The 57,671-nt window shown below is 60.2% G+C and carries 40 protein-coding genes and 1 tRNA gene (1 of these 41 only partly in view); 34 read left to right on the plus strand and 7 right to left on the minus strand.

Annotated features, from left to right (window positions below; translation table 11 throughout):
• Positions 1-427: 427 nt before the first annotated feature.
• Together nirB and cobA are read left to right on the plus strand one after the other, a co-directional pair.
• A complete protein-coding gene (gene nirB / locus HMPREF2999_RS06280; RefSeq protein ID WP_070676617.1) occupies positions 428-3,097 on the plus strand; it encodes a nitrite reductase large subunit NirB in 2,670 nt (889 codons plus the stop codon).
• Position 3,098: 1 nt separating this feature from the next.
• Positions 3,099-4,010: a uroporphyrinogen-III C-methyltransferase gene (gene cobA, locus HMPREF2999_RS06285; RefSeq protein ID WP_070676615.1), complete on the plus strand. Its 912-nt coding sequence runs from the start codon at positions 3,099-3,101 to the stop codon at positions 4,008-4,010.
• Positions 4,011-4,254: 244 nt separating this feature from the next.
• Here cobA and HMPREF2999_RS06290 read toward each other — a convergent pair whose 3' ends face one another.
• Together HMPREF2999_RS06290 and HMPREF2999_RS06295 are read right to left on the minus strand one after the other, a co-directional pair.
• Positions 4,255-5,220 carry a DUF6318 family protein gene (locus HMPREF2999_RS06290; protein ID WP_070676613.1) on the minus strand — a complete coding sequence of 322 codons (966 nt, stop codon included), beginning with the start codon at positions 5,218-5,220 and terminating at the stop codon, positions 4,255-4,257.
• Positions 5,221-5,557: 337 nt separating this feature from the next.
• On the minus strand, positions 5,558-6,493 hold the full coding sequence (locus HMPREF2999_RS06295) for a DUF6318 family protein (protein WP_070676611.1): 936 nt from the start codon (positions 6,491-6,493) through the stop codon (positions 5,558-5,560).
• A gap of 1,467 nt (positions 6,494-7,960) precedes the next feature.
• Between HMPREF2999_RS06295 and ileS the strand changes: the two genes are divergently transcribed.
• The 19 genes from ileS (at position 7,961) to HMPREF2999_RS06395 (ending at position 31,982) form a co-directional block, all read left to right on the plus strand.
• Positions 7,961-11,302 carry an isoleucine--tRNA ligase gene (ileS, locus tag HMPREF2999_RS06300; protein WP_070676609.1) on the plus strand — a complete coding sequence of 1,114 codons (3,342 nt, stop codon included), beginning with the start codon at positions 7,961-7,963 and terminating at the stop codon, positions 11,300-11,302.
• A 132-nt stretch (positions 11,303-11,434) separates the two neighbouring features.
• Positions 11,435-13,096: a bifunctional folylpolyglutamate synthase/dihydrofolate synthase gene (locus HMPREF2999_RS06305; RefSeq protein WP_070676607.1), complete on the plus strand. Its 1,662-nt coding sequence runs from the start codon at positions 11,435-11,437 to the stop codon at positions 13,094-13,096.
• 397 nt (positions 13,097-13,493) lie between these two features.
• Positions 13,494-14,171 carry a TenA family protein gene (locus tag HMPREF2999_RS06310; protein ID WP_070676604.1) on the plus strand — a complete coding sequence of 226 codons (678 nt, stop codon included), beginning with the start codon at positions 13,494-13,496 and terminating at the stop codon, positions 14,169-14,171.
• 476 nt (positions 14,172-14,647) lie between these two features.
• A complete protein-coding gene (locus tag HMPREF2999_RS06315; RefSeq protein WP_070676602.1) occupies positions 14,648-15,310 on the plus strand; it encodes a vitamin K epoxide reductase family protein in 663 nt (220 codons plus the stop codon).
• Positions 15,311-15,637: 327 nt separating this feature from the next.
• Positions 15,638-15,877, plus strand: a complete 240-nt coding sequence (locus HMPREF2999_RS06320) for a nucleoside-diphosphate sugar epimerase (RefSeq protein WP_070635093.1) — start codon at positions 15,638-15,640, stop codon at positions 15,875-15,877.
• A 556-nt stretch (positions 15,878-16,433) separates the two neighbouring features.
• On the plus strand, positions 16,434-20,243 hold the full coding sequence (locus HMPREF2999_RS06330; RefSeq protein WP_070676598.1) for an Rne/Rng family ribonuclease: 3,810 nt from the start codon (positions 16,434-16,436) through the stop codon (positions 20,241-20,243).
• Between the two features lie 525 nt (positions 20,244-20,768).
• Positions 20,769-21,080 carry a 50S ribosomal protein L21 gene (rplU, locus tag HMPREF2999_RS06335; protein WP_070676596.1) on the plus strand — a complete coding sequence of 104 codons (312 nt, stop codon included), beginning with the start codon at positions 20,769-20,771 and terminating at the stop codon, positions 21,078-21,080.
• A 40-nt stretch (positions 21,081-21,120) separates the two neighbouring features.
• Complete coding sequence (gene rpmA, locus HMPREF2999_RS06340) at positions 21,121-21,378, plus strand: 50S ribosomal protein L27 (RefSeq protein ID WP_005505766.1); 258 nt, start codon at positions 21,121-21,123, stop codon at positions 21,376-21,378.
• Positions 21,379-21,574: 196 nt separating this feature from the next.
• On the plus strand, positions 21,575-23,182 hold the full coding sequence (gene obgE, locus HMPREF2999_RS06345; protein WP_070676594.1) for a GTPase ObgE: 1,608 nt from the start codon (positions 21,575-21,577) through the stop codon (positions 23,180-23,182).
• 380 nt (positions 23,183-23,562) lie between these two features.
• Positions 23,563-24,312 (plus strand): nicotinate-nucleotide adenylyltransferase, encoded by a 750-nt coding sequence (gene nadD / locus HMPREF2999_RS06350; RefSeq protein ID WP_049360451.1) that lies wholly within the window; start codon positions 23,563-23,565, stop codon positions 24,310-24,312.
• Positions 24,305-25,366: a sulfite reductase subunit alpha gene (locus HMPREF2999_RS06355; protein WP_070676592.1), complete on the plus strand. Its 1,062-nt coding sequence runs from the start codon at positions 24,305-24,307 to the stop codon at positions 25,364-25,366. Before nadD ends, HMPREF2999_RS06355 begins: the two co-directional genes overlap by 8 nt.
• A gap of 66 nt (positions 25,367-25,432) precedes the next feature.
• Positions 25,433-25,870: a ribosome silencing factor gene (gene rsfS, locus HMPREF2999_RS06360; RefSeq protein WP_044142238.1), complete on the plus strand. Its 438-nt coding sequence runs from the start codon at positions 25,433-25,435 to the stop codon at positions 25,868-25,870.
• A gap of 183 nt (positions 25,871-26,053) precedes the next feature.
• A tRNA-Ala gene (locus HMPREF2999_RS06365) sits at positions 26,054-26,126 on the plus strand.
• Between the two features lie 111 nt (positions 26,127-26,237).
• Positions 26,238-27,218, plus strand: a complete 981-nt coding sequence (locus tag HMPREF2999_RS06370) for a cation diffusion facilitator family transporter (RefSeq protein WP_070676590.1) — start codon at positions 26,238-26,240, stop codon at positions 27,216-27,218.
• Positions 27,219-27,422: 204 nt separating this feature from the next.
• Complete coding sequence (locus HMPREF2999_RS06375) at positions 27,423-28,823, plus strand: glutaminase (RefSeq protein WP_070676588.1); 1,401 nt, start codon at positions 27,423-27,425, stop codon at positions 28,821-28,823.
• Positions 28,824-29,138: 315 nt separating this feature from the next.
• Positions 29,139-30,173 carry a polysaccharide deacetylase family protein gene (locus HMPREF2999_RS06380; protein ID WP_005505788.1) on the plus strand — a complete coding sequence of 345 codons (1,035 nt, stop codon included), beginning with the start codon at positions 29,139-29,141 and terminating at the stop codon, positions 30,171-30,173.
• Between the two features lie 45 nt (positions 30,174-30,218).
• Positions 30,219-30,491 carry a hypothetical protein gene (locus HMPREF2999_RS06385; protein ID WP_230457242.1) on the plus strand — a complete coding sequence of 91 codons (273 nt, stop codon included), beginning with the start codon at positions 30,219-30,221 and terminating at the stop codon, positions 30,489-30,491.
• A 175-nt stretch (positions 30,492-30,666) separates the two neighbouring features.
• On the plus strand, positions 30,667-31,122 hold the full coding sequence (locus HMPREF2999_RS06390) for a helix-turn-helix domain-containing protein (protein ID WP_246823094.1): 456 nt from the start codon (positions 30,667-30,669) through the stop codon (positions 31,120-31,122).
• Complete coding sequence (locus tag HMPREF2999_RS06395; protein WP_070676584.1) at positions 31,122-31,982, plus strand: IS3 family transposase; 861 nt, start codon at positions 31,122-31,124, stop codon at positions 31,980-31,982. The genes HMPREF2999_RS06390 and HMPREF2999_RS06395 overlap by 1 nt, the downstream gene beginning before the upstream one ends.
• Positions 31,983-32,063: 81 nt before the next feature.
• Here HMPREF2999_RS06395 and HMPREF2999_RS06400 read toward each other — a convergent pair whose 3' ends face one another.
• The 3 genes from HMPREF2999_RS06400 to HMPREF2999_RS06410 all read right to left on the minus strand — a co-directional run bounded on the left by HMPREF2999_RS06400 (position 32,064) and on the right by HMPREF2999_RS06410 (position 35,016).
• A complete protein-coding gene (locus HMPREF2999_RS06400; RefSeq protein ID WP_083315105.1) occupies positions 32,064-32,657 on the minus strand; it encodes an excalibur calcium-binding domain-containing protein in 594 nt (197 codons plus the stop codon).
• A gap of 264 nt (positions 32,658-32,921) precedes the next feature.
• Positions 32,922-33,662, minus strand: coding sequence for a DsbA family oxidoreductase (locus HMPREF2999_RS06405; protein ID WP_070676579.1), 741 nt, complete (start codon positions 33,660-33,662; stop codon positions 32,922-32,924).
• A 229-nt stretch (positions 33,663-33,891) separates the two neighbouring features.
• Complete coding sequence (locus HMPREF2999_RS06410) at positions 33,892-35,016, minus strand: polysaccharide deacetylase family protein (RefSeq protein ID WP_070676576.1); 1,125 nt, start codon at positions 35,014-35,016, stop codon at positions 33,892-33,894.
• A 177-nt stretch (positions 35,017-35,193) separates the two neighbouring features.
• Between HMPREF2999_RS06410 and HMPREF2999_RS06415 the strand changes: the two genes are divergently transcribed.
• The 10 genes from HMPREF2999_RS06415 to HMPREF2999_RS06460 all read left to right on the plus strand — a co-directional run bounded on the left by HMPREF2999_RS06415 (position 35,194) and on the right by HMPREF2999_RS06460 (position 50,817).
• On the plus strand, positions 35,194-36,303 hold the full coding sequence (locus HMPREF2999_RS06415) for an App1 family protein (protein WP_070676573.1): 1,110 nt from the start codon (positions 35,194-35,196) through the stop codon (positions 36,301-36,303).
• Between the two features lie 774 nt (positions 36,304-37,077).
• Entirely contained in the window at positions 37,078-37,302 is a 225-nt protein-coding gene (gene nrdH / locus HMPREF2999_RS06420) for a glutaredoxin-like protein NrdH (protein WP_005505794.1), read from the plus strand.
• Between the two features lie 74 nt (positions 37,303-37,376).
• On the plus strand, positions 37,377-37,907 hold the full coding sequence (nrdI, locus tag HMPREF2999_RS06425) for a class Ib ribonucleoside-diphosphate reductase assembly flavoprotein NrdI (RefSeq protein ID WP_070676571.1): 531 nt from the start codon (positions 37,377-37,379) through the stop codon (positions 37,905-37,907).
• Positions 37,880-40,060 carry a class 1b ribonucleoside-diphosphate reductase subunit alpha gene (gene nrdE / locus HMPREF2999_RS06430; protein ID WP_070676567.1) on the plus strand — a complete coding sequence of 727 codons (2,181 nt, stop codon included), beginning with the start codon at positions 37,880-37,882 and terminating at the stop codon, positions 40,058-40,060. Before nrdI ends, nrdE begins: the two co-directional genes overlap by 28 nt.
• A 147-nt stretch (positions 40,061-40,207) precedes the next feature.
• Positions 40,208-41,185 carry a class 1b ribonucleoside-diphosphate reductase subunit beta gene (gene nrdF / locus HMPREF2999_RS06435; protein WP_070676565.1) on the plus strand — a complete coding sequence of 326 codons (978 nt, stop codon included), beginning with the start codon at positions 40,208-40,210 and terminating at the stop codon, positions 41,183-41,185.
• A gap of 333 nt (positions 41,186-41,518) precedes the next feature.
• The gene (locus HMPREF2999_RS06440; RefSeq protein ID WP_070676563.1) at positions 41,519-42,562 is read left to right on the plus strand and encodes a zinc-dependent alcohol dehydrogenase family protein; all 1,044 of its coding nucleotides are present in this window, start codon (positions 41,519-41,521) and stop codon (positions 42,560-42,562) included.
• A gap of 233 nt (positions 42,563-42,795) precedes the next feature.
• A complete protein-coding gene (locus HMPREF2999_RS06445) occupies positions 42,796-44,508 on the plus strand; it encodes a formate--tetrahydrofolate ligase (protein WP_005508799.1) in 1,713 nt (570 codons plus the stop codon).
• 1,332 nt (positions 44,509-45,840) lie between these two features.
• Positions 45,841-46,614 (plus strand): MBL fold metallo-hydrolase, encoded by a 774-nt coding sequence (locus HMPREF2999_RS06450; protein WP_012903431.1) that lies wholly within the window; start codon positions 45,841-45,843, stop codon positions 46,612-46,614.
• Positions 46,615-46,740: 126 nt separating this feature from the next.
• The gene (gene uvrA, locus HMPREF2999_RS06455; RefSeq protein ID WP_070676561.1) at positions 46,741-49,629 is read left to right on the plus strand and encodes an excinuclease ABC subunit UvrA; all 2,889 of its coding nucleotides are present in this window, start codon (positions 46,741-46,743) and stop codon (positions 49,627-49,629) included.
• Positions 49,630-49,674: 45 nt separating this feature from the next.
• Positions 49,675-50,817, plus strand: coding sequence for a GNAT family N-acetyltransferase (locus tag HMPREF2999_RS06460; RefSeq protein ID WP_070676559.1), 1,143 nt, complete (start codon positions 49,675-49,677; stop codon positions 50,815-50,817).
• Between the two features lie 158 nt (positions 50,818-50,975).
• Here HMPREF2999_RS06460 and HMPREF2999_RS06465 read toward each other — a convergent pair whose 3' ends face one another.
• Both HMPREF2999_RS06465 and HMPREF2999_RS06470 read right to left on the minus strand, forming a co-directional pair.
• Positions 50,976-52,457: a glycoside hydrolase family 1 protein gene (locus HMPREF2999_RS06465; protein WP_070676557.1), complete on the minus strand. Its 1,482-nt coding sequence runs from the start codon at positions 52,455-52,457 to the stop codon at positions 50,976-50,978.
• Between the two features lie 191 nt (positions 52,458-52,648).
• Positions 52,649-54,148 (minus strand): anion permease, encoded by a 1,500-nt coding sequence (locus tag HMPREF2999_RS06470; protein ID WP_070676555.1) that lies wholly within the window; start codon positions 54,146-54,148, stop codon positions 52,649-52,651.
• Positions 54,149-54,549: 401 nt separating this feature from the next.
• On the opposite strand from HMPREF2999_RS06470, the gene HMPREF2999_RS06475 reads away from it, so the two are divergent.
• From HMPREF2999_RS06475 to HMPREF2999_RS06485, 3 genes are all read left to right on the plus strand, one after another.
• Positions 54,550-55,248 (plus strand): lipoate--protein ligase family protein, encoded by a 699-nt coding sequence (locus HMPREF2999_RS06475; protein WP_070676553.1) that lies wholly within the window; start codon positions 54,550-54,552, stop codon positions 55,246-55,248.
• Between the two features lie 71 nt (positions 55,249-55,319).
• Positions 55,320-56,210 (plus strand): fumarylacetoacetate hydrolase family protein, encoded by an 891-nt coding sequence (locus tag HMPREF2999_RS06480; protein WP_005505816.1) that lies wholly within the window; start codon positions 55,320-55,322, stop codon positions 56,208-56,210.
• A gap of 905 nt (positions 56,211-57,115) precedes the next feature.
• Positions 57,116-57,671 carry the beginning of a Rib/alpha-like domain-containing protein gene (locus tag HMPREF2999_RS06485; RefSeq protein ID WP_070676551.1) on the plus strand. It continues 2,009 nt past the right edge of the window, so 556 of the gene's 2,565 nt are visible here — the first part of the coding sequence; its start codon is at positions 57,116-57,118; the stop codon falls past the right edge of the window.

Below are 57,671 nucleotides of genomic sequence, written 5' to 3' on the forward strand. Positions count from 1 at the left end.
GGAGGGTGCTAAAGGTTATTTTCACCCTAAAAGATGACCTTGAATTTTATAGATTAGCCTTACCTAAATTAAGTTTAGATAAGGTAAGAATGCCCTATTCTAGCCCGGTATTCCGCGGATTTTTTGGAAAATTTTCCCAAAAAATGCGGATTTTCGACGCCTCAACCCCGTGCTAGAGTGTACGATAAAAGTCGTAGTTTAAAACGCCTTTTGACTGCCTGAAGAAAACAACATAATCCCACATAAAAATGTTTCGTAATTTTCAGATGCATTCTAAAGAAGCGGGCGCTCCAACTACTCGGTACGCATCAGATACGAGCTCAACGGCACGGAAACTAGGAGTTCCAGCGCCGGGCATGATTCGGTCGCACACTGAGGGTAGATAGGTGCCATGAACTACCTGCATTACAACTAGGAAGGAAAATCCATGTCGCACACCCCCCGCAACATTCTCGTTGTCGGCGCAGGCCCCGCTGCGTGGCGTTTTGTACGCGCGTACCACGAAGGTGCTGAAGCTGCCGGTCGCGCAGCGGACACCATCACCGTCCTCAACGATGAGCCCTACATCCCCTACGACCGCGTTGCTATCGAGAAGATTTTCAAGGACACCGAGAAGGACCTGACCCTCGGTGACCCCGAACTCTGGAATGCAGAGAACATCAACCTGGTCAACAACTGCCACGCAGAGAAGCTTGACCGCACCCGCCGCGTCGTCACCGACACCGAGGGCAACGAGTACCCCTACGACGTACTGGTCTTCGCAACCGGTTCCCGCGCGGTTCGTATCCCCATTCTTAACTCGGACGCCGCACACGTCTTCCGCACCATTGACGACGTGAAGAACATGGTCTCCGAGGTCAAGCGCCTGCAGGACACCCTGGGCCGCGCACCCCGCGGTATCGTCGTCGGTGGCGGTCTGCTCGGCCTCGAAGCAGCTGAGGGTCTGAAGGACCTGGGCGCAGAGCCCACCATCCTGGACGTGGCTCCCTGGCTGCTTTCCGTTGAGGTTGACCAGGGCGGCGGTTACGCCGTGAACGCCCAGATTAAGGCAACCGGCATTGAGATTGAGACCGGCGTGTACATCTCCGGCATCAACAAGGATGCTGACGGCAACGTCGTCTCTGTCTCCATCGCAGATTCTCCCTCTGAGGATGCAGAAATCCGCACCCTGCCCGCCGACATGGTGGTCTTCGGTGCCGGTATTCGCCCCAACGACGAGCTGGCACGCGACGCCGACCTGGCACTGGGTGAGCGCGGCGGTATTCTCGTCAACGACGCATGCCACTCCTCCGACGAGCACATTTGGGCTATCGGTGAGGTCGCCTGCGTGCTGGGCCGCACCTGGGGTCTGGTCGCACCGGCTAACGCTATGGCTGACGCTGTGGCAGCTAACCTGCTCAACGACAACGAAGAAGCTCAGGTTGAAGAGTTCGACATCGCAACCAAGCTGAAGTTCTCCGGCGTTCAGGTCGCTGGCTTCGGTGACCGCCGCGGCACCACCGAGGGCTGCCTCGAGGTTCTGTTCGCAGATCCCGCCCGCGGCATGTACCAGAAGATCGTGACCAGCGGCGACGCAAAGACCCTGCTCGGTGGCGTGTTCGTCGGTGACACCGCTCCCTTCGACTCCCTCAAGCCCCTGCTCGGCCGCGAACTGCCCGCTGAGCCGAACGTCTACCTGACCGCAGCTGGCGGCGGCGACGGCATCCCCGACACCGAACTGCCCGACGACGCAATCCTGTGTTCCTGCAACAACATCAGCTTCGGTGCTGTCCGCGAGGCTATCGTTGACGGCAACCACGATGTTGCATCCCTGAAGTCCTGCACCACCGCGGGTACCCAGTGTGGTTCCTGTGTTCCGATGCTGCAGAAGACTCTGGAACAGCAGATGAAGAAGATGGGTCTGACCGTCTCCAAGGCACTGTGTGAGCACTTCGACTTCTCCCGTGCTGAGCTGGCTGAGGCTGTGCGCCTGACCAGCCTGGATGACTTCGACTCCGTGCTGGCACGCTTCGGCCGCGGTGGCGACGGCTGTGCTATCTGTAAGCCGACCGTTGCGTCGATTCTCTCCTCCTTCCGCAACTCCTACGTCCTGGACGCTGGTCGCGGTGGCCTGCAGGAGACCAACGACCGTGCATTGGCGAACATGCAGAAGAACGGTACCTACTCCGTCGTTCCGCGTATTCCCGCAGGTGAGATTCCCGCTAAGAAGCTGGGCGTCATCGCAGAGGTCGCCGAAGAGTTCGGCCTGTACGTGAAGATTACCGGTGCGCAGCGTATCGGTATGTTCGGTGCTCGCCTGGAGCAGCTGCCCTACATTTGGGAGCGCCTGGTGGATGCCGGCTTCGAGTCCGGTCAGGCATACGGTAAGTCCCTGCGTAACGTGAAGTCCTGCATGGGTTCGACCTGGTGCCGCTTCGGCGTTCAGGACTCCACCGGTATGGCAATTCAGCTGGAGAACCGTTACCGTGGTCTGCGTTCCCCGCACAAGTTCAAGTTCGGTGTTTCCGGCTGTAACCGTGAATGTGCTGAGGCGCAGGGTAAGGACGTTGGTCTGATCGCAACCACCAACGGCTGGAACCTGTACCTGGGTGGTAACGGTGGTGCAAACCCCGCTCACGGTCGCCTCTTCGTCAAGGATGCTTCCAGCGAAGACATCATCCGCTACATTGACCGCTACCTGATGTACTACATCCGTACCGCAGACAAGCTGCAGCGTACCGCTCGCTGGCTTGAGGATCTGGATGAGGAGCACGGCGACGGTCTGGCACACCTGCAGTCCGTCCTCATTGAGGACTCCCTGGGCGTGTGCGAGGACCTGGAGCGCGACATGCAGCGTCACGTTGACTCCTACGAGGACGAGTGGGCAGCAACCCTGCGCGACGAGCGCCGCCTGCGCCGCTTCCGTGCCTTCATCAACGAGCCCAACGGTAGCGACGAGGGTTCGCACCTGTACGTGCTGGAGCGCGAGCAGATTCGCCCCGCAACCCCCGAGGAAATTGCGGCGGCAGAAGCTGGCGAGTCCAACACCGTCCTGCTGACCGGCACCAAGATTCCCGTGGGCAAGCCCAGTGACCTCAACCCGGTCCCGGCAGCGTAGTATGTGCCCGAAGATTCCTCCGTTCCCGCCCCGCGAGTTCGCCACTATTGACGAGGTGCTCGCGGGCGGGGCGCCCGGGCACACCCTGGACGATAGCGTGACGGAACGCGGCATTCTTCTGCCCGGCGAGCCTGCTGAGAACCCCGGCAAGGTCTACATTGTGGGTGGCGGCCCCGGTGCCGCTGACCTGCTGACCCTGCGTGCGGCACGTGCCCTGAGTGAGGCGGACGTGGTTCTTCTGGATCACCTCGCCCCGCAGGAGTACGGCGAGTACGCACCGAACGCCCTCATTGTTGATGTGGGCAAGGTTCCCGGTAAGCACGCTGTTCCGCAGTCCCGCATTCAGCAGCTCATGATTGATTACGCGCTTTCGGGTAAGACCGTGGTGCGTTTGAAGGGTGGCGACCCGTACGTGTACGGTCGCGGTGCTGAAGAGCTGGATGCGTGCATCGCCGCAGGCCTGGAGGCTGAGGTTATCCCCGGCATTACCAGCGCCATCGCGGTTCCTGCGCGTGCAGCGATTCCGGTGACCCTGCGTAAGGTGTCCTCGATTTTCACCGTCATTTCTGGTCACTCTGGCCTGTCGGAGACCGAAGTGTCGGCTCTTGAGGCGACCCTGCGCGCCCAGGGCACCGTGGTGCTGCTGATGGGCGTTCGTACCCTGCCCGATACGGTGGCGTCTCTGCTCTCTCGTGGGATTGAGGCTGACACGCCGCTGGCAACCATTGAGAACGGTTTCTCTGAGAAGGAGCGCGTGACTGTCACGACCCTTGAGAACGCTCAGGCGGATTGCGCATCGGTCAAGGCGCCGGCTATTACCGTCATCGGTGAGGTCGTGCATTATGCTCGCGATAATCAGAACCGCTTTGTGAGCGAGGTTCACGAGCGTCTGCGTGAGCGTTCCACCTCCTAGAGGCGGTGCGCTAGATAGTATTGCGCAGCCCCGCATCCTTGGTTTTCCTAGTTGCCAAGGAGCGGGGCTGTTGCTGTGCCGGGTCATATTGCCGCGCCGGGAGCGCCGCGGAGCAAAAACAGCGGCACAAAAACATACGAAAGCGGGGCGGGTATCAGTTGATACCCGCCCCGCTTTCGTCAGGGGTATTGCTCTCAGATTCTAGTCTTGGAGCTTAGAGTCTCAAATCCTAGAGCCTCAGAGCCTAGACCTTGAAATCGCTGCTGCTACCGGAGCTAGAGCCACCGGAGCTGCCAGAGCCGCCACCGCTAGACTTGCTTGCCGAAGCCGATGAGGAGGGACCCTCAAAGACCTTGCGGAATTGGTCGCTGTACTGGGACACGAAGTACTCGCGGCTGGTCACGCGCCACTTGCCCTCGGCATACACCACATAGATAACGACATCCAGGGTGCTTGCCTTCTGAACCTCACCGGTGCCCTTCTGGTAGATGGTGTATTCCTTGACGACATCCCGGCAGGGGAACGCCACAACAGCCAAATCGGTAGAGGCAAGAGCCTTCCCGTCCTTATCGTCACGGATGCTCAGCTTGCTCTCGTAGTCCTTAGTCCAACCGCCCGCAGCGTAGAGCTTAGCAATAGCCTTCAGATTGTTGACCAGACCGCTGTCAGCGCCGTGGACCAGACCCTTGAGGTACTGCAGATCGCCGCTGTACATCGCGGCAATGTACGCGCTCTGGTAAGCGGCCAGGGTCTTGTAGGCGCCCTCGAGACTGACGGTACGCTGAGCCACCGTATCAATGACCGGAATCGGAACGTTCTTCGCGGGGGAGGTGTCGGTCGGCTCAACATAGTGCGCAATGGCGGGCTTGTACTCGTACTTGACGTCGCCAATGTACTTCTTATAGTCCTTCAAGAACTCGTCGGACGGAATAATCTTCGCGCTGTTACGGCTTGACGAAGACGAAGCGGATGCCGAAGCCGAGGCAGACTCAGAAGGCGAAGCCGAAGCTGAAGCCGAGGGGGAGGCGGAGGCGCTCGGGGAACCGGAGAAAGTATCGCCGGTACCGGTGGGGCGAATATCCTTGTTGAAAGCGCATCCGGCTAGAGCCAAAGCACCGGCGGTCAGACCGCCAAAAAGAACGGCGCGGCGGGTCAATCCGTTTCGGTCGTTAGCAGAGAAGCTGGCGTGTGCACTCGGCCGGAAGGACATGGTATCTCCTGAAAGTGGTTGATTGAGGTAGCTCGCTTCACAACGCTGTGATGCGTACGAAAGGATCCGCCTCATCGTTTTTTGTATGGTGCGCGGTACAGGGGGGTACCGGGATACGGGTGTGCCGGAGCGTGAACTGCGGCGGTATGAAGTATCCACTTCTTACTATAGAAGACTGGTTTTAAAACTTCGTCAAAAAACCCTGGACATTGTCTTTAAGACGCAATAACCCAAAGTCGGTGAGGTGCAGGGGGGTGCGCCTCCTCGACTTTGGGCTAGTGCATATGGAATTGATGAGACGGGCTGCTCTCGACTAGGGTATTAGACCCCTGCGGATTTAGACCTTAGTGGAGCCGCGACCCGAGGACGAAGAACCGCTAGAACCGGCAGAACTGGAACCTCCGGAGCCAGAAGAGTCGGAAGAGCCCTTGCCGCCATTCAGACGCTCGTTCAGATAATCGTTGCCGATTCGCCACCACTTACCCTCGGTGTAGAGCATCACGTGCGGAATGGCTACCTGAGTAATCGCCGGTATCTTGCGCTCGGTGCCATCCGGCTGATGGATGGCGGTGGCAGAATACTTGGCGTCCATCATGATTTCTACGTAGCCGTCACCGTTCTTCAGAGCGGTTCGAGGCTCCGTATTCCGCATGGAAATGCTGCACGTGAAGTCCATGTACCAGCCGTTCTGCTCATACAGTTCCTTGACTGCTTTAACCTCGTCGATGGCGCTCTTGTCTGCCGGGTAGGTCAGCTCAATCGCCTGATCCGCGTAGTGGCCATCCTTGAGTGCGGTGATCTGAGCACTGTAGTAGGCACGCAACGTCTCGTAGGCGCCCTGGAAGGTCGGTTCTTCACGGTGCGGAACGGTCTTGAGGGGCTTGGGTACGTTCTTCGCGGGGGAAGAATCCGTTGCGGGCTGGTACTCGCCCATGTATTCGCCGGTCAGCTTCAGGGGACCGGGGTACTTTTCCCAACCCTCAACGAGTGCATCCTCAGATACGGGTACGCGTGCCGCGCTGGATGAGCTGCTCTTAGCGCTTGCTGATGCGGTCGCCGAAGCAGACTGTGAAGCAGACGGTGAACTAGATGCAGAAGCGGAAGCGCTCGCGGAAGGGGTGGGGGAGCCTACCTTAGCTTTTGCTTCTTCGCTCAGCGGGCGAATATCGGAGGCGCAACCGGCCATGAGGGAAACCGCGCCACCGAGCAGCAGGGTACGGCGGCTCATTAGACGGGAAGCGGCGGAACGGGTGCTCGAAGAGGGTGAGAGCATCGGTGAACTCCTTGATTTTTTCCGAGGCGGGCTCGGGGCACCCGGCGGCGGGTGCGTGGTTGTATGGCATGTTGGGTGAGGTCGTGAAAGGGTGAAAACTGCAGGCGAATGCCGCGGTTTCAGTCCACATCCGGAAGTAACCTCGGGTGTACCTCACGCCGTGGGCGAGGGGTACTGGTGAACTCATCTTTGAGATTGCTGTACTGGGACTGCTGTGTTCACACCCCGGTGAGAGGGTAGATGCTATCGAATCATCATTGATGTGTTGCACGATTCATTTTAGACTATTTTGAACTCAAAATGCACGAAAATACACCTTAGTAATCCCTGAGAGCCTATGGGGCACTCAAGATCTCAATCACCGTAAAGTATTATGACCATGCTCTGTTGGCAGGGAGCTATTTGATGGAGATGGGTGCTTCGGTGAGAGGTGGCGCGCACGTTAAATTAAGTGATTTCAATCATATATATGGCCTGAAAAATGAAAGAGCCTCGTCCCGGTATTTGCGAAAGATAGGGGAGGGGAGAGCGGTTGGCTCAACCTTCTGGTCGTAAGAAAGTCTTCAAAAGCCCAGAAGAAATACCCGATTCAATAAGGGGAAACCCGCTCTATAGTCCCCAAATATGCACTCTATTCACCCGCTATGCATTGCTGGATCATTCAGAAAAACCGGTTCCCACACGGAATATTGAGGGGGTGAAAGCGTGCAGGGGTGAATATCTAGTGGAATTACATTGGTGTTCACCCCATATCTTGTGGTTGTATCGGCATTAATCCCGCAGGTTCCCTCAAAAAAATCGAAACCCACTTAAAGCAACACTGGGGGAATGTAAAAACATACATCCTTAAACACGCCCGAGTGCAGGGTGAGGCAAGACCCCTTAAACCCCCTACTCGCTCTAAATATCGCCGAACGAAGAACCATTCTGTTTTACGCCCCCGGCATCGGCACATCTGAAAAGTACTGTTCAAACCCACACCCCGCGGGGTTGCATACAGACACAAAAGCCACATAAACTATTAGTGTTTGCAACGACCCGGCCATCACCGGCGAGCAATTCGGAAGAACGGACCGCACCTGCGGGCACCCGCCAATCGCTGCGGCGAGGGTGTCTTAGCGGAAGAGATGTAGTCCCAGTAGAACCGGACGGTTAAGCCCGATATAGCTGTAATAAGCGACTGATACCCGCCCAACGCGCCGCTCTTCCGGTGGCTAGGTATCGCGGACACGCGACACCCCGCTAGCCCCGGGAGGGTTCGGTGCGTTGAGCTGTTAAATCAGTAAGCAAGGTGGTACCGCGCCGCATCCCGACCCCGGCACAACCCGGGCAAGTCAGCGATGCCCAGGCGTCCTTGCACCCGTCATGTCAATCCTCACCCGCTGAAACAGTGGGACGGCGAGTGCTACGTACCCTGTCGCCCCAACCTCTCAGCGTTGAGAACAACAGATAAGGGCGCACAAACACATGTCCCATGTTTACCCCAAGGCGAGCGCCTTCGAAGCCGCAGGAAGCGGCGTCACCGCATCGCCCAAGTTCCCCGCACTCGAAGAGGCAGTCCTCGACTACTGGAAGAAGGACAACACCTTCTCCGCATCCGTCGAGAACCGCCCCGCAGGCGAAAACGGTGAAAACGAATTCGTCTTCTACGACGGCCCTCCCTTCGCTAACGGCCTGCCCCACTACGGCCACCTGCTCACCGGCTACGCCAAGGACCTCGTCGCACGCTACCAGACCCAGCGCGGCCACAAGGTAGAACGCCGCTTCGGCTGGGACACCCACGGCCTGCCCGCAGAACTCGAGGCAATGAAGCAGCTCGGTATGACCGACAAGCGCGAAATCCTCGAAATGGGCATCGACAACTTCAACGACGCTGCCCGCGCATCCGTGCTCAAGTACACCAACGAGTGGGAAAAGTACGTCACCCGCCAGGCACGCTGGGTCGACTTCGAAAACGACTACAAGACCCTGAACGTCGAGTACATGGAGTCCGTCATCTGGGCGTTCAAGCGCCTCTACGACAAGGGCCTGACCTACCAGGGCTTCCGCGTGCTGCCCTACTGCTGGAAGGACGAGACCCCCCTCTCCAACCACGAGCTGCGCATGGACGACGATGTGTACAAGGACCGCCAGGACCAGACCGTCACCGTTGCATTCCGCCTCACCGCAGACACCGCCCTCGGTGCTGACGAGAAGGTCGCCGCAGAACTCGACGGCGTCGAAGCACTCGCATGGACCACCACCCCCTGGACCCTGCCCACCAACCAGGCGCTCGCAGTCGGACCCGAGATTGAATACTCCGTCGTACCCGGCGCAGGCAAGTTCGAGGGCCGCTCCTTCCTGATCGCCTCCGAGCTACTCGGCTCCTACGCCAAGGACCTCGGCTACGAAGGCGACCAGCCCGAAAAGGACGCAGACGCAGCCGTCACCGCACGCTACACCGGCTCCCAGCTCGAGCACGTGCGCTACACCCCGCTCTGGGACTACTTCGCAGACACCGAAAAGTGGGGTACCGAAACCTCCTGGCAGATCCTCGTCGCCGACTACGTCACCACCGGTGACGGTACCGGCATCGTCCACCAGGCACCCGCCTACGGTGAAGACGACCAGAAGGTCTGTGAAGGCTACGGCATCCCCGTGATCCTCTCCCTCGACGAAGGCGCAAAGTTCCTGAACCTCTTCGCCGAGCCCACCGCCTCCGGCTCTACCGCTCTGGCTGAGATTGCAGGCGTGCAGGCATTCGACGCGAACCGCACCATCATCAACGCCCTCAAGGCAGACGATGTGCTGATCCGCGAGAAGTCCTACGTGCACTCCTACCCGCACTGCTGGCGCTGCCGCACCCCGCTCATCTACCGTGCAATCACCTCCTGGTACGTGAAGGTCACCGACTTCAAGGACCGCATGTACGAGCTGAACAAGCAGATCAACTGGATCCCGGAAAACGTGAAGTACGGCCAGTTCGGCAAGTGGGTTGAGAACGCACGCGACTGGTCCATCTCCCGTAACCGCTTCTGGGGCTCCCCGATCCCCGTGTGGGTTTCGGACGACCCGAACTACCCGCGCATGGACGTGTACGGCTCCCTCGAAGAGCTCAAGGCAGACTTCGGCCGCCTGCCCCTGAACAAGGACGGCGAACCCGACCTGCACCGCCCGTACATTGACGAGCTGACCCGCCCGAACCCGGACGACCCGACCGGCAAGTCCACCATGCGCCGCGTGGAAGACGTGCTCGACGTCTGGTTCGACTCCGGCTCCATGCCCTACGCACAGGTGCACTACCCCTTCGAGAACCAGGAATGGTTCGAGAACCACTACCCGGCAGACTTCATCGTCGAGTACATCGGTCAGACCCGCGGCTGGTTCTACGTGCTGCACGTACTGGCCACCGCACTCTTCGACCGCCCCGCGTTCAAGAACGTCATCAGCCACGGTATTGTGCTCGGCTCGGACGGCCAGAAGATGTCCAAGTCCCTGCGTAACTACCCGGACGTCTCCGAGGTCCTCGACCGCGACGGCTCCGACGCGATGCGCTGGTTCCTGATGTCCTCCCCGATCCTGCGCGGCGGCAACCTGATTGTGACCGAGCAGGGCATCCGCGAGGGTGTTCGCCAGGTCATGCTGCCGCTGTGGAACGTCTACCACTTCTTCGCCCTGTACGCTAACGCCGCCAACAACGGCGAAGGCTACAGCGCAAAGCTCAAGTACGACTCGCAGCACGTGATGGACCGTTTCATCCTCGGCAAGACCCGCGAACTCATCGAGCAGGTCACCGCAGCGATGGACTCCTACGACATCTGGAACGCCTGCGAATCCCTGCGCCAGTACGCCGACGCACTGACCAACTGGTACGTGCGTCGCTCCCGCGAGCGCTTCTTCAACGAAGACACCGACGCATTCGACACCCTCTACACCGCACTGGTGACCGTGTCGAAGGTCGCCGCATCCCTGCTGCCGCTCAGCAGCGAGGAAATCTACCGCGGCCTCACCGGTGAACGCTCCGTGCACCTGGCTGACTGGCCCGAGGCATCCGCTTTCGCTGACGAGTCCGACCTGCTGGCTCTCATGCAGACCGTGCGTGAGGTCTGCTCCGCCGGTTCGGCACTGCGCAAGGAAAAGAAGATCCGCGTGCGCCAGCCGCTGCAGAAGATGACCGTGGCAATCGCACCCGAGCAGTTCGCAGCCCTGGGCACCGCTTTCGGCGAGAAGGGCGCGGAGTACTTCGCGAACATCGTCGAGGACGAGCTGAACCTGCGCCAGGTGGAGCTGGTCAGCGCCGACACCGTCGACCCCGCCGACTACGGCATCTCCCAGCAGCTGAAGGTCAACGCACGTGCGGCAGGTCCGCGCCTGGGCAAGCAGGTGCAGGTTGCCATTAAGGCATCCAAGTCCGGTGACTGGACCGTGACCGAGGACGGTACCGTCCTGGTCGGCGTGGCAGCTCTGGACGGTGGCCTGGCTCTGGAAGAGGGCGAATACGAGCTGGCAACCGTGGTTGCCGCTGACGCTGAGGGTGCTGAGCATACCGCGGCTGCGGTTCTGCCCGGCGGCTTCCTGGTCCTCAACATTGAGCTGACCGACGAGCTGGTTGCCGAGGGTATCGCCCGCGACACCATCCGCGCTATTCAGCAGGCACGTAAGGACGCCGACCTGAACGTTGCGGACCGCATCAACCTGAGCATCGCGGCACCGGAGGAAACTCTGGCCGCTCTGCGCGCCAACGAAGCACTGGTGACCGGCGAAACCCTCGCCGTGTCCCTGCTGCTGAGCGAAGCAGCCGAGCTGAGCATTAGCGTAGCCAAGGCATAAAACGCCTGAACCGTACGGCCGTCCCGCCCCCTTGATTGGGCGGGGCGGCCCGTTGTCTATCCCGCCGCACGGTTATCCCGCCGCACGGTGGGCCCCTGCCGGAACCGACCGGCTATCCCAGTGAGGAGAACAATGAGCGAGAAGAATTACCCCGCAATTCCCGACCCCGAGGGCGTGGAGCGGGTCTACGGTGAACTGCTGGCGCGAGCACCCGAAAACAAGATGGCGCCGCGCCTGGACGCTGTGGCGCGCGCCGTCGAAATCCTCGGCGACGTGCACCGTGCCGCGCCGGTCATCCACATCACCGGCACGAACGGCAAGACCAGCACCGCCCGCATGATTGAGGCGCTGCTGCTCGGCCACGACCTGCGCGTGGGCCGCTTTACCAGCCCGCACCTCGAAAGCGTCACCGAACGTATCTGCATTAACGGCGCGCCCGTACCGGACGCCACCTTCGTGCGCATTTGGGAGGAAATCGCCCCCTACCTGCAGATCGTGGACGCGGAGATGACCTCCCGCGGCGAGCCCGCCCTGACCTTCTTCGAGTCCATTACCGTACTCGCCTTCGCGATTTTCGCGGATGAGCCGGTGGACGTGGTGGTGCTCGAGGTCGGTATCGGCGGCACCTGGGACTCCACGAACGTTGCCGACGGTGTGGTTTCCGTGGTCACCCCGATCGGTCTGGACCACACCGACATGCTCGGCGAAACCCTCGCCGAGATTGCGACCGAAAAGTCCGGCATTATCAAGCCCGGCGGCTTCCTGATTTCTGCCGCACAGGACCCGGAAGCGGCGGACGTGCTGCTCGCCTCCGCCCGCGAGAAGGAAGCATCCTTCGCCTTTGAGGGCGTGGAGTTCGGGGTTGTCTCCCGTGAGCTTGCGGTTGGCGGTCAGCTGCTGACCCTGCGTGGCCTGGCGGGCGAGTACCCGGATGTGCCGCTGTCCCTGCACGGTGCGCATCAGGCGCAGAACGCCGTGGTGGCTCTCGCCGCCGTGGAGGCGTTCTTCGGCGGTCAGCGTCAGCTGCCCGAGGACGTGGTGCGTACCGCGTTTGAGACGGTACGCTCGCCGGGCCGTCTGGAGGTTGTGCGCACCGAGCCGCTGACCATCCTGGATGCGGGCCACAACCCGCACGGTGTGCGTGCGTCCGCGGCTGCGCTGACTGAGGCGTTCAAGCTGTCCCACCTGCATTCCGTGGTCGGTATTTTGGGTGAGAAGGATGCTCTGGGCATGTTTGAGACCATGCGCGAAGAGTACGTGGACGCTTCTGACGGTACCTTCCGCCTGTACCTGGCGGCGTCGGATTCGCCGCGTGCGATTGCGCCGGAGCGTCTGCACGAGTTGGCGCTGGATGCGGGCCTGGACGAAGACTCGATTGAGGTGTTTGAGCACCTGGACGAGGCGATTGCCACCGCCATGGAGAACGCCCTCTTTGAGCAGGAGTCGGCGGGTGTGCTGATTACCGGTTCGATTACTGTCATTGGTGAGGCACGTACCCTGCTGGCGGCGCATGAGCAGGCGAAGACCCCCGGCGGTGAGGCTGAAGAGCTGCCGGATGAGCTGGGCGCCGAGGGTGCCTATGCGGGTTCTGCGGGTGCGGCGTCGGCTTCGACCCTGGCTGCCGCGGCGGCTGCGGCTGCCTCTGCTGAGCCGGATGAGCTGCTGGACGGCATCATGGCTGAGCTGGGTGGCGAGTCAGCGGCGGGTTCTTCGCTGGAGGATTCGCTGGGTCTGCCGCTGGGCGATTCGTACACCGATGATTTCTTCGGTGACGATGACTCCGAAGACGAATAAAGCCCACTGAGGTTATTGATGAGAAGGCGGGGTGCCGCCCTCCGGCTAGTATTTCTAGTATTTACTGGCTGGGGGAGTGGCACCCCGTTTTTTCGTGCCCCCGCTTTTTATGCCTCTGCCCTCATGCCCCCACTCGAACGCATGATTTCTCACGTGTTCCCATGGGCTCTCACCTAACCCCAATCGCCCGAATTTGACCGGCATCATCCGCCCTCACCCACCCAAAAAATCGAAAAGAACGAAAATTTGCGGGCACCGGGGCGCAAAACCGGGCACGCCTTGGCGTCACGGTGCTATATTCGCTGAGGCGCCGGCCCCAACGCCTGAGGCCGCACCAACACACCCGCACACATACGCATACCAGCGACGGTATGCCACATAGTGAAAGGCACCCATCATGCCCGCACCCTTCACCGATTTGATTGGCACCGATTCGTTCACGGAGACGCTGCGCCAGGAGAACCTCGACACCTGGCTTTCCGCCACGAATCACCGCTTTGTTGCTGAGCTTTTTGACGGCTCGATCGCCCCGCAGGTCATGGCGGGGTACCTGGTGCAGGACTACCGTTTCCTCGATACCTTCCTCGCCCTGATTGGTGGCGCGATTGCTAACGCTGATACTCTCGCGGGTCGCCTGCGCTTGGCGCAGTTTGCCGGCGAGATTGCGGGCGATGAGAACACCTACTTCCTGCGTTGTTTTGAAACTCTCGGCGTGACTGAGCATCAGCGTGATTCCATGCCCGATACGGAGGCGACCACCGGCTTCAAGCGTCTCTTCCTCGACGCGGCGGCTAGCGGCAGCTACGCGGCGATCCTGTCGGTGCTGGTGGTTTGCGAGGGCCTGTACCTGGATTGGGCGTCGAAGGCTCCCGCCAAGCGTCCCGAATCGTTTGTGCACCACGAGTGGATTACCCTGCACGACTACCCGGAGTTCCGTGAGCTGGTTGATTTCCTGCGCCGCGAACTGGACCGTGTGGGCCCGTCGGATGCGCAGCGTGCCCGCGAGTTCTTTAGCCGCGCGGTGGAGCTGGAGCAGCTGTTCTTTGACGAGTCGTACACCCACCCGCTGCCCTAGGTAATACCGCCCTAAGTGATGCCCCGGATAAAGCCCTAGAAATATCCCGTTGAAACCCTCGGAAGGTTCCGCCCGCCGCTGAATTGCGGGCGCCTCCCGGGGGTTTTCGCGTGCTCAAGACGCCCCGAAAGTGCCCGGAACGAGCCCTGAAAGTGCCCCAAAAGTGTCCAGAAAACGCGCCCACCTGTGTAAAATAGCACGTCATAAAACGGAACATATAGGCTGATGGCGTGCCATTTGGCGGTGTGAGAGGCTAGGATAAATGGGGTACCGCTTCCGGGGTGCTGGCTATGCCGCGCCGGTACGTACCCGCTACTGCACGAGGTGAGGCGCACCCTTGAGGAACCTAACCGGCACCTCCTCAACCGTCCCCGGCGTCTGCCGCGTTGACGGTTGCATGCGCCCCTCAACACTACAGAGCTTAAGACGGTGCTGCTGGGACAGTACCACCGTAAAACACTATCTAAAGGAGTCGTATGAGTACCGCCGCATCGAGTACTACCGAGCCCACCCGCGCTGCAAAAGAAGCGCAGCACGGGCACGCGGGAACCCCGGGCAGCTACTCAGACCGACAGCTCGGATTCTGGCTGGTTGGCGCCGGCCTGATCGCACTCATTTCTTCAGCGATTCTGGTGTATGAGCGCCTGCAGATTTACATTGATGCCGGCCATTCTACGGTCTGCGATATCAACGCTCTGCTCAGCTGCGGCACGGTGATGCGCACCCCTCAGGCGGAGGCGTTCGGCTTCCCGAACCCGTTCATTGGTCTGGTGGGCTTCTCGATTGTGGTGACTATCGGTGCTGCGATCATGGCGGGCGCACGCTTCAAGAAGTGGTTCTGGGTGTGCATGAACATTGGTTTGGCGGCGGCGACCGCATTCATTATGTGGCTGTGGTACCAGACGACGTTCCAGATTAACGCCCTGTGCCTGTTCTGCATGATCGTGTGGGTTATGACCATCACGCTTTTTGTGAAGACCACGGTCCGCAATATTTCGGCGGGTGTTATTCCGGCGTCGCAGTCGATGCGCGAGAGCGCTCGCGGCTGGTCGTGGTTTGCGATTAGCCTGTGGCTGATTCTGATTTTCGGCATCATCGTGATCCGCTTCTTTGAGGTCATTGTGAATATGATGCGCTAAGCAGTTGAGGGCTGATGCCCCGAACATGCAATGCCCCGGTGCCTGTTGGTACTGGGGCGTTGTTGCGTCTGCGGGCGGGTGAGGCTGCGCAGAATATGCCGGGCTGATTGTGTCGGGCAGAATACGCCGGGCTGGGGCGCCGGGTAGCGGGGGAGGCGCCGGTGACTTTGCCGGCGGCGGTCAGCGGGGAGGCGGCGCGGGTGCGTATAATGGTCAGGTATATTCTTGAGCGGCGTCAGCTGGAGCCGTCCGCGGGTTTTGCCTGCGGCGTTGACTGCCTGCCGTTCTGCTGGACACTAGATTCTTGATACCCCTTCGAGGAGAACCGTGAAGACTGCCGGAATTGCCGCAATGGGCGTTGCTGCCGTTATTTTTCTGACTGCCCTGCTGTTGCTGACTGCCGGTCACTTCTCGCTGCTGTGGGTGATTCTGCTGGTTGTTTCTCCGTTTGTTTTCATTCTGGGCGTTCCGTTTGCGACCGGTTCCGGTCCGGAGTACCTGCCGACCGACCCGAAGCTTGCTCAGCAGGCTCGTGAGGCGCGCGATGCGGAGCTGGGTCTGGACTAGCCCCTCCTCGTAAGAACTTTTTGAAGCCGGGTGGTGCGTAGTGGCACGCCCGGCTTTGCTGTACCCGCGTGCTGGTTTGTGCATCTGGCTGTGGGGGAGTGATGCCCGGATAGGGCGCCGGGGTGGCTTAGAGGTACCCTCTACCGGGTATAATGGAACACGGTGTCTTGTGCGCCCCGCACGCGCATAAAGATCCCCACCAACGCATCGAGGGAGAGTACCCGAAGAGCGCCGGCTATAAGCCGCGGAGCATAACTGTCGCACCGCGCGGGCCGCCCGCCTCGGCGAAGAAACCCGAAGACCGGCAGGGCACCCAGGAAGGGTGTGAGCGTGCCGTGCTCGAGAGCGAGGTGGCTGTGACCGTCGCGGCGCGCTCTGCGTTCCGCCCGCTCGCCCCCCTACGGCAGAAGCACTGAACAAGATAGTGCCCGGTAGCGCCAATGAACGCGCGCCGTAGGGTGAGGCTTGAGCCGCGGTGACAGCAACTAGGCTTTGCGCTGTATGCGCGCTGTTAAAATCCTTGCGGTGCGGAGCAGGGTGTAACGAAAGAAGATTAATGTCTGACGAGAAGAACGTCGAACTTGGGGTTTTTGAGGCGCTGAACGCCCTCGCGGAGGAGAAGAACGCCTCTGCAGAGACCCGTGAAACTCTGCGTAAGAATGTTCGTGAGAGCTCTGACGCCCAGCAGGGTACTGAGCGCCGCCGTCCGGGTCGCCCGAAGAAGGAGAAGGCTCCTGAGGCTCCCCTGGATGAGGCGATTGCAGCTGGCCTGACCAACCTGCGTAACGCTAAGGCTAAGCACGCGCCGGCACCGAAGGTTGCCGCTCCCGCTGCGTCTGAGACCGAGGTTGCTTCTACCCTCGATAGCCTGTTTGAGGCTGCTGAAAAGAAGGCGGCTGAGCCTGTTGCTGAGGTGGAGCCTGCTGTGGAGAAGACCGCGAAGGTTGAAGAGATCGCCAAGGTTGAGAAGGTTGCTAAGACTGAGACCGTGGAGAAGACCGCCAAGGTCGAAGAGATTGCCAAGGTCGAGAAGGTGACCAAGGCAGAAAAGACCGAAGAAGCCGCAGAAGAGACTGCCGAAGCTGAATTCGTTGAGGGCGAGGCCGCAGCGGAAGCCGAGGTTGAATCCGAGGCAGAGGAGACTGAGACTGCCGAGAAGCAGGCTGAGAACACTGAGGCTGACTCCGCAGAGGCAGAGTCCGTAGCTGAAGCACCTGCATTTGAGGAACCTGCCGCCGAGGAGCCCGCAGAAGCTCCCGAGCCCGTAAAGACCATTAGCGACCTGCAGCGCGAAAAGCTGCAGGAGCTGCGCTCGCGTACCCCCATGGGTGCGATGCCGCTGTTCATGGCACCCGAGCCGGAGGAGCTGAGCGAGCTCGCTGTTGCCGCCAAACTGGAGCGTGAGGCACGCCGCGCCGCTGCCGAGGAGCAGAAGCGTAAGGAGCGCATGGAGCGCCGCCGTGAGGAGGCTGCCGCTGAGGCTGAGGTGACGAGCCACCGTCGCCGTCGCCGTCGCCGCGGTACCGAAGATATTGAGATTGAGGGCGGCGTTGATGACGACGTTGAGACCGTCACCAAGGTGCGTGCGCCGCGTCTGGCTGACTCTCACGCATCCAACACTGTGACCGGTGTGCGCGGTTCTACCCGCCTGGAGGCGAAGCGTGTGCGCCGCCGCGAGTCCCGCTCCCTGGGTCGCCGCCGCCACATCGTGACTGAGGCTGAGTTCTTGGCTCGCCGCGAGTCTGTGGACCGTCAGATGCTGGTTCGTCAGAAGGACGGCCGCATCCAGATTGGTGTGCTTGAGGACGGCGTGCTGGCTGAGCACTTCGTGTCCAAGACCCAGCAGGATTCCCTGATTGGCAACGTGTACCTTGGTAAGGTTCAGAACGTTCTGCCCTCCATGGAAGCTGCGTTCGTTGATATTGGACGCGGCCGCAACGCTGTGCTGTACGCGGGTGAGGTCAACTGGGATGTCACCGGTCTGGACGGTGCGCCCCGCAAGATCGAGAACGCCCTGAAGCCCGGCGATTCGGTTCTGGTGCAGGTCACCAAGGACCCGATTGGTCACAAGGGTGCCCGCCTGACCAGCCAGGTTTCCCTGCCCGGCCGCTTCCTGGTGTACGTGCCGGGTGGTTCGATGACCGGTATTTCCCGTAAGTTGCCCGACACCGAGCGTGCTCGCCTGAAGAAGATTCTGAAGGACAAGCTGCCCGAGGGTGCTGGCGTGATTGTTCGTACCGCGGCGGAGGGTGCTTCTGAGGAGGAGCTGACCCACGACATTAACCGTCTGCGTGCGCAGTGGGAAGAGATCCAGGAGAAGGCTAACTCCCGCAAGGTGCTGGCTCCGGAGATGCTCTACCAGGAGCCCGACCTGATGATTAAGACTGTGCGTGACGTCTTCAACGAGGACTTCACCGCGATGATCGTTCAGGGCGAGAACGCGTGGGATTCCATCGAGGCGTACGTGACGTATGTGGCGCCGGACCTGGTCTCCCGCCTGCAGCAGTGGGATTCCGCGGATGACCTCTTCGATCACTACCGCATTAACGAGCAGCTGGCGAAGGCACTGGACCGTAAGGTGTACCTGCCTTCGGGTGGTTCGCTGGTGATTGACCGTACCGAAGCCATGACCGTGGTGGACGTGAACACCGGTAAGTTCACCGGTAGCGGCGGCAACCTGGAAGAGACTGTCACCAAGAACAACCTGGAAGCTGCTGAGGAGATTGTCCGTCAGCTGCGTCTGCGCGATATCGGCGGCATTATCGTCATTGACTTCATTGACATGGTGCTTGAGTCGAACCGTGACCTGGTTCTGCGTCGCCTGATTGAGTGCCTGGGCCGTGACCGTACCAAGCATCAGGTGGCTGAGGTGACTTCGTTGGGTCTGGTTCAGATGACCCGTAAGCGTCTGGGTACCGGTCTGCTTGAGGTCTTCTCGGAGCCCTGTGAGCAGTGTGCCGGCCGTGGCCTGGTGGTTCACGATCAGCCGCTGAGCGGTCGTAGCGGTGGCGCTTCGGATTACATCCACCGCCATGAGCGTAATGACCGTAAGCGTAGCCGTGCCGCTGCCCGCGAGGATTCTCGTGACCAGCAGAAGCAGGATGCTCTGGAGTCGAAGAAGGCTGAGCGCCGTAACGCTATGGCTGCGGTGGCTGCCGCATCCGCTCAGAGCGAGGACGTTTCGGAGGAGACTGCTTCGACCCGCAAGAAGCGTAAGCGCCGTAAGCGTTCGCGCCGCGCGGAGACCGCTGAGCTTTCGCTTGAGCAGGAGATTCAGGGTATTGCCGAGGCCGCCAGCGAGCAGGCTCACGCGGAGGTTGCTCAGCGTGAGGACAAGGTCGCTGAGGTCACCGAGGGCAACTGGATTGGCGAGCAGGGCGGTTTCTCCCTGGAGCAGCTGGCGAGCGCGTTCGACCGCGTGGAGGAGTCCTCGCAGGACTCTGCTGAGGAGCGTTCTGACCAGGATCGTTCTGAGGAGCGTCGTTCGTCCAAGCGTGGCGAGAAGAAGTCTTCTCGTAACCGTAAGCGCCGCGAGCTGACCGATGCGGATATCGCTGCTGTGGAGGATTCCGGCGCGGGTGCGCTGGAGGACGAGCACCACGTTGACCCGGAGCTCGACCCGCGCTTTAGCCGCTCCTCGGATCGTTTTGAGGCGATTCGCGCCGGTGAGGCGAAGGCTCGTGCTTCTCAGAAGGCTGGCCGTCTTGCCCGCGCTGAGGGTGAGTCGTTCCGTTCGGGCCGTGAGGATCGTTCGGAGGAGCGTCGTTCGTCCAAGCGTCAGGACCGTGAGCAGCAGAACGCTGAGGCAACCTCCGCTGAGGTAAACTCGGGTGTGCAGAAGGCTCAGGAGTCCAAGCGTGTTGAGCGTGAGGACCTGCGCATTGAGGATGTTCGTGAGACTCCGCGTGCGTCCCGCCGCCGTGCTCGTCGTGCCGCTGATGAGAAGCGCGCCGAGAAGGCTGCTGAGCAGAGCGTGGCATCCGAGCAGGCACCCGCAAAGGCTGATAAGGTTGAGAAGTCTGAGCCTCGCACGGTCGTGACCGGCGTGATTGGTGCTCCGGCTGTGACCGGTGTGGTGGGCGCAGCTCCCGCAGCGGTTGAGACTCCGGTTGAGGAGGCTCAGAAGCCTGCCGCTCAGGTGCCCGGTTCGACCCCGCGTAAGCGTCGCACTCGCCGTGCGGCTTCGAGCGCCGGTGCCGGTGCTCAGGTCGTGACCGTGGACGCTTCCGAGCGTGCTGAGGGTTCCGTGGTTGCTTCCGCTTCTGTTGCGGATGTGGCTCCGGTGGCTGATGACGCTTCGGCTCCTGTCTTGTTCGGCATTGGCGTTGCCGCTGCCGACATTAAGCGTGAAGGTAAGGACGATTAGTCTTTAGCTTCCGATCATCGGAATTCCGATGGTGTGTGTATATGAGATAGCCTCGGTAGGGCGAGCCGGAACTTCCCTACCGAGGCTATTTTTTCTGTGCGTGTGCTGCGTCATTTTAAAGGCGCTACTAAGAGTGCGGTGCAGTATTAGAGGAGCATCACGTGCCGACTTCGAGTGTTCCGCAAAATTATCTATTGCGCGGCGCGTAGATCATGCCGTATCCTTAAGGACTGGTGTTTATCTCAGTGAAGCCCTATCGACGCAGGGCCAGCGGGAGACACCGCTCCCACCCGCATCGTCTTCGGCGCGGTCGAGTATTCGGCTGAGTCGAAACGTACGGGAGAGAGACACCACCGGTGAGCCTCGCGTGTTGGCTTCGGCGGGCAATCCCGCCGGAACGCACGGGCCGTTCCTCCTTATTCGCGGTCATTCGACTGGCGGGGGAGGGCGCACAGCAATGAAAGCGCAGGCTGCTCATTCGTGTGAGATTCAAGAAGCAAGTTGTCGAGAAAAGTGAGTCCCATAGTGGCATACGCGATTGTACGCGCTGGCGGCCGCCAGGAGAAGGTTTCCGTAGGCGACCTCGTTACCCTTGACCGTGTTGCAGGCGAGCCCGGCAACACCATCGAGCTGCCCGTGCTGCTGCTCGTCGACGGTGACAAGGTCACCGCTGACGCAAAGTCCCTGGCTTCCGCCAAGGTTGTTGCTGAGAAGGTTGAGGACCTGCGCGGTCCGAAGATCGTTATTCAGAAGTACAAGAACAAGACCGGTTACAAGAAGCGTCAGGGCTTCCGCGCCGAGCTGACCACCGTCAAGATTACCGCTATCAACGCGTAATTAAGACGACCGGAATTCAACCCTAAGGTAGGAATACAGAATGGCACACAAGAAGGGCGCAAGCTCCACCCGTAACGGCCGTGACTCGAACCCCCAGTACCTCGGTGTTAAGCGCTACGGCGGCCAGTCCGTCAACGCAGGCGAGATTCTCGTTCGCCAGCGCGGCACCCACTTCCACCCCGGCCTGAACGTTGGCCGCGGTGGCGACGACACCCTGTTCGCTCTGGCAGCAGGCACCGTCGAATTCGGTACCCGCAAGGGCCGCAAGGTCGTTAACATCCTGGCAGCAGCTGAGTAATACTCACCGCTAGGGCAGAGGGGGTAGGCGTTAGTCTACCCCCTCTCGCTATGACCTCGAATGCCGTGGACGCCCGTGCTGGGCTCCACGATGAGGCGCGCACCCCAACCCGGTCGCGCCTGCCGCCGCATCCGCAGCATGATTGGTGTGTGCCGTGCGGTGGCGAAGTGAAGATTTTCCAAGATAAGGAGAACCCGTGGCAGAATTCGTGGACCGCGTGGTCTTGCATGTATCTGGCGGTCGCGGAGGTAACGGCTGCGTCTCCGTGCGACGTGAAAAGTTTAAGCCCCTGGGCGGCCCTAACGGCGGTAACGGTGGTAATGGTGGCGCGGTGATTCTGCGCGTGGATAACCAGACCACGACCCTGCTGGAGTACCACCACAGCCCGCACCAGCACGCCCCGAATGGCGATATTGGTCGTGGCGATATGCACCACGGCTTTAACGGTGAGGACCTGGTTCTGACCGTGCCGCAGGGTACTGTGGTGAAGGACCGCGAGGGTAATGTTTTGGCTGACCTGCTGCGTGTGGGCGACGAGTATGTTGCTGCCCGTGGCGGTATGGGCGGTCTGGGTAACGCTGCGTTGGCTTCGGCTAAGCGTAAGGCTCCCGGTTTTGCTCTGCTGGGCACCCCCGGCGAAGAGGCTGATATTGTTCTGGAGCTCAAGTCCATTGCGGATGTGGCTCTGGTAGGTTACCCGTCGGCGGGTAAGTCTTCGTTGATTGCTGCGATTTCTGCGGCGCGTCCGAAGATTGCTGACTACCCGTTCACCACTTTGATCCCGAACCTGGGTGTGGTGCAGGCGGGCGATGTTCGCTACACCGTCGCGGATGTTCCCGGTCTGATTGAGGGCGCTTCGGAGGGCCGCGGTCTGGGCCACCGCTTCCTGCGCCATGTGGAGCGTTCTTCGGCTCTGGTGCACGTGATTGACTGCGCTACTTTGGAGCCGGGCCGCGACCCGATCAGTGACTTTGAGGTAATCCGCGGCGAGCTGCAGAACTATGAGGTTGACCCGACTGCGGGTGTGACCGTGCCGCTGCATGAGCGTCCGCAGATTGTGGTGCTCAATAAGATTGACGTTCCTGAGGCTCGTGAGCTGGCTGAGTTTGTTCGCCCCGAGTTTGAGGAGATGGGCTTCAAGGTCTTCGAGATTTCGACTGCTTCCCATGAGGGTCTGAAGTCCCTGATCTTTGCGATGGCAAAGCTCGTGGAGGAGGACCGCGTGGCTCGTGCCGCTGCCGAGAAGGAAGCGGAGCGCGTGGTTGTTGAGGCTCCTGTGGTTCGCCCGAAGGGCTTCCGCGGTAAGAAGAAGCAGGAGTTCACTATTCGCCGCGAGGAGCGTAACCTTGAGCCGCTGTTCCGCGTGATTGGTGAGAAGCCTGAGCGTTGGATTCAGCAGACTGACTTCAATAATGATGAGGCTGTCGGCTACCTGGCGGACCGCCTGGCGCGCCTGGGCGTTGAGGATGAGCTGTTCAAGGCTGGTGCTCGTGCCGGTGACGCCGTGGTGATTGGTGAGAACGACAACTCGGTGATCTTCGATTGGGAGCCGACCATGGTCGGTGGCGCTGAGTTGCTGTCCTCCCCGCGTGGTACGGACGCTCGTCTGGAAGAGATCATTCGCCCGACTCGTGCGCAGAAGCGTGTGGAGTACAAGGAGCGTATGGACGCGAAGGCGGAGGCTCGTGCCGAGCTGGAGTCCGAGCGCGCTGCCGGCGTGTGGACCGAGTCGGTTGAGTACCGCAAGAAGTTGAAGGAAGGCAAGGTCGACGAGAATATCGACATGCCGAACGTCGACGACTAATAGCTCAGCGTAGCTGTTGCCTAGACAGCTGTTTCATAGACAGTGAATGGTGCCGCGTACCGGGGTTTGGCTCCGGTGCGCGGCGCTTTCTTGTGCGCGGTGCTTTCTTGTAGGTTCTGTGGTTGCCGCTCGTGCCGGATGTGCGTGTCGGAACACGCGGGTGAGCCTGTGGTCGGGCGTGCTGGCTGGGTATTCCACTGGCGGCTTAGCTCACCCCCGTCATTTCGGTTTTTTTGACCGTAAGCAGGTAGCATAGAGGGGAATGTACGCGGGCACCTTTTTCGGTGTTGCGTACCTTCTGTGTACCTGCCCGCATCCGCGCCTGTAGTGGCTTTTTAGCTGCCGTGGTGCGGTCTCTGTCCCCAGCAAGGACGGCATTTGTGACTGACCAGCCTGTTCACCTTGATTTTGGTGCTCCGAGCACCGAGTCGATTCCCCCGCGCACTCCCGGTCGGGTGCGTCTGGGCGTGATGGGTGGAACCTTCGACCCGATTCACCACGGACACCTGGTGGCAGCTAGTGAAGTTGCTGCCGTGTTCGACCTGGATGAGGTCGTGTTCGTTCCGACCGGTCAGCCCTGGCAGAAGGTGGGGGAGCGGCACGTGAGTGACGCTGAGCATCGCTACCTGATGACGGTGATTGCGACCGCGTCGAACCCGCGTTTTACGGTGAGCCGTATTGATATTGACCGTGGCGGCGCCACCTACACCTTTGATACGCTTAACGAGCTGCGCGCCCTGCGCCCGGATGCTGACCTGTTCTTCATTACCGGCGCGGACGCGATTAGCCAGATTATGACCTGGCGTAATGCCCATAAGCTGTGGGATTTGGCGACTTTTGTGGGCGTGACCCGCCCCGATCACGATCTGGATCCGCCGCTGGCAGAGGGTCGTCATATTACGACTCTGAAGATTCCTGCGATGGCGATTTCTTCGACCGATATTCGTCGCCGCGCAGCTGAAGATGCCCCCATCTGGTACCTGGTGCCGGATGGTGTGGTGCAGTACATTGCTAAGTACGGCCTGTACAAGAAGGACGCTTTGACGGCGTACCGTGACGGCTTGCCTCACGTGAAAGATGAGTCTGGGCAGGCACCCCAATCTACGAATAATGAGGGAACACATGAGTGAAGCTACGGGTTCGAAGCCCTATAGCGAGGACGAAGCGTACCTCTACGAGACGTACGTGACCGAGGACGGCATTGAGGTGCCGCCGCCTACTAAGGTGATGGGTCCGCGCCGTCTTGCCCGCTACCGTGAAGAAGTTGCCGAGTACCTGCGTGCAGCCCGCCGCGGTGAGCCCGCGAAACCTGTTGCGAATATGGGCTCCGTGATTCATGCGGACGCTATTGACCCGCAGGTTCTGGCTGTTCAGCGTCGTTTTGCGGCGCTGGCGGCGCAGGGCAAGATTGACACTGAGGCGAACGATGAGGAGAAGCTGCACGAGCCTGCTCCTCTGACCAGTAGCCTGCGTGTTCTGCGCCCCGAAGAGATCGCGCAGAACCGTGTGGATGCGACCAGCCCCTCCGCGGTGGATAACCCGATGACTTCTTCGATCCCGGTCATTGCCGTGGTCAAGGAGGAGAAGCCGGAACCCGAGCTGCACCAGTACCTGGTGCGCGATGAGCCGAAGGTTGAGGAGCTGGACAGCTCCGTCGCTGAGGTCGAGGAGACCGAGGTTGCTTCCGTTGAGGAAGAGACCGTTGAGGTTGCTGAGGTTGAAGAGTCTGCTGACGAGCTGCCCACCCGCGTGAGTGCAGTGAACGCGCAGGGTCTTGACCTGAGCGTGCTGGATAGCGCCTCCGCTGGTGACACCGTGGATTCGGTGGACGGCGACCCGACCGTTGCTCTGAGCCCGGATGAGGTTGAGGAGCTGCTGCAGCGCATGGTGGATCGTCAGGATCCCGAAGAGTCGCTCGGCGAGGAGACTGCTGAAGAGTCCGAAGAGGATTCTGAGGATGAAGAGTCCAAGTCTGCTGAGTCGAAGTCGGCTGAGTCCAAGTCTGCTCCGGTGCCTTCTGCTGAGGCTTCGAAGGAAGCTGATGAGTCTGCTTCTGAGAGCGCTGTTGAGAAGGCTGAAGAGGTTCTGCAGCCTGCGCAGAAGGCCTCCCTGGCGTGGCTGTGGATTGTGCTGCTGCTCGCCCTGGTCGTTGTTGGTCTGATTATGATTTTTGGCCCTAAGTAGGCCGTGAACAATGCACCCCTGTTGCGGGTGCTGCCGGCGGGTGTTCTGTCGGCAAGGAAGGAAAATATGACTGCTGCACAGTCCTCGGTTGAGGCTCTGCGCATTGCCGCCCGCGCTGCGGAGGAGAAGCAGGGAACGAACCTGTTCGCTGTGGATGCATCCGACGCGATGGGTCTGATTGATGGCTTCCTGGTGGTTTCTGCCCACAATGAGCGCCTCGTGAACGCTGTTGCGGATGAGGTTGAGGACGCTCTGCGTGAGCAGGCTGACCTGAAGCCGGTCCGCCGTGAGGGTCGTTCCTCGGGTCGTTGGATTCTGCTGGACTTCGGCGATATTGTCGTGCATGTTCAGCATGAGGAGGACCGCGAGTTCTACGCTCTGGATCGTCTGTGGGCTGAGGCCCCGCGTATTGAGCTGGGCGTTGAGAACGAGGCTCCCTTCGACATTGAGGGTGAGACTGAGGAAGATGCTGCACGCATCATTCCCGCTCAGGATGAGGCGTAGGCTTCTGCTTGATTTTTAGCTGATGAGGGGTGGGCTCTGCTGGCGCTGTATGGTGCCGCGGGGTCCGCCCTTCTTGCTTAGCCGCCGGGAACTTTTTGGATTTTTGGGTGCGCTGGTTTGCATCGCTGTCCGTGGTGTGTGTAATATATTCATGTTGCCTCGTTGAGGTCACTAACAGAATATGGGGATATGGCGCAGCTGGTAGCGCACCTGCATGGCATGCAGGGGGTCAGGGGTTCGAGTCCCCTTATCTCCACGTTTTCCTCGGTTGAGGAGCTTTTCGCCCGGTTCTTGTGAATCGGGCGATTTTGCTATCTGCCGATAACTCTCGATAGTCAACAACGCATTCATAGTTGAGGAGAAGCGTATGGGAGCGCACGCACACCACGGCCACCACGGCCACCACGGGCATCATCATGGGCACGATCATTCGCATGCCCCGAGCCCGGAGGACGCCGCCTCCATGCGTCCGCGCCTGCTGATTGCGTTCAGCTTGGCGGTCGTTATTGTGTTGGCGCAGGCGATTGGTTCGTTGGTCACGGGAAGTCTTGCGCTGCTGACCGATACGGCGCATGCCATTACGGACGCGTCCGGACTGCTGGTAGCGCTCACGGCGGCTTCGCTAATGACGCGCCCGGCAACTTCTCGCCGCACGTGGGGTTTCCGCCGCATTGAGGTGCTTGCCGCCCTCGGGCAGTCGGTGCTGCTGTTGGCGGTGGGTATCTACACGGCGGTGGAGGGCGTGCATCGCCTGTTCGCCCCGCCGGAGGTGCCCGGCACCGAACTGCTGATTTTTGGTGTGGTTGGCCTGGTGGCGAACGCTATTGGTATTGCGGTGCTGGCTACGGCGAGGAACGCGAACTTCAATATGCGTGCCGCGTTCCTGGAGGTGCTCAATGACGCCCTGGGTTCGCTGGGTGTGATTGTGGCGGCTATCGTGATTTGGCTGACCGGCTTCTACCAGGCGGACGCCCTGGCGGGTCTGTTCATTGCGGCGCTGATTGTGCCGCGTGCGATGCGCCTGATGAAGCAGACGACTGCGGTGCTCATGGAGTTCACCCCGGACGGCCTGGATTTGGACGCGATGCGTGAGCACATGCTGCGCGTCGACGGTGTGGTGGAAGTGCACGATGTGCACGCCTCGATGGTGGCGACGGGTTTGCCGGTCGTGACCGCGCACGTGGTGGTTGCGGATTCTTGCTTCCGCGACGGGTCTGCGGTGGCGATTCTGGATCGTATTCGCTCCTGCGTGGCGAGCCATTTTGAGGTGTCGGTGGAGCACTCGACCTTCCAGCTGGAGACCGCCGAGTTGGGTGGCCAGGAGCCGCAGTCGGTCCGCCACCCCTAGCCGGCTTTACGTCCCCGGCACCCAGAACCCGGTCGTGCGCGCGGGCGCCGCGCGTTAGCCCACGCTGTCCACTCCGTCGTCATTCTCGGCAGTAGTTGGTAGCTTTTGGCGGCAAAAGATACACTCGTAGATGGGGTATGCCCGGGTTCTCCGGCGCATCCGGGAACGTACCCCGAACACCGAATCAGCATCACGGAGGAGACCATGCATTCACCCATCGCCACGTACCTCACTGAGTCCCTGACGACGGTCGTCTCCGATACCTCCGGGGAGCTGGCGAACTACATTCCCGAGCTGGCCGCCGTGGACCCGGATAAGCTGGCCGCATCCATCGTGATGGTGGACGGCGAGCAGTACGCCGCCGGTGACAGCGACGTGGAGTTCACGATCCAGTCGATTTCCAAGCCCTTCGTGTACGCGCTGGCCCTGGCTGACCGCGGCTTTGACGATGTGCTGGCGAAGGTCGGCGTTGAGCCCTCGGGCGAGCCCTTCAACGAGCTGTCCCTGGAGGACGGCTCGGGCAAGCCGCTGAACCCCATGATTAACGCCGGCGCTATTACCACCCATTCGCTGGTGGGCCCTCCCGGTGCGACTCAGGGCGAGCGCATGGAGCGCGTCATTTCGGGTCTGTCGGCCTTTGCGGGCCGCCGACTGTCGGTGAATGAGCGCGTGTACGAATCCGAGCTAGAGCACGCGCACCGCAACTACGCGATTGCGCACATGCTGCGCGGCCACGGCATCCTGACCGGTGACCCGACTGTGGCGGTGCAGGGTTATACCCGCCAGTGCTCGCTGATGGTGACGGTCAAGGATTTGGCGTTGATGGCGGCGACTTTGGCGAACTATGGTGTGCATCCGGTGACGGGTGAGCAGGTGGTTCCTAAGACTGTGGTGCGTCAGGTGCTGAGCGTCATGTTCACGTGCGGCATGTATAACTCTGCGGGTGACTGGGCGACCCAGGTGGGTGTTCCGGCGAAGAGCGGCGTGGGCGGCGGCATCATTGGTGCGGTGCCCGGTCAGCTGGGTGTGGCAACGTTCTCGCCGCGCCTTGACGGTCACGGTAACAGTGTGCGCGGTGTGGAGCTGTTCGAGCAGTTCTCGGATGACATGGGCATGCACGTGATGAACGTGCCGACCGTGGCTCGTTCGGCGTTGCGCGCGAACTACCAGATCGGTTCGGGTGATGAGTCTATGCGTCTGATTCAGTTGCAGGGCCGCATCCGTTTTGCGGGTGTGGAGCGCGTGATTCGTGAGATTGTGGAATCCCCGATGGAGGGTTCCAAGGTTGCCCTGGATGTGACGCGCGTGTACGCGGTGGATGAGGTCGCTCAGAGCATGCTCCTGGAGCTGATGCGTCGCCTGCGGAATGACGGGTACAAGGTGTACCTGATTGATAATGACGAGACGATCACGAATACGGATGCGCTGCGCAGCATGGGCGTGAAGGTTCTGACGAACCCGGCGGCGGTGACTTCTGCTGAGTCGGATGCTGAGCGTGTGGCTGAGGCGGACGCCGAAGAAGCTGCGGAGGCTGCGGCTCTGGAGGCACTGAATGCGTTGGAATCCGCTAAGTCGGAGCAGCCGGAAGCTTCGGAGTCCGAGTAGGTTTTTCTCCGCGTACTTGGTTGTACGATTGTGTGAACTTATATATTGAGGCCCCTTTCCCGGGCGCGTTGTGAGCGTGTTCTGGGGGAGGGGTCTTGCTGTACTTAGAATTGCACCTTGCGCTGTAGCTGGGGCTGTACTTGAATCTGTACCTGGATTATCTGGCGTGCGGGTAGCTTAGCGTACTGAGCGTGGTCTTCGGTGAGTGAGGGGACTGAAAGTACGTAGAGGTTCTTTAATAGCGCAGTTGTTAATCATTAAGTAATATTTTGAATTTTTCGATAGCTAACAGTGGTCTCATCATACACTCGTAATATGAACACTGTTCCACACCCAGAAACACCTATCGCTCCTCGTCAATCCGCTATTACTGATCCCACCGCTGACCGGGCGGTGGCGGGTGCTTCTGCCCGCGCCTCCATGGGGCGACGGGAACTCTTACAACACGTTGGTACCTTTGGTCTGGGCGCGGTGGGCTTCGGCGTGCTGGGTCTTGGCCTCACCGGTTGCACCACGTCCGCGGCGGATGACGCTCACGAGGTAACGGCTAGTGGGTCTGCCTCGGGCAGTACCCCGTCGAACACCCCGTCCGGTAGTGCGTCGGGTAGCGCCTCGGCGAGCCCTTCTTCGACCCCTTCCGCATCTGGCTCCGCAACGGGTACCCCATCCCCGACCGCCGCGGCATCTAAGACCGATTCTGCGACTGCGACCTCGTCGAACCCGGTTCCAGAAGCTCGTGCCTGGACTGGCCCGCAGACCGGCCTGCCCGGTGAGGGCAAGTATATTGCGTGGACGGTCGATGACGGCGCCGACCCGGAGGTGGTACGCGCCTACGCGGAGTTTTCCCGCCGTACCGGCACGCGCCTCACCTTCTTTATCAACGGTCAGTACCCGGCGTTTAGACAGCATCGTGACCTGTTGTTGCCGCTGGTGAAGAGTGGTCAGTTGCAGATTGCGAACCATACGTATAGTCATGCGGCGTTGACGAGCCTGACGGATGAGCAGATTGTTCAGGAGCTGACCCGTAATGATGAGGAGATTAGGCGGCTTTTTGGGGTGTCTTCGAAGCCGTATTTCCGCCCGCCGTACGGGTATTATGATGCGCGCGTGTTGGCGGCTGCGGCGTCGTGTGGTTTTACGCGCCCGGTTCTGTGGTACGGGTCGTTGGCGGATTCGTCTAATATTTCTTCGGCTGAGGTGTATGCCTATGCGGAGAAGTATGCATTGGCTCAGCATATTGTGATTGGGCATTTGAATTATCGGGGTGTGGTGTCTGAGCTGGACCGTATTCGGGCGTTGTTGGATCGGCGCGGTTTGAAGACGGTGACGATTCGCGACTATTACGGGTAGTGCGGGGGAACCCTGGCGGGGGTTCCGGTGGGTATACTGGGAGGCATGATGAAGCTTCCTCAGAACCCTCTCCTTCGGCAGGTGCACCGCTTCCGTGAGTCGCTGCTGCTTCTGCTGTATTACTCGCTGTCTTTTCTGGGTGTGCGGTGGATGCGCACGGGGCATCCGCGTGTGGCGGCGGTGTGGTCTGTTGGTTTGTGGCTGAATTTGGTGCTGCGCGGTATGGGCCAGCTGGTTCGTATGCTGGTGCCGGTCTTGCAGGATGCGGAGGCGCGCCGTGCTCGTGCTGAGCGTGCCCGCGCTTACCAGCCGCGCTAACCTCACCGGCTGAGCTGACAGAACGAAGCTGATACGACGAAGCCCCCTCGTACTAGAAATGAACTGCCTCCCGTTTCTTGGACAACAAAATTAAAGTCCAGGAAATGGGAGGCTTTTTATGTCTATAAATCTGGGATTAAGGCATGACCGTTTGCTTCGGGAACAGGCAGCGCAGATGTTTGAGAAGGGATGTGGCTATGGTCTGACCGCCAGGAAGCTTGGTGTGTCTGCCGCGACTGTGAGAGAGTGGCAGAAAATGTACCACGTCATCGGGAAGGACGGGCTTCTTACCATGGGAGTAAAGCGGACCAGATACGACTATGAGACCAAGGTTGCCGCAGCGAAGGCCGTGGTTGACGGTGGGATAAGTAAGCCTGAAGCAATGGCGCGCTTCGGTATTGCAAGCGTGACACCGTTGAAGCAGTGGTGCAGGCTATACCGCCAGGGCGGCGCGCAGGCGCTTAAGCCTAAGCCCAAGGGCAGGCCGAAGGGGTCGGTACGGGCGGTGCCACCAACGCGTGAGGAGGAACTCGCCGAGCGTGTGCGCAAGCTTGAGGCACAGGTGGCGTACCTAAAAAAATCGATTGCCCTGAAGGCGCAGAAGCGCTCCCAAACCGGGACAAAGCCCTAGTGGTCGCTGAGCTTTCAGGGCATGGACACAAGCTGTACGACCTCCTTGAGGCGGCAGGCCTTGCCAGGTCGAGCTACTACTACGCGTTGGCTCACCCCCAGCAGCCAACCAGAGCGCAGCTACGTCCCAAGGTCGCCCAAATCTTTTCGCGAACCCCCAACGGGTGCGGTCACAGGCAGGTAGCTATGTGCCTGCGCGCTGAGGAAGGGGTGCGCATCGCCGATAAGACGGTCTTGAAGATGATGCGCCAGATGGGGCTGCGCTGCGGTATACGCCGTGAGAGGGCCTACCACAGGTACAACTCCTACAAGGGGGAGGTGGGGCAAAGCTTCGCCAACATCATCGGTCGCAACTTCACGGCGACTGGTCCCTGGCAGAAGTTGGGTACCGATGTTACCGAGTTTAAGCTCTCCTTCGGTAAGGCCTACCTCGCTCCGGTCTACGACTTTGCCAGCAAAGAGATTGTTGCCCACTCCATCTCGATGTGCCCTAATCTTGCCCAGCAGCAAGAGATGCTTCAGGTACTCATGGATGCCAAGCCTGAAGGGGTTGAACCGATTTTGCATTCGGATATGGGGTGGCAGTATCAGCACGAGACCTATATCAGTATGCTCGCTGAGAATGGTTTTATCCAGAGTATGTCGCGTAAAGGCAACTGCATTGATAACGGTGCCACCGAGCAAGTCTTTGGGCATCTTAAGGATGGGTTTTTCCGTGGGCAGGATTGGCTGACTTTTGAGAGTTTTAAAGCTGACCTTGATGCGTATATTACGCATTGGAATACAGCAAGGCGTCAGGTAAAGCTTAAGGGCCTGACTCCGGTAGAGTACCGGGATCAGGCCCTGAGGGAAGCTGCATAGCGGCTGGTATTTAATGCGTCCAAGTTTCGGGGCGCAGTTCAAATAGTACGAGGGGGCTTCGTCATATCTGGGGGTAGAAGCTTAGTGCTTCTTCTTCGGCTCGCACGCCACGCCGTCACCGTCTTTATCTAGACCCGGGCGGTAACCCGGCTCGCCACGATGCAGGGGCGCCGCACCAGCCGCACGAGCATCAGCGCATGTTTCGTAGTAAACACTCGACTGCGCCGGGGCCTGCTGCACCGGCTGAGCGGGAGCCTGCTGTACAGGAGCCTCAGCCGCCGGAGCCTGCGCGGGCGCCTGCTGAACCGGCACCTCCGTAGCAACCTGAGCAGGAGCTTCCTGAACCGGTGCCTGCTGCGCGGGCGCCTCAGAAACCGGAGCCGCCGGCGCCGCCACAGAAGGCGCCTCAGCCGCCGGTGCCTGGGACGGAGCCTGTACGGGAGCCTCAGTCGTCGGAACCGCAGACGGGGTTACCGTCGGGGTAGGAGACTCCGAAGGAGTCGCAGACGCACTCGGAGAAGAACTAGGGGTAGCTGAAACCGAAGGGCTAGCAGAAACAGACGTCGACGATGACGCAGAAGGCGCAGGCTTCGGAGCGCGAACAGACGAAGAGCAACCAGTCAGCAGCAGAGCACCCGCAAGAACACCAGCGGTCGCGGTGTGAATTTTCAACACAATATTCCTTTATAAAGTGAGTGGACAAGTGTGTTCACCGTAGAACACACACTCAAGTGTAAATGAAAACGGCCTCATCCGCAGGTAATATTGAGCCCCCAAACATTTCTGACAAGGGAAGAGGCAACGTGCGGGCATAGCGAAGCCCCCTCGTACTAGAAATAGTACGAGGGGGCATCGCTATATCTGAGGCTGCATTAGCCAGGGGTGCTAGCCAGGGGGGGCTAGGGGAGTAGCACCCCCGCCGCGCACTTCCAGCGGCTACTAGGAGCAGTTGCCGTTCATATCGCAGGACGGACCCGCCTCCGCATCGCCGTCACCCGCAGCGTCACCAGCCGCGCCCGCCAGAGGGTTCAAAAACTCAACACGGTGAGTCTCCTCCCACACCTGACGCAGCGCCTGCACCAGCATCTTCGCAGGCTGCGCACCACTGACCGCCCACTTCGACTCAATCAAGAAGAACGGCACACCATTAATGCCCAGCTGGCGCGCCAACTGCTCATCAGCACGCACATCCGCCGCGTAACGGTCGCTCTTCAACACCGCCTCAACCTCGGCGGTATCCAGGCCAATCTCAGAAGCAATATCCAGAATTGACTCGTGATCCTGCACCGAACGGCCCTGCGTAAAGTACGCCAGCTTAAACGCCTCCTGCGCTGCCGACGCCAAACCCTGCTCCGCCGCATAATGAATCACACGGTGCGCATCAAACGTGTTACCGTAACGCGCCTGACGCCAATTGAAATCCAAACCCACCTCGCGGGCACGCTCCGCCAACGACTCCTGGCTCGCAATCGCCTGCTCCAACGACATCTGATACTTACCGGCAATCATCTCAGGCAGAGAACCGGCAGGATGCTCCGTAGCCGACGGGTCCAGCTCAAAACTATGCCACACCACCTCAACCTCGTCACGGTGCTCAAACTCGGCGAGCGCCTGCTCCAGGTTACGCTTGCCCACGTAGCAGAAGGGGCACACAATATCGGACCAAATATCAATACGCATGTTATCTATTCCTCTCATACTCGGATGCGGCACGTTGCCGCCTGTATGCTCACCTAACGCCCCGGCTGCCGTGTTTATTCCCGGCTATTCCCCAGCGGGTGTTCCCCAGAGTTTATTCCCACCGGGTACGGCAAAGCCCCCTCGCGCCGGTTCGTACAGAATCTTCTGTACAGGAATATCCGTACAGGAACCGGGTCAAGGGGGCTTAGCACACGCGAAATACGCGACCCTATCGGCGGGCAGCCGCCGGTGCGGTCGTGGCAGTAGCCGCGGGAGCAGTCGTAGCCGCAGGTGCGGCGGTCGCACGAGCAGCCGGAGCAGTCGTTGCCGCCGGGGCGGTCGTCGCCTGCTGGTTTGCCGCTGCCTCATCCTCATAGCGGGTAGTCGGTGCCTGAGTCGGAGCCTCAGTAGTCGGCTCCGGGGTAGGGGCCGGCGCCTCCGTAGTAGCCTCGGGGGAGGGGGTGTTCTCCTCCGGGGTGGGGGTCGGCGAAGGAGCCGCCGCCTTAATCTCTTCCTCGGATGCGTCACCGTAGTAGTCACGAACCGTCACCGCAGTCAGGCCGCGGTCATCAATCAGACCCTTCACCTTATCCAGAATCGGGATGATCGTCTCGTAGTTCAGGTGACCCAGCACAATCTGCTGCGGCAGCATGTAGCGGATGCAACGCATGTAAATCACGCGGGAGCTAGTCTTCGCCTCGTCACCGGTAGTGCCGTTCCACATGACCGGGCGGGTAAAACCAATCTCACCGGCAGCCTTCAGCACCGCATCGTTATAGCGGCCGTAGGGCGGGCGGAAGTACGGCTTCGACGAGACACCGAACATGCTCATAATCTCGTCTTCGTTACGCTGCAGCTCTTCCTTCACGCCCTCAGCGTCCAGGGTGGTCAGGTCAGCGTGGCTGTACGTGTGGTTCGCAACCTGAATCTGGCCACTCTGAACCAGCGGACGCAACAACGACACATGCTCCTTAAAACCGGTGTAAGAAGCGTTAATGAAGAAGGTCAGGCGAGTATTCGTACGCTTCGAGAACTCAGCGTAGCCGCGAATCGCCTCCGGGCTTGCGCCGTCATCAACAGTCCACGCAACATACTTGCCGTCACCAACGAGGGAGTTACCGATGCCGGGCCATTCGCGCGGCTTATCAACCGGGTTGCCAGCAGCGGCAACCGTCGGCGAATTCGTGGGTGCGGGGCGAGTAGCAGCAGCAGAGGTCTCGCCGCCAGCCTGATACGGAGTGAAATTACCGCTGGTGCCGTCGTAGTCATTCGACTTCTTCGAGCAGGCAGCAATCAGCGGAAGCATAGCAGTGCCGAGCACAAAAAGTCGGCGGTTAGGCTGTGAGTGGGTCATACTCTCCAGGATAACGCCCCCACCTGCAAGGAACGAATCTGAACAGCGAATACACCCTAAATAATGTGCACATCACACCCCGCGCTCAGCACCACAGTATTAATAGGTATAAAAACTAGGTATAAGAACACAAAATCCTAAAGCCGCAAGCCGGTAACGCTCCGCTACACTAGTGGGATGGAGAATTTGGGCACTCACGAATTGCGCAACCTTGTGAACGATGCTGCCGACGAGGCAGTCAACATCGGCTACCGTGTTGCAGACCGGCTGCACAGGTGGCGTGAAAAACGCGCCATCACCGCCGGTCGCGAACCTATCCTCGTGCCCACCGAAGGCTACGGCCGCGCCCCCTCCGAAGGAAACCCCGGCTGGGTCCGCATCATCGCCCGCGCACTCTACAAGACGGTCAATCTCGAACGTCTCCTGCAGGTCGTAGAAGGCACCCAAGACACCGCCAACCCCATGCGTGGCTGGCGCTCCTTCACCGCAACCGCAATGTCCGATGCGCCCGTCACCATCGTCATCGACGGCACCAAGTACGAGGCGTACACCGACCGCGGCGGCGTGCTCGACGTCAAACTCAGCATCGACCTGGAACCCGGCATGCACGAAGTCATCATGTACGTGCCCGGCTCCCGCGCCGTAGCAACCAGCGTCTACATCGTTCCCGAAAGCCAGAAGCTCGGCGTCATCATGGACGTCGACGACACCGTCATGGTCACCATGCTGCCGCGCCCCCTCGTCGCGGCCTGGAACTCCTTCATTCTCGACGAGCACGCACGCATCCCCACCCCCGGCATGGCGGTCATGACCGACCGTATCCGCCGCAGCCACCCGGATGCGCCGTTCATGTACCTGTCCACCGGCGCCTGGAACATCACCCCGACCCTGCGCCGCTTCCTCAGCCGCAACGGCTACCCGCGCGGCACGTTCCTGCTCACCGACTGGGGCCCCACCCCCGACCGCTGGTTCCGCTCCGGAACCAACCACAAGGTCGAGTCCCTGCGCCGCCTCGCCGAGGAATTCCCGCAGATGAAATGGATCCTCGTCGGCGATGACGGGCAGCGCGACCCGTACATCTACAACGGCTTTGCGGTACGCTACCCGGACAACGTGGCGGCAATCGTCATCCGCAACCTGACCGTGGGGGAGACCATGCTCGCCTCCGGCCGCGTGTGGAGCGACTACCGCGCCGAACAGATGATGCGCTCGCCGCTGTGGATTGAAGCCACCGACGGCGTAACGCTCAGCAAGAAGCTGCGCGAGCTGGGCCTGATTGATTTCTAACCGGTTACTGCTCGCCGGTTGCTAAAACCAGCGTGGATACCGAGTAAACCCACCGCAAATACCGCGAAATGCCGGTATATGCGGTGGGTTTTGGTGTTTCAGCGGAATTAACCAACTTAAACCCACGACACACCGGCTCACCAAAAAGAGTTAAAAATCTTTTCTACAGCCTTAATCACATAGCTTAAAGCCGCTCGAAGGGGGTTAACCCCCGCCTTTAAGAAAGTCCGTTCTGCTTTAAAACCGCGCCGTTCCGCGCAAGAATGGGCGAGAGTTAAGATTTCTTTAAAATCAAGCCCGAATCTTCCGGGTTTTATGCCCTCGAAAGCATACATGAGGTTAACTGAACCTCAACTCAGCGAGCGAATGAACCCTTAAAAATCCTGACCAACTTAAACCCCACCTGTGGATAACCCGGCACACCCCGCGAAAATACGGCGAACTAGCCCCGCGGCAGGGTGTGGATAAGCTGTAGGCACCCCCTCTTAAGTGGGTTCATCTGTGGGTTTATCGAACGAAACACGACCCTCGCACCACATCATCTTGTGGTGCAGAAAAATCTCGACACTAGATGTAGTATTAATACTCGGTTCCACCACTACGGCACTTTTAGGCGCCCTGCCCCAGTGCAGGAAACCGCCACGCCCCACTAGGAGGGGGCAGCGGACGGCACATCGCCCGCCGTAAACAACACGTGGAGAACCACCGACGAAACACGCCAGATTCATTCACGAGATAGCCCCGCCCGAGCGGGAGAAAGTAAGAGGCACTCCCATGGTAGTGACCGTGTACACCAAGCCCCAGTGCGTCCAGTGCAACATGACCTACCGCGCCCTCGACGCGAAGGGTATCAGCTACACCAAGGTTGATATCACCGAAGACGCTCAGGCCCTCGAAATGGTCAAGTCCCTCGGCTACATGCAGGCACCCGTCGTCATCGCAGGCGACGAGCACTGGTCCGGCTTCCAGCCCGACAAGATCAACGCTCTGGCAGCGTAACAACCCTGCCGAAACCCGTACAAACGGAAAATCGGCACGGAACCACACCGGCACACGAGAATAAGGAGTACAGATTGAGTACCGCCCTCACGCCCAACCCCGTCGACGAGCACGCAGAAATCCGGAAGATCCTTCTGGACGCACGCAACGCCTCCGAGGGTCGAGCGACCGAGGTCGAACTGGACGACACAGCGCCACTCATCGTGTACTTCTCCTCCATCTCCGGTAACACCCACAAGTTCGTGGAGAAGATCCGTGCCCGCCGCCTCCGCCTGCCGCTGCGCACCGGCGAAGACACCCTCATTCTTGATGAGCCGTTCGTGCTCATCGTCCCCACCTACGGCAAGCCTGAAGGCGCCGGTAACGTTCCCCCGCAGGTGGTTAAATTCCTGAACGTGGAGCAGAATCGCCACCACATGCTCGGTGTGATTGGCTCCGGCAACACCAACTTTGGTCCGCTCTTCGGTATCGCGGCAGACATTGTCGCCAAGAAGTGCGATGTGCCCGTGCTCTTCAAATTTGAGCTCATGGGCACCGATTCAGATGTAGAAAAAGTCAACGAAGGATTGGAAGCATTTTGGACGCAAAACTGCCCTCAGCACTAGAAACTCTCGGTGCAGGCCACAACGGCAAGAGCGTGCCCGAGAAGTTCAAGGGTATGAGCTACCACGAGCTGAACGCACTGCTGAACCTCTACGATGAGAACGGCCAGATTCAGTTCGATGCAGACCGCCAGGCTGCACGTCAGTACTTCCTGCAGCACGTCAACAACAACACCGTCTTCTTCCACGACCTGGAAGAGAAGATCGAGTACCTGATCGAGAACCAGTACTACGAGCCGGAACTCTTCGACAAGTACAACTTCCAGTTCATTAAGAACCTGTTCAAGCGCGCCTACGCCGTGAAGTTCCGCTTCCCGACCTTCCTGGGTGCCTTCAAGTTCTACACCTCCTACGCGCTCAAGACCTTCGACGGTCAGCGCTACCTGGAGCGTTTCGAAGACCGCGTCTGCATGGTCGCACTGCTGCTGGCAGAAGGTAACGAGAAGCTCGCCGAAGACATCGTCGACGAGATCATCTCCGGCCGTTTCCAGCCGGCAACCCCGACCTTCCTCAACGCAGGTAAGAAGCAGCGCGGCGAGCTCGTCTCCTGCTTCCTGCTGCGCATGGAAGACAACATGGAGTCCATCGGTCGCTCCATCAACTCTGCACTGCAGCTCTCTAAGCGCGGCGGCGGCGTGGCATTCGCCCTGACCAACCTGCGCGAGTCCGGTGCGCCCATTAAGAAGATTGAGAACCAGTCCTCGGGCGTTATCCCCGTCATGAAGCTGCTGGAAGACGCCTTCTCCTACGCAAACCAGCTCGGTGCACGTCAGGGTGCCGGTGCCGTGTACCTGCACGCACACCACCCCGACATCTACGCCTTCCTGGACACCAAGCGTGAGAACGCTGACGAGAAGATCCGCATCAAGACCCTCTCCCTGGGCGTTGTCATCCCCGACATCACCTTCGAGCTGGCGAAGAAGAACGAGGACATGTACCTCTTCTCCCCGTACGATGTGGAACGCATCTACGGCGTGCCCTTCTCCGACATCAACGTCTCCGAGAAGTACTACGAGATGGTCGACGATGCACGCATCACCAAGAGCAAGATCAACGCGCGTGAGTTCTTCCAGACCATCGCAGAGATCCAGTTCGAGTCCGGCTACCCGTACGTGATGTTCGAAGACACCGTCAACCGCGCGAACCCCATCGCCGGTAAGATCATCATGTCCAACCTGTGCTCCGAGATCCTGCAGGTTTCTGAGCCGTCCACCTACCACGCTGACCTCGGCTACGAGACCGTCGGTAAGGACATCTCCTGCAACCTCGGTTCGCTGAACATTGCACTGACCATGGACGGCGACGACTTCGGCAAGACCGTGGAAACCGCGATTCGTTCGCTGACCTCCGTCTCCGACCAGTCCGACATCCGCTCCGTACCCTCCATCGAGCGCGGCAACAACATGAGCCACGCCGTGGGTCTGGGCCAGATGAACCTGCACGGCTACCTGGCACGCGAGCACGTCTACTACGGTTCCGAAGAAGCACTGGACTTCACCAACATGTACTTCTACACCGTTGCCTACCACGCAATCCGCGCCTCCATGCAGATTGCTAAGGAACGCGGCCAGCGTTTCGAGGGCTTCGAGAACTCGAAGTACGCATCCGGTGAGTTCTTCGCAAAGTACATTGAGAAGGAATGGGCACCGCAGACCGAGCGTACCCGCGAACTGTTCGCTAAGCACCACATCCCCACCCGTGAAGAGTGGATTCAGCTGGCTGCTGACGTGGCACAGTACGGCATGTACAACCAGAACCTGCAGGCTGTTCCGCCGACCGGCTCCATCTCCTACATCAACGGTTCGACCTCTTCGATTCACCCGATCGCTTCGAAGATTGAGATCCGCAAGGAAGGCAAGCTCGGCCGCGTCTACTACCCGGCACCGTACATGACCAACGAGAACCTGGAGTACTACCAGGACTCCTACGAAATTGGTTACGAGAAGATCATCGACACCTACGCTGTGGCAACCCAGCACGTGGACCAGGGCCTGTCGCTGACCCTCTTCTTCCGCGATACCGCAACCACCCGCGATATCAACCGCGCCCAGATTTACGCATGGCGTAAGGGCATCAAGACCATCTACTACATCCGTCTGCGTCAGATGGCTCTTGAGGGTACCGAGGTTGAAGGCTGCGTATCCTGCATGCTCTAGCCCGAATGCTGTGACGCATTCAGCCTGAGCTGGCACACTATAACTAAAGACTGGAAGGGGCGGTTACGGTGAACACGCAAACCGCCTGCGCGACTGGCTGGGCGCGCGTGGCACTGTAACCGCCCCTTAAGAATCGGAGAATTACTAATGAGCGAAAAGGTGAAGCTCGTCGACCACGTGGTCGAGGCTATCAACTGGAACCGTATTGAGGACGAGAAGGACCTTGAGGTTTGGGATCGTCTGACCGGTAACTTCTGGCTGCCGGAGAAGGTGCCGCTGAGCAACGACGTGCCCTCCTGGAAGACCCTGACTGAGGAAGAGAAGCAGCTGACCATGCGCGTCTTCACCGGTCTGACCCTGCTGGACACCATCCAGGGTACTGTCGGTGCCGTGTCCCTGTTGCCGGACGCTGTGACCGCGCACGAAGAGGCCGTGTACACCAACATTGCGTTCATGGAGTCCGTGCACGCAAAGTCGTACTCCTCGATCTTCTCGACCCTCGCCTCCACCAAGGAGATTGACGAGGCGTTCCGCTGGGCTTCTGAGAATGAGCACCTGCAGAAGAAGGCGAAGATCGTTCTGTCCTACTACACCGGTGAGGACCCGCTGAAGAAGAAGGTTGCATCCACTCTGCTGGAGTCCTTCCTGTTCTACTCTGGCTTCTACCTGCCCATGTACTGGTCTTCGCACGCGAAGCTGACCAACACCGCTGACCTGATTCGTCTGATTATTCGTGACGAGGCAGTGCACGGCTACTACATTGGCTACAAGTTCCAGCGCGGCCTGGCGAAGGAGTCCGCGGAGCGTCAGGCAGAGCTGAAGGAGTACACCTTCAACCTGCTGTACGAACTGTACGAGAACGAGGTGGCGTACACCCACTCCCTGTACGACGGTGTGGGTTGGAGTGAGGACGTTAAGAAGTTCCTGCACTACAACGCTAACAAGGCTCTGATGAACCTGGGCTACGAGCCGATGTTCCCGGCGTCCGTGACGAACGTGTCCCCGGCGATCCTGTCGGCGCTGTCCCCGAACGCTGATGAGAACCACGACTTCTTCTCCGGTTCCGGCTCCTCCTACGTGATTGGTAAGGCTGTGAACACCGAGGACGAGGACTGGGACTTCTAAGGCTGAGAGTTCTAAGCCTTGGGACTTCTAAGCCCCCTTTCTTGCCTTTAGTTATGAGGCTGAGATAAACCGAGCGGAACCCCCGCGTGTCCACTGTGGATGCGCGGGGGTTCCGCCGTTTAACCGGGCTATTTAACGTGCCAGGATGCCCAGGCTTCCCCGGTTTAACCTGGCGTGGAAGCGCTGGGGAATCGGGGGAGTTGGAGCGGTCTTTCTGGTTCCGACTGTCGGAATTTTTACCTTCACCCCGTAGCATAAAAAATTATTGATATATCGGGGTGCGGGGCGTACTCTGATACGACTAACTATCAACGCAGATTTGAAAGGAACATCATGCGTTCAGTTGTTATGGAAGCCCCCGGCAAGGTCGTCGTCAACGAAGTCGACAAGCCGACCCTGCTCGAACCCACCGACGCCATCATCAAGCTCGCAGCATCCTGCATCTGCGGCTCCGACCTGTGGCCCTACCGCGGCGCACAGCCCGTCGACCACCGGGCAATGGGCCACGAATACATCGGCGAAGTCGTAGAAGTAGGCTCCGAGGTCACCACCGTAGCCCCCGGCGACTTCGTCGTAGGCTCCTTCTGCATCTCCTGCGGCGAATGCGAAACCTGCACCGCAGGCTACCCCTCCCGCTGCCTCAAGGCAATCGCAGCAGGTGACGCCTTCATCGGTGCACGCTCTAACGGCACCCAGGCAGAATACGCCCGCGTACCCTTCGCAGACGGCACCCTCGTCAAGACCCCCGCGACCCCCACCGAAGAACAGATCCCGCACCTGATGGCGGCATCCGACGTGCTCGGCACCGGCTGGTACGCAGCAGACGCAGCGCAGGCAGGCCCCGGCAAGACCATCGTCGTTGTTGGCGACGGCGCAGTCGGCCTGAGTGCAGTCATTGGCGCTAAGCAGCTCGGCGCGGAGAAGATCATCATCATGTCCCGCAACCCCGAACGTCAGGCGCTCGCTAAGGCATTCGGCGCAACCCACATCGTGGAAGAGCGCGGCGAAGAGGGCATTGCCAAGGTCATGGAGCTCACCGACGGCGTGGGCGCACACGGCGTCGCGGAGGCTGTTGGCACCCAGCAGTCCTTCGACCAGGCTCTCGGCTGCGTACGCCACGGCGGCTACATCGGCTTCGTGGGCGTTCCGCACGACAGCTCCATCGGCACCGATAAGCTCTTCGGCAAGCAGGTTCACCTGGAGGGCGGCCCCGCCCCCGTGCGCAAGTACCTGCCGACCCTCATCGACCTGATTTACAAGGGCGAAATTGAGCCCGGCCGCGTCTTCGACATGGTTCTGCCCATCGACGAGGCGGCTAAGGGTTACGAGGCAATGGACCAACGTACCGCCACCAAGGTTCTGCTGACCATGCCGTAATAGCCGGTCGTATCGCCGGTTCTTATACCGGTTCCTGTACCGGCAGCCCGGCGTGTATGCGCTACTAATCCCCGCACCGACCCTGCCGCTCCACGTGAGCGGAGGTCACCGGTTGCGGGGATTAGTGCATTAAAAATTGGGTTTATTTGCCACCTTCCGGCGAGGTGAGGGACAAATGAGTGAGCCAAGGCATAGAATAAAAGAGCATGATTCGTACAACTCGAAGGATGACAATGACGAAGAAGCCTTTCCCTTCCGACCTCGAAATCGCACTTGCCGCCGATCTTTGGCCTATCAATAAGATCGCAGCAGACAACGGCATCAGCGAAGATCGCCTTGAACCCTACGGCAAGTATGTCGCTAAGGTCCTCCTCGACGAAACCACTAACGCAGAGACCGCCCGCAAGCGCGGCTCCAAGTACATCGTGGTTACCGCAGTCACCCCCACCCCGCTCGGTGAAGGTAAGACCGCAACCTCCGTCTCCCTCGCACAGGGCTTCGCCCAGACCGGCCGCAAGGCAATCCTGGCTCTGCGTCAGCCCGCAATGGGCCCGACCTTTGGCATCAAGGGCGGCGCAGCAGGCGGCGGCTACTCCCAGATCGTTCCCATGGAGAAGCTGAACCTGCACCTGACCGGCGACTTCCACGCCGTCACCGCAGCGCACAACCTGCTTGCCGCCATGATCGACAACCACCTGCACCACGGCAACGAGCTGCGCATCGACCCGCGCGCAATCGAGTGGCGCCGCGTTATCGACATGAACGACCGCTCCCTGCGCAACATCGTCGTGGGCCTGGGCGAACGCATGGACGGCGTGGTCCGCGAGACCGGTTTCGACATCACCAGCGCCTCCGAAATTATGGTGATTCTCTCGTTGGCAACCTCCTTCAAGGACCTGCGTGAGCGCCTGGCAAAGATCGTGATCGGCCTGAACTACGACGGCGAGCCCGTCACCGCAGCCGACCTGAAGGCTGACGGCGCAATGTCCGTCATCCTGGCAGACGCTATCAACCCGAACCTGCTGCAGACCCTGGAGCACACCCCCGCACTGATTCACGCGGGCCCCTTCGGCAACATCGCAACCGGTAACTCCTCCGTGGTCGCCGACTACGTTGGTCTGGAGTACTCCGACTACGTGATTACCGAGGCTGGCTTCGGTGCCGATATGGGTGCGGAGCGTTTCTTCAACGTCAAGTGCCGCGTCTCCGGCCTGAAGCCGGACGCAGCAGTGCTCGTCGTGACCGTACGCTCCCTGAAGTCCCACTCCGGCCTGTACAAGATCGTTCCGGGCAAGCCCCTGCCCGAAGGCATGCTGCAGGAAAGCCCCTCCGACGTGGAGAAGGGCGCAGAGAACCTGAAGAAGCACATCGAGATTGTGCGCAACTTCGGTGTTCAGCCGGTCGTGGCAATCAACGCGTTCCCGACCGACTTCGAGTCCGAGCACGAGACCATTCGCCGTATCGCTGAGGAAGCCGGTGCTCGCGTCGCTATCCACCGCGGTGTGGCTGAGGGCGGTAAGGGCACCACCGACCTGGCAGACGTGGTTGCTGAGGCATGTGACGACGTTTCGGATCTGAAGTACACCTACGATCTTGAGGACTCCATCGAGACCAAGATTGAGAAGGTCGCCACCAAGGTCTATGGCGCGGACGGCATCTCCATTGCTCCCGCTGCCGCTAAGCAGCTGAAGCGTTTCGCTGAGCTGGGCTACTCGCACCTGCCCGTGGTTATCGCGAAGACCCACCTGTCCATCTCTTCGGATGCAACCCTGAAGGGCGCACCGACCGGCTGGACTCTGCCCGTGCGCGAGGTTCGCCTGGCTGCAGGTGCTGGCTACGTCTACGCTATCTGCGGCACCATGCGCACCATGCCGGGTCTGAGCAAGAGCCCCGCAGCTGAGCGCATCGGCTTCGACGAGAACGGCGTGATGGTCGGCCTGTCCTAAGGCTTGTCCTAAAGCGGCTGTTCCAGCTGATTTATAGCTAGTGGAGGCGGCGCTCCTTCCCCACAGCGGGGGAGGGGCGCCGCCTTTGCTGTGTGCTGCTGCGCTTTCACGGTGTGCCTGAGGCGGTTTTGCGGCGCTTGAGAGCAGGGGATGTGTGTCTGAAAACGAGTTGAAACCAGGCTGAAACTGGGCTGACATCAGGGGGAATCCAGGGGAGTGAAGGATTCTGGAACCCCTAGTGGAGGGGTATCTCAACCTATTATTGAGGGTTCTGGAGCGCCTGTTTTGAGGGCGGAATTGGTACTTGCTGGTTAATAATTGGGCTCTATTTATGCTTGAAGGTCAGGTTTTATTAAACAATCTATAGAGGTTGATTTTTGACCCACCTATTACCTTGCATTTTGTGAAAATATAGTACTGACTAGGTATTTTGCTTTTTCGGGGCGGGTTCATTGAGTGCACTTAGTGAACCTAGTGGGGGGTGTGATGTTATTGTTTTGTAATAAAACCTCTACTTTAGAGGGTACCTACAGGGGCAAAACAGACCAATTGATTTTGCCCTCGCGCGAATAATCGTGCAGATTTTGAACGGTGAGCGGTACATTTTTTCCGGTTAATGAAGTTGCAAGTACTTGAAGATACTTTCACCTTAACCCTCTACTTCCGCGGAATACCGGGCTAAAACCGGGCATTGAACCTTTGGGATTGCCGAGCGTGAAGCTTAAGTTGAAGGTGCACCGAAGTGTCAAAAGAGGGAAAATTTAAAATTATTTTGGGTGAAATAAGTCACACTAAAACTCGAAAAAAATGAAATTGGTACGTATGGATACCCTAAAAAACACCTGTTTTTATTACAGAATGATTACATTGAGGCGCGGGTCACTAAATCCGGCTCTCCGTACCAAATTGGGCGGTAAAACAGCCCCCAAAAAGTTCGCTACTATTGAGTCATCAAGTAATCGTGAGATTTCCAAAGTCCTCGGGTTGCTTGTGTTTGAGTGAGTGATAGATACCCCTGGGTGTCATGAGAAGCGACTGTGTATCGATGCGCAGTCGCTTCTCTGTTTAACTTTTGAATTTCAGTGGACTTTTGAATTTCACTGAACCCTCAGCCTGGCGGGATCCAGCTGGGACCTAATCCGCGCTGAACCCAATCTGTACTGAACCTAATCTGTACTGAGCGTGCTCCAGAATTCTGTTCCCTGTTTGTTCCCTGTGCATCCCGCACATGCAACCCGTGCATGTATCCCGCGCGTTCAACGCCGAATGCGCTGATAGGGGAGTATTACGCATAGATGCCTGCTGTGCGGTCACAACCCCTACACTGGAACTATGACTACTTACCCCGAACCCACCCTCATCTTTGAGAACCCCGAACTGACCGTCCGTGCGTTCAGTGTCTCCGAGATGGACAACAGCGTCTACCTCATCACCATGCGCGCCACCGGCGAGCAGGTACTCATCGACCCTGCAGACGACGCAGAAGAACTCTACGCTTTCACTCTCGACGCGCTCCTGAACGACTGCCCGCAGCTTGAACTGGCAGACGGCGAAGAACGCCGCGTGCGCGTCATGGAGAAGGAAGAGGACTTCAACTCCATCAGGCCCCGTGCGATCGGTCTGACCGGTATCCTCGTTACTCACGGCCACTGGGACCACATCCGCGCTATTAAGGAGCTCGACCACCTCACCGGTGCCGTGACCTCCGCGGGTGCAGCTGACGCTGCTGAGATTAAGGAGCTGGAAGACTACACCGTCGAAGAAGAACTGACCGGCGGCGAAAGCTTCGACTTCTACCTCTCCGACACCGTCATCCGCGCCCTGCACGTGCCCGGACACACCCCCGGATCCATCGTCTACACCCTCGAAACCACCTGGGAAGACGGCACCCCCGCAACCCTGCTGTTCACCGGCGACACCCTCTTCCCCGGCGGCGTGGGCAAGACCGACTCCCCGCAGCAGTTCGGTGAGCTCTTCTCCAACGTGCTCGAAAAGCTCTTCGGTGGCTTCGAAGACGACGCCATCGTGCTGCCCGGCCACGGCCGATCCACCACCCTCGGCGACGAGCGCCCCCACCTGGAAGAGTGGGGAACCCGCGGCTGGTAAACCGCGCCTGCCAGTCCGCCTCATATAAGTGCTGCACCCTCAGGCCTTCACCCGCCGCATAATCCCGCTGGTGAAAGGCGTGAGGGTGTAGAATTTAAGTTCGAAGATAAGACGAAAGGATTTTCGATGACACCCCGCCCGGCACACGGTAGCACCGCACTCAAAGCGAACGACCTGACCAGTATCCGGGTTCAGGGTGCCCGCGAAAACAACCTCAAGAACGTAGACCTCACCATTCCGCGTGATGCGATGGTCGTCTTCACCGGCCTCTCCGGCTCCGGTAAGTCCTCCCTCGCCTTCGACACCATCTTTGCGGAAGGTCAGCGCCGCTACGTTGAGTCGCTGTCCTCCTACGCGCGTATGTTCCTCGGACAGGTCGACAAGCCCGATGTCGACTTCATCGAGGGTCTCTCCCCGGCGGTGTCCATCGACCAGAAGTCCACCTCCAAGAACCCCCGCTCGACCGTCGGTACCATCACCGAAATCTACGACTACATGCGTCTGCTCTGGGCGCGCATCGGCCACCCGCACTGCCCCGAATGCGGCGAAGAAATCACCCAGCAGACCCCGCAGCAGATCGTGGACATTCTGCAGGAGTACCCTGAACGCACCCGCCTGCAGATCCTCGCGCCCGTCGTCAGCGCACGTAAGGGCGAGTTCGTAGACCTCTTCAAGGACCTGCTCACGCAGGGCTATTCGCGCGCCCGCGTGGACGGCGAAACCGTGCAGCTCTCCGACCCGCCCAAGCTCGCCAAGCAGTACAAGCACACCATCGAGGTGGTCGTCGACCGCATCGTCATTAAGGACGGTATCCATCAGCGCCTGACCGATTCCATCGAAACCGCGCTCAAGCTCGCCGACGGCCGCGTGCTCATCGACTTCGTGGACCGCGAGCAGGACGACCCCGAACGCACCCGCTCCTTCAGTGAAAACCTCGCCTGCCCCAATAATCACCCGCTGCAGATCGACACCATCGAGCCGCGCGCCTTCTCCTTCAACTCGCCGTTCGGCGCATGTAGTGCCTGCGACGGCATCGGCTCGCGCCTGGAAGTAGACACCGAACTGCTCGTACCCAACCCCGACCTGACCCTCGGCGAGGGCGCTATCGCCCCCTGGTCGCAGGGCAAAGCAACCACCGAATACTGGCTGCGCCTGCTCGCAGGCCTGGGGGAGGAGCTCGGCTTCGATCTGAACACCCCCTTCAAGGACCTACCCGCCAAGACCCGCGCCGCCATCCTGGACGGCAAGGACTACAAGGTTGAGGTGTCCTACCGCAACCGATTCGGCCGCGAACGCCGCTACACCTCCGGATTCGAAGGCGTGAAGGCGTACATTAAGCGCAAGCACGAAGAAACCGAATCGGACTTTGCCCGCGACCGCTACGAACAGTACATGCGCCAGGTCGCCTGCCCCTCCTGCGGTGGCGCGCGCCTGAACCCGACCATCCTCGGCGTGAAGGTCGGCGGCCAGTCCATCGCAGACATTACTGACCTGTCCCTGGCTAACGCGCTCGCCTTCGTGCGCGGCCTGCAGCTCAGCGCCCGCGAAGCCAAGATTGGCGAGCAGGTCCTCAAGGAAATCGACGCGCGCCTGCAATTCCTGCTGGACGTGGGCCTGGACTACCTGACCCTCTCACGCTCCGCTGGCACGCTCTCCGGCGGTGAGGCCCAGCGCATCCGCCTCGCAACCCAGATTGGTTCAGGTCTGGTCGGCGTGCTCTACGTGCTCGACGAGCCCTCCATCGGCCTGCACCAGCGCGATAACCGCCGCCTCATCGAAACCCTGACTAAGCTGCGCGATATGGGCAATACGCTTATCGTGGTTGAGCATGACGAAGACACCATGCGCGAAGCCGACTGGATCGTGGATGTGGGGCCCGGCGCCGGCGAGCACGGCGGCGAAATCGTGCACTCCGGCAGCTTTGAGGAGCTGCTGAAGAACACCAAGTCCATTACCGGCGACTACATGGCTGGCCGCCGCAGCATTGAGGTGCCCGCATCCCGCCGCCCCGTGGACAAGGAACGCCAGCTGACCGTGCGCGGCGCCCGCGAAAACAACCTCAAGAACGTGACTGTGTCCTTCCCGCTGGGCGTGTTCACCGCGGTGACTGGTGTGTCCGGCTCAGGCAAGTCCACCCTGGTCAACGACATTCTGTACACCTCCCTGGCGAACAAGCTCAACGGCGCCAAGCAGGTACCCGGCCGCCACAAGAGTATCGACGGCTTGGAACACCTGGACAAGGTCATTCACGTGGACCAGTCGCCCATCGGCCGTACCCCGCGCTCGAACCCCGCCACCTACACCGGCGTGTTCGACCACATCCGCAAGCTGTTCGCAGAGACCAGCGAAGCGAAAATGCGCGGCTACACCCCGGGTCGATTCTCCTTCAACGTCAAGGGCGGCCGCTGCGAGGACTGCTCCGGCGACGGCACCCTGAAGATTGAAATGAACTTCCTGCCGGACGTGTACGTGCCCTGCGAAACCTGCCACGGCAAGCGCTACAACCGCGAAACTCTCGAAGTGCACTACAAGGGCAAGACCATTGCCGACGTACTCGAAATGCCCGTGGAAGAAGCCGCAGAGTTCTTCGCCGCGTTCACCCCGATTGCGCGCCACCTGAACACCCTCGTGGACGTGGGCCTGGGCTACATTCGCCTGGGCCAGCCCGCAACCACCCTCTCCGGTGGTGAAGCGCAGCGCGTGAAGCTCGCAACCGAACTGCAGAAGCGCTCCAACGGCCGCTCCATCTACGTGCTGGACGAGCCGACCACCGGCCTGCACTTTGAGGACATCCGCAAGCTGCTCGCCGTGCTGCAATCGCTGGTGGACAAGGGCAATAGCGTCATCACCATCGAGCACAACCTGGACGTGGTCAAGTGCGCCGACTGGATTATCGACATGGGCCCCGAAGGCGGTAGCGGCGGCGGCACCGTGATTGCCGAAGGCACCCCGGAACAGGTGGCTCAGGTGAAGGGCTCGCACACCGGCGCGTTCCTTGCTGAGATCCTGAGCTAGCCGAGATTCTGAACTAGTCAAGAACTTGACCTAGAGGAAACCTACGTGACTGATACTCAAGGAACCGAACCTGCCCGGGGAGCTCAGGCAACCCGTGGCGCTGCGAACCGTGGTGCTGCGAACCGCGGCGCTGTGACCACCGCGGACCGTGCGCGGCACATCCTGCACACCCAGCTGGAGGCGGACTTCTGCCAGGCGCCTGGCTCGATTAGCCGCGCCCTCGAAGAGCTACGCGACTACCCGGACGCCGAGAGCCTGCCGCTGCTCGCCACCGTGCAGCCTCCCTCCGAGAAGATGGGCGCTGCACGCCGCCGCAACGACGACATCTGGGAGTTGCGCGTCGCCAACTACGCGAGCGTCGGCATTCTCTGCGCCAAACATCCGCGCGTGCTGGACAAGGCCATCGACTACATGCTCGGCGACCAGTCGAACTGGCTGGGCGACTACGCGCAGCTGCGCCAGCTCAACGAACTGCTCACCCCCTACACCCAGCAGGTCAGCGGCACGAGCATCTACTACACGCCCGGCCGCGCCCTGCTGAACTCGGTCGTACCCGAGGGCGTGCAGGCGCAGGAGGTCAAGTGCGCCGTGCCCGGTGTGGGTATGATGCGCCGCGTTGACCCCGCCGAGCTGAAGGCGGCGTTGCTCGCCGAAATCACCGGCGAGCGCACCATCAGCAGGGAGGCAAACGCCTCCGCGGGTGCGCTTGAGGTTGACCCGCAGGACACGCAGGCGCGCGTAACCCGCCTGCGCGTGGAGCTGCTGGACGCTGAAAAGTTTGAGCGTTTCCGCGGGGATAAGCGCTACTCGAACGCGCTGGGCTTTAGCGTGACCCGCCCGGATGTGCTGGTGCTTGCCGCATACCCGGTGGATGGGGATACACCTGATGCACCCGCGGCGGGGGAGAGCCCCGCGCTCGCAGACCCTATCGCTATGGTTGGCCTGAGTGACGATTCGCCGATTATGCGCCAGATTGGCATTGACGTGCTGCCCGCCTTCCGCGGCGCGGGTATTGCGAGCGCCCTGGTGCGAGATGCCGCACGCCTGACCCTGGCGGAAGGGTACCTACCGTTCTACGGTACGAGCCCGTCGCACATGCTGTCGCAGAGGGTTGCGATGAATGCCGGGTTGGTGCCGACCTGGTGGGAGTACGTGTCCACCAGCCTGAATGACCTACCTATGGACTAGATTTGCCTACAGACTAGAGCCGCCCGCGCTAGGCATAACGACATGTAGAAAGCCCCCGAGATTCGGAGTCTCGGGGGCTTTTGCTGCTGAGTTTCGCGTGTTAACCGTGCGGGGTTCAGCGTGCCGGGATTTTCGCGGAGTTCAGCGTCTAGAACTTTCTAGAGCTCCGCGCCGTTGCTGGCAATCACCTCGCGGTACCAGTGGAAGGACTTCTTGCGGTAGCGCGCCAGGGTGCCGGTGCCGTCATCGTTGCGGTCCACGTAGATGAACCCGTAGCGCTTGGACATCTGCGCGGTGGAGGCGCTAATCATATCGATGCAACCCCAGGTGGTGTAGCCGAGCACGTTCACGCCGTCCTCAATCGCCTCGCGTACCGCGTGCAGGTGCTGGCGCAGGTAGTCGATGCGGTAATCATCTTCCACGGCGAGCTCGCCGTTCACCTCGACCAGTTCGTCGCGGGCGCCCAGGCCGTTCTCCACGATGAATAGCGGCTTCTGCCAGCGGTCCCAATACTGGTTGAGGACCACGCGCAGGCCGGTCGGGTCAATCTGCCAGCCCCATTCGCTGGCGGGTAGGGTCGGGTTCACCACGCCGCCGAGGATGTTGCCTTCGCCGCGCTCGCCTCGCGCCGGGTCGCCGGTCGCGCAGGTGGACATGTAGTAGCTGAACGACACGAAATCCACGGTGTTCTTCAGGTCCTCGCGGTCCTGCTCGGTGATGTTCAGTTCCACGCCCTTCTCACGCAGGGCACGCAGGAAGTAGCCGGGGTATGCGCCGCGCACGTGCACGTCACCGAACGCGAAGTTCGCCTGTTCCGTCTGCATGGCGGCGAGTACGTCGGCGGGGTCGGGGGCGAGCGGGTAGGTGGGCATGGCAAGAATCATGCAGCCGACCTGGGCGCCGGGTGCCAGTTCGCGTGCCGCAGCGGTGGCGCGTGCGGAGGCGACCAGCTCGTGGTGCATCGCCTGGTACAGGTCTGCGTCGCTGAGCTGATCCGCCGGGGTGTTGATGCCGCCGGACATGAACGGCAGGTGCAGCATGGAGTTGATTTCGTTGAAGGTCAGCCAGTACTTCACGCGCTTGCCGTAGCGGGCGAATACGGTGCGGGCGTAGCGTTCGTAGAAGCCGATGAGTTCGCGGCTGGTCCAGCCGTTGTACTGCTCCACCAGGTGCAGCGGGGTTTCGTAGTGGCTGAGGGTGATGAGCGGTTCCATGCCGTGCTTTTCGAGCTCGTCGAGCACGCGGTCGTAGAAGGCGAGGCCCGCCTCGTTCGGGGTTTCTTCGTCGCCGCGGGGGAAGATACGCGACCAGGCGATGGAGAAACGGAAGACATTAAAACCCATCTCCGCGAGCAGGGCGATGTCTTCGCGGTAGCGGTGGTAGAAGTCGATGCCTTCCAGCTTGAGGTTGTCCTCGGTGGGTTCGGCGGTGCGCGGGTACAGGCCGCCGGCGGGCAGCACATCCTGCAGGCTGGGGCCCTTGCCGTCTTCGTTCCAGGCGCCTTCGAACTGGTTGGCGGCGGTGGCGCCTCCGAAGAGGAAACCGGCGGGGAACGCGCCGAGCGGCTGCGGCTCGGTCAGTGCCGGGCTGTTACCGGGCAGGTTGGTGGTCTGGGCGGTGATGTGCTGGTCCTGATGCATGGCGTCCTCCAAGGTGCTGTGGGTCTTTCTTCTACCCTAACGGAGGGGATGGGGGAATACTAGGTTTTGCGCTGTTTGGGACGCTATCGGGCATGCGAAAGCCCGGTGTTCTCACACGAAAATTCACGTGAGAACACCGGGCTTTCTACAGCGCTTTTACGCTGAGCTAGGTCGCCGCGGGGCCTGTGCTACTAGTTGGCGAAGCCGAGTGCGAACAGCCACGCGGTACCGACCGCACCCCAGACGACGAGGTTCACGATAGCCGCCATGAAGCCGATCTTGAACCATTCGCCCACACTGAAGTATCCGGAACCGTAGTACACGCCCGCCGGGCCGGAGGCGTAGTGGGTGATGCCGCCAATCAGGTTACCCATGAAGCCAAGGAACAGCGCCGCGAACATCGGCGGAACACCGGCAGCTACCGCCGCACCGAGGAACACAGCGTACAGGGCCACGATCTGGGCGGTGTTCGAGGCGAACATGTAGTGAATGAAGAAGTAGGCCAGAACCAGCACGGTGAAGGCCAGGGGCCAGGCCATGCCGCTGACGCTGTGGGCGGCCTGCTGGCCAATCCAGTCCACGACCTTGAGCTTCTTGAGGTGGTCGGCCATGCCGACGAGCACGGCGAAGAAGATGAGGGTGGACCAGGCGCTGGAGTTCTTCGCCATGTCCTTCCAGGTCAGAACCTTGGTCACCAGCAGAATACCGATGCCGAAGAAAGCGGCGCTGGTGGCGTCAATACCGATAGAAGTGCCGGTAATCCACAGGACCAGCAGCAGCGCGAAGGTGCCGAGCATGATCCATTCTTTGGAGCTCATGGGGCCCATTTCGTGCAGTTCCTGGCGGGCATGCTCGGGTGCGTCCGGGGTCTTCTTGATGGTCGGCGGGTAAATCTTCGACATAATCCACGGCATCACAATCAGCGCTGCAAGGCCGGGAACGATTGCCGCGAGCGCCCAGGTGCCCCAGTCGAGGTTGATGTTGTGGTCGTGCGCGAACTTCTGCGCCAGCGGGTTGCCCGCCATTGCGGTCAGGAACATGGCGGAGGTGATGGTGTTGACCTGCGCCTCGGTCATGAGCAGGTAGGAGCCGAGCTTACGGCGCGATTCGGGGGTTTCGTTGGTGGAGCCGTTGACCTCGGAGAGGGAACGGATAATCGGGTAAATCACGCCACCGGCACGCGCGGTGTTGGAGGGGGTGGCGGGGGCGAGAACCAGGTCGGTGATTGCCATACCGTAGGACAGGCCCAGGGAGGACTTGCCGAGCGCACGCACGAACAGCAGCGCGATGCGCTTGCCCAGTCCGGTAATGAGGAAACCGTCGGCGATGAAGAACGCGGCAACAATAATCCAGATGGAGGAGTTACCGAAGCCGGTCAGCGCCTCGTTCTTTGCCGCCATAGTGCCGGTAATCATTGCGGCGCCCAGGCCGACGAGCGCCACGGACGGGGTCGGCAGCGGCTGCAGGATCAGGCCGAGGATGGTGCCGACGAAGATGGCGAGCATGTGCATGCCGCGCGGGTCGACGCCTTCGGGGGCGGGAACGAACCAGATAGCGAGGGTCGCTACGAGGATGATGGCAACGTGCAGGATCAGCTTGTTTCGCTGTTTGCGGGCTGCGCTCACCTCCTGGCCGTTCACCTCCGGATTGGATGCGGCAGCGGCTGCTGCTGTGTTGGTGGACTGTGTCATGTCCGTACTCCTTATGAAACGTACAGTTTGGTCCGTGGTGGGTGGGCCGTCACGGTGTGCGCGTTTCTTCTGCGTTGTCATGCTGTGTTGTGTACTTATGGCAACGTGTGGGATGCCACGTAGTTTTTTAATCGTAATGGTTTGGATTCACGGAGTGAAGAAAATTGGCATAAAAAATGTGAATATGGCTGGGGGTATCAGCGGCTGGGATTCCGCGGGGTTTCGGCGATGACTTTGCACAGCTTCAAGGGGGAATCGGCGTGAGGCGTAGCGGGGGAATGCCGCCTCCTGAACTGCTTCTGGGTCGCCCCTGAGCTGTCTCTGGGTTGCTTCCGCGTCGCTCCTGAGACGCCCCACCGACCACGCACCGCAAGTGACGGGCGTAACCGTAAAATAGGAACGTGCAGATTATTCGAGAGACCGGCCCCGAATCCGGCGATATCCTCATTCACCACGACCAGACGGTGCAGATGCTCCGCGAGGTGGCAACCGGCAAGCGTGAAGCCACCTTGCGCATGTATCAGCCGAACCCGACGGTCGCGTTCGGCCGCCGTGACGAACTGAACCCCGGCTTCGCGGATGCCGCCGCGGCGTGCGCCGAGCACGGTTTTGAGGTGCTGGTGCGCAAAGTGGGCGGGCATGCCGCCGCCTACCATCAAGGGTGCCTGGTCGTGGACCATTTTCAGCCCGCCTCCGACGCCCGCAGCGGCAACACCCTACGCTACGAACTCTTCGGTTCCATGTACGCGCAGGCGCTACGCGAGGTCGGCGTGGATGCGCGCATGGGCGAGATCCCGGGGGAGTACTGCCCCGGCGAGTATTCGGTGCACGCGCAGCTTCCCGCCTCCGCAGGTGGTGGCCGCATTAAACTGGTCGGCACTGCCCAGCGTGTGGTGACCGGCGGCTGGTGGTTCAGCACCGGCATCGTGGTCTCTGATTCTGCGCCGCTGCGGGCGGTTACCGCGGACGTGTACCGTGCCCTCGGCATGGACCTGGACCCCGCCACGGTTGGTGCGGCGCAGGATGCAAACCCCGCCCTGCTCATGGAAGACCTGGAAGACGCCATCGTTGAGGTGTACGCCCAAAACGGTTTTCACTAGGTTGTTTTATTTCTGACTTTTACCCCTATTCCACCCCGAATTACCCCCCCACCTGAAGCGAAGGAGCATCCATGCGTTGGGCACAGATTAAAGACTCGAAGGGCAGCCGCGCGGTCTGCTTCTTCGAAGAGACCGTGTACGAGCTTCCGGCGAAGCTCAGCCCGCTACTGAATTTCTACAGCCGGTTCCGCCTGAACTTTGGCGACCCGAAGAACGCCGTGGCGATCCTGAAGGAGAACGGCGCGACCGTCATGGGCCACGGCGAGGAACTATGGAACTCCCTACCTTTTATTCGCCCGCTGGATAAGCCCGGCAAGATTGTGTGCGCCGGCCTGAACTACCGCGACCACGCCGCGGAAATGAACCTTGAGGTGCCCGAGCATCCGGCGCTGTTCGCGAAGTTCCCGAACGCGCTGATTGGCCCCGGCGAGCAGATCCGCATGCCCGCCGCCGACGGCACCGGCAGCACGAAGGTCGACTGGGAGGTTGAGCTGTGCCTGGTCGTGGGCGCTCGCCTGCGTAACGCCACGGAGGAGCAGGCGCTTGAGGCTCTGATGGGGTACACGGTCATGAATGATGTGTCGGTGCGTGACTGGCAGGGTCGTTCTTCGGAGTGGTTCCAGGGTAAGAACTGGGATGCGATGACTCCGTTTGGTCCGGTGATTGTGAGCCCCGATGAGGTTGACCCGGTTGCCGGCTTGGAGCTGGTTTGTGAGGTGGATGGTGTGGTGCGTCAGCGCGGCACGACGGCGGATATGGTGTTTACCCCGGCGCAGCTGCTGTCCTATATTTCGCGGTTTATGACCCTGGAGCCGGGTGATCTGGTAGCGACGGGTACCCCGGCTGGGGTTGGTTTATCGCTGCATCCGCGTCAGTGGTTGAAGCCGGGGCAGACGGTACGCACCCGCATTGAGGGCATTGGTGAGCTGGTGAATGTCTGCTCGGAGGCAGGCGCGCTGTAACTATTTTGCGCTGTAGCTAACCCGTGGCGCCGTGGTTTCCCCTGGCTGTGTGAGCAACTGCTGATGAACCCACGTGAACCCACGCGGGGGGGGGCTGCTGGCATATGCTGTGGGGCGCACCCGCGGTAGCTATAGGTGAATATATATGCACTCCGCATGTGTTTTTAAGGCACATGCGGAGTGCTTTTTGCATCGATAAAGCCCCCGGTGGGCGGCTTGGAGTCGTTGCTGGGAGCTGCGTGCAGCACCTCGAGTGGGGGAGTGGTGCGTTTGCATGGTTACGCGCTGATAAACACATAGAAACTTTGAACTTTTACATGAATTTTAGGGTTTTACGTGGGTTTTGAGGGGTCTGCGGGGTGAAAAGCAGGGTACTCCCGTTGGGTGGTGGTTGCCAGAAATCGCTCTTTGAGGGGTGGTTGGTGCCCGTCTCAGTGCATGGGGTGCTATCTGCTCTCGGTGCAGAATCTCAGATTGTGGTCACGTGTGAGAAATTCAACAGGAAGTTTTGGCGCGTCTTTCAGGGAAATTCAAGGTTTAAGGTTTAGTTCCCTGTACGCATTTTTCGTTTTCTTTACATCACCCTCGCTTGACTAGGAGTAAACCCTAAACACTGCGGTGCAAATTCTGCGTCTTCAAACACCAATAAATGCATGAAGGTGCAAGGAGATGTGACTCTAAACCTGAACCTTTATCAAAAAATCGGTGCCCAAAATCACAAACTCGTTTTGCGTTCACCCCAAAGACTATGTAGGGTATGGGGATTATCTGAGAGTTTCCTGAGAACTCCTGCCAGAAGATCAGGACCCACCCGGGCACACCCTCAGATGCATATTTCACTCACGTCCGTGTTTGTTCATACAAACGCACTCACTCAAATAAGCCGACACGAACGAAAGAAAAACATGACCGCAACTGCATCCAAAAACCCGGCACAGCGCCCGGCAAACCGCCGCCGTGCCACCATCGCTGCCTCCGCAGCACTGGCAACCGTCATCACCGGCGCGAACCTCCCCGCGACCTTCGGTGCAACCGCCCCCATCCGCAACGTAGCCGGTACCACCTGCGTCGACGCAGGCTACCGCACCGTGCCAACCCTGGCGAACCTCACCAACGTGGCGCCCGGTCCGACCTGCTACTGGAACCCCGACCAGAAGGCACAGAGCATCGCGACCCTCGCACCGGTTAACTCCTCCCTCACTAAGGCGCAGCTGACCACCACCGAGAACACCTCGCCCCTCAGTGGTAAGCTCGCCCGCGATTCATTCGCCGCCAAGAAGCTCACCGGCACCGAAGCCGTCGTAGCCAACAGTAGCGAAATCAGCCGCACCTTCCTCGAATACACCGGCGATGCGGGTAACCACCCCGTCACCACCGCCATCAACGCGGGCACTGTGAAGAAGGACCGCGCCCAGACCGTTGGCGGCCACGAGAATATCCCGACCCTCGCCGTGAACTCCG

This window comes from Rothia sp. HMSC066H02 (genome assembly GCF_001814995.1).
Lineage (GTDB): Bacteria > Actinomycetota > Actinomycetes > Actinomycetales > Micrococcaceae > Rothia > Rothia mucilaginosa.

What these genes read in the sequence shown, in the direction of transcription:
- HMPREF2999_RS06385 (WP_230457242.1), top strand. Translation starts at nt 30,219, where the DNA reads ATGATGAAGCTTCCTCAGAACCCTCTCCTTCGGCAGGTGCACCGCTTC.
- nirB (WP_070676617.1), top strand. Translation starts at nt 428, where the DNA reads ATGTCGCACACCCCCCGCAACATTCTCGTTGTCGGCGCAGGCCCCGCT.
- HMPREF2999_RS06470 (WP_070676555.1), bottom strand. Translation starts at nt 54,148, where the DNA reads ATGACACAGTCCACCAACACAGCAGCAGCCGCTGCCGCATCCAATCCG.
- HMPREF2999_RS06390 (WP_246823094.1), top strand. Translation starts at nt 30,667, where the DNA reads ATGTTTGAGAAGGGATGTGGCTATGGTCTGACCGCCAGGAAGCTTGGT.
- HMPREF2999_RS06445 (WP_005508799.1), top strand. Translation starts at nt 42,796, where the DNA reads ATGACGAAGAAGCCTTTCCCTTCCGACCTCGAAATCGCACTTGCCGCC.
- HMPREF2999_RS06465 (WP_070676557.1), bottom strand. Translation starts at nt 52,457, where the DNA reads ATGCATCAGGACCAGCACATCACCGCCCAGACCACCAACCTGCCCGGT.
- HMPREF2999_RS06405 (WP_070676579.1), bottom strand. Translation starts at nt 33,662, where the DNA reads ATGCGTATTGATATTTGGTCCGATATTGTGTGCCCCTTCTGCTACGTG.
- HMPREF2999_RS06310 (WP_070676604.1), top strand. Translation starts at nt 13,494, where the DNA reads ATGCCCGCACCCTTCACCGATTTGATTGGCACCGATTCGTTCACGGAG.
- HMPREF2999_RS06440 (WP_070676563.1), top strand. Translation starts at nt 41,519, where the DNA reads ATGCGTTCAGTTGTTATGGAAGCCCCCGGCAAGGTCGTCGTCAACGAA.
- rpmA (WP_005505766.1), top strand. Translation starts at nt 21,121, where the DNA reads ATGGCACACAAGAAGGGCGCAAGCTCCACCCGTAACGGCCGTGACTCG.
- HMPREF2999_RS06305 (WP_070676607.1), top strand. Translation starts at nt 11,435, where the DNA reads ATGAGCGAGAAGAATTACCCCGCAATTCCCGACCCCGAGGGCGTGGAG.
- nrdF (WP_070676565.1), top strand. Translation starts at nt 40,208, where the DNA reads ATGAGCGAAAAGGTGAAGCTCGTCGACCACGTGGTCGAGGCTATCAAC.
- HMPREF2999_RS06290 (WP_070676613.1), bottom strand. Translation starts at nt 5,220, where the DNA reads ATGTCCTTCCGGCCGAGTGCACACGCCAGCTTCTCTGCTAACGACCGA.
- HMPREF2999_RS06375 (WP_070676588.1), top strand. Translation starts at nt 27,423, where the DNA reads ATGCATTCACCCATCGCCACGTACCTCACTGAGTCCCTGACGACGGTC.
- rsfS (WP_044142238.1), top strand. Translation starts at nt 25,433, where the DNA reads ATGACTGCTGCACAGTCCTCGGTTGAGGCTCTGCGCATTGCCGCCCGC.
- HMPREF2999_RS06480 (WP_005505816.1), top strand. Translation starts at nt 55,320, where the DNA reads ATGCGTTGGGCACAGATTAAAGACTCGAAGGGCAGCCGCGCGGTCTGC.
- HMPREF2999_RS06315 (WP_070676602.1), top strand. Translation starts at nt 14,648, where the DNA reads ATGAGTACCGCCGCATCGAGTACTACCGAGCCCACCCGCGCTGCAAAA.
- HMPREF2999_RS06415 (WP_070676573.1), top strand. Translation starts at nt 35,194, where the DNA reads ATGGAGAATTTGGGCACTCACGAATTGCGCAACCTTGTGAACGATGCT.
- HMPREF2999_RS06410 (WP_070676576.1), bottom strand. Translation starts at nt 35,016, where the DNA reads ATGACCCACTCACAGCCTAACCGCCGACTTTTTGTGCTCGGCACTGCT.
- HMPREF2999_RS06355 (WP_070676592.1), top strand. Translation starts at nt 24,305, where the DNA reads ATGAGTGAAGCTACGGGTTCGAAGCCCTATAGCGAGGACGAAGCGTAC.
- nrdH (WP_005505794.1), top strand. Translation starts at nt 37,078, where the DNA reads ATGGTAGTGACCGTGTACACCAAGCCCCAGTGCGTCCAGTGCAACATG.
- HMPREF2999_RS06380 (WP_005505788.1), top strand. Translation starts at nt 29,139, where the DNA reads ATGAACACTGTTCCACACCCAGAAACACCTATCGCTCCTCGTCAATCC.
- ileS (WP_070676609.1), top strand. Translation starts at nt 7,961, where the DNA reads ATGTCCCATGTTTACCCCAAGGCGAGCGCCTTCGAAGCCGCAGGAAGC.
- HMPREF2999_RS06330 (WP_070676598.1), top strand. Translation starts at nt 16,434, where the DNA reads ATGTCTGACGAGAAGAACGTCGAACTTGGGGTTTTTGAGGCGCTGAAC.
- HMPREF2999_RS06450 (WP_012903431.1), top strand. Translation starts at nt 45,841, where the DNA reads ATGACTACTTACCCCGAACCCACCCTCATCTTTGAGAACCCCGAACTG.
- uvrA (WP_070676561.1), top strand. Translation starts at nt 46,741, where the DNA reads ATGACACCCCGCCCGGCACACGGTAGCACCGCACTCAAAGCGAACGAC.
- HMPREF2999_RS06370 (WP_070676590.1), top strand. Translation starts at nt 26,238, where the DNA reads ATGGGAGCGCACGCACACCACGGCCACCACGGCCACCACGGGCATCAT.
- cobA (WP_070676615.1), top strand. Translation starts at nt 3,099, where the DNA reads ATGTGCCCGAAGATTCCTCCGTTCCCGCCCCGCGAGTTCGCCACTATT.
- HMPREF2999_RS06295 (WP_070676611.1), bottom strand. Translation starts at nt 6,493, where the DNA reads ATGCTCTCACCCTCTTCGAGCACCCGTTCCGCCGCTTCCCGTCTAATG.